The sequence below is a fragment of the Sphingomonas sp. S1-29 genome (assembly GCF_026167545.1).
Taxonomy (GTDB): domain Bacteria; phylum Pseudomonadota; class Alphaproteobacteria; order Sphingomonadales; family Sphingomonadaceae; genus Sphingomonas.
Genome location: NZ_CP110678.1, coordinates 307,501 through 365,171, shown reverse-complemented (window position 1 = coordinate 365,171; position 57,671 = coordinate 307,501). Strand labels below are relative to the sequence as shown.

General features: G+C 65.0%; 40 protein-coding genes, 1 tRNA gene, 2 rRNA genes and 4 pseudogenes (2 of these 47 only partly in view). 23 read left to right on the top strand and 24 right to left on the bottom strand.

Annotated features, from left to right (window positions below; genetic code table 11):
- On the bottom strand, positions 1 to 221 hold the 5' portion of the coding sequence (locus tag OKW76_RS01670; protein WP_265550557.1) for a YbaB/EbfC family nucleoid-associated protein. Its footprint begins 103 nt before the window's first position; only the first 221 of its 324 coding nucleotides appear in the window; the start codon lies at positions 219 to 221; the stop codon falls past the left edge of the window.
- Positions 218 to 1,879: a DNA polymerase III subunit gamma/tau gene (locus OKW76_RS01665; RefSeq protein WP_265550555.1), complete on the bottom strand. Its 1,662-nt coding sequence runs from the start codon at positions 1,877 to 1,879 to the stop codon at positions 218 to 220. The genes OKW76_RS01670 and OKW76_RS01665 overlap by 4 nt, the downstream gene beginning before the upstream one ends.
- 164 nt (positions 1,880 to 2,043) lie before the next feature.
- On the opposite strand from OKW76_RS01665, the gene OKW76_RS01660 reads away from it, so the two are divergent.
- The 3 genes from OKW76_RS01660 (at position 2,044) to OKW76_RS01650 (ending at position 4,310) form a co-directional block, all read left to right on the top strand.
- Complete coding sequence (locus tag OKW76_RS01660; RefSeq protein ID WP_265550552.1) at positions 2,044 to 3,105, top strand: SDR family oxidoreductase; 1,062 nt, start codon at positions 2,044 to 2,046, stop codon at positions 3,103 to 3,105.
- Positions 3,106 to 3,121: 16 nt separating this feature from the next.
- Positions 3,122 to 3,415: a cupin domain-containing protein gene (locus tag OKW76_RS01655; protein WP_265550550.1), complete on the top strand. Its 294-nt coding sequence runs from the start codon at positions 3,122 to 3,124 to the stop codon at positions 3,413 to 3,415.
- A gap of 172 nt (positions 3,416 to 3,587) precedes the next feature.
- Positions 3,588 to 4,310, top strand: a complete 723-nt coding sequence (locus tag OKW76_RS01650) for a Crp/Fnr family transcriptional regulator (protein WP_265550548.1) — start codon at positions 3,588 to 3,590, stop codon at positions 4,308 to 4,310.
- 22 nt (positions 4,311 to 4,332) lie between these two features.
- Here the strand turns inward: OKW76_RS01650 and OKW76_RS01645 are convergent, their stop codons facing one another.
- The 4 genes from OKW76_RS01645 to OKW76_RS01630 all read right to left on the bottom strand — a co-directional run bounded on the left by OKW76_RS01645 (position 4,333) and on the right by OKW76_RS01630 (position 13,751).
- Positions 4,333 to 5,646, bottom strand: coding sequence for an NAD(P)/FAD-dependent oxidoreductase (locus OKW76_RS01645; RefSeq protein WP_265550546.1), 1,314 nt, complete (start codon positions 5,644 to 5,646; stop codon positions 4,333 to 4,335).
- A gap of 90 nt (positions 5,647 to 5,736) precedes the next feature.
- Complete coding sequence (gene rsgA, locus OKW76_RS01640; RefSeq protein ID WP_265550544.1) at positions 5,737 to 6,720, bottom strand: ribosome small subunit-dependent GTPase A; 984 nt, start codon at positions 6,718 to 6,720, stop codon at positions 5,737 to 5,739.
- Positions 6,717 to 9,986, bottom strand: coding sequence for a PAS domain S-box protein (locus OKW76_RS01635; protein ID WP_265552703.1), 3,270 nt, complete (start codon positions 9,984 to 9,986; stop codon positions 6,717 to 6,719). The genes rsgA and OKW76_RS01635 overlap by 4 nt, the downstream gene beginning before the upstream one ends.
- 429 nt (positions 9,987 to 10,415) lie before the next feature.
- Entirely contained in the window at positions 10,416 to 13,751 is a 3,336-nt protein-coding gene (locus tag OKW76_RS01630) for a TonB-dependent receptor (RefSeq protein WP_265550543.1), read from the bottom strand.
- A 364-nt stretch (positions 13,752 to 14,115) separates the two neighbouring features.
- Between OKW76_RS01630 and OKW76_RS01625 the strand changes: the two genes are divergently transcribed.
- Genes OKW76_RS01625 through OKW76_RS01615 form a run of 3 tightly spaced genes read left to right on the top strand, consistent with a single transcriptional unit; the run spans position 14,116 to position 18,640 of the window.
- Complete coding sequence (locus OKW76_RS01625; RefSeq protein WP_265550541.1) at positions 14,116 to 15,636, top strand: tryptophan halogenase family protein; 1,521 nt, start codon at positions 14,116 to 14,118, stop codon at positions 15,634 to 15,636.
- A gap of 8 nt (positions 15,637 to 15,644) precedes the next feature.
- Positions 15,645 to 17,132 (top strand): tryptophan 7-halogenase, encoded by a 1,488-nt coding sequence (locus tag OKW76_RS01620; RefSeq protein WP_265550539.1) that lies wholly within the window; start codon positions 15,645 to 15,647, stop codon positions 17,130 to 17,132.
- A complete protein-coding gene (locus tag OKW76_RS01615; RefSeq protein ID WP_265550537.1) occupies positions 17,129 to 18,640 on the top strand; it encodes a tryptophan halogenase family protein in 1,512 nt (503 codons plus the stop codon). Before OKW76_RS01620 ends, OKW76_RS01615 begins: the two co-directional genes overlap by 4 nt.
- 50 nt (positions 18,641 to 18,690) lie before the next feature.
- Here the strand turns inward: OKW76_RS01615 and OKW76_RS01610 are convergent, their stop codons facing one another.
- The 5 genes from OKW76_RS01610 to OKW76_RS01595 all read right to left on the bottom strand — a co-directional run bounded on the left by OKW76_RS01610 (position 18,691) and on the right by OKW76_RS01595 (position 21,945).
- Positions 18,691 to 20,367, bottom strand: coding sequence for a GMC oxidoreductase (locus OKW76_RS01610; protein WP_265552701.1), 1,677 nt, complete (start codon positions 20,365 to 20,367; stop codon positions 18,691 to 18,693).
- A gap of 70 nt (positions 20,368 to 20,437) precedes the next feature.
- Entirely contained in the window at positions 20,438 to 20,998 is a 561-nt protein-coding gene (locus tag OKW76_RS01605; protein WP_265550535.1) for a gluconate 2-dehydrogenase subunit 3 family protein, read from the bottom strand.
- Between the two features lie 291 nt (positions 20,999 to 21,289).
- The gene (locus tag OKW76_RS16170) at positions 21,290 to 21,610 is read right to left on the bottom strand and encodes an IclR family transcriptional regulator domain-containing protein (protein ID WP_322740121.1); all 321 of its coding nucleotides are present in this window, start codon (positions 21,608 to 21,610) and stop codon (positions 21,290 to 21,292) included.
- 12 nt (positions 21,611 to 21,622) lie between these two features.
- The gene (locus OKW76_RS16165) at positions 21,623 to 21,787 is read right to left on the bottom strand and encodes a hypothetical protein (protein ID WP_322740107.1); all 165 of its coding nucleotides are present in this window, start codon (positions 21,785 to 21,787) and stop codon (positions 21,623 to 21,625) included.
- Between the two features lie 32 nt (positions 21,788 to 21,819).
- The gene (locus OKW76_RS01595) at positions 21,820 to 21,945 is read right to left on the bottom strand and encodes a hypothetical protein (RefSeq protein WP_265550533.1); all 126 of its coding nucleotides are present in this window, start codon (positions 21,943 to 21,945) and stop codon (positions 21,820 to 21,822) included.
- 2 nt (positions 21,946 to 21,947) lie between these two features.
- Here OKW76_RS01595 and OKW76_RS01590 point away from each other — a divergent pair, with 2 nt between their 5' ends.
- Complete coding sequence (locus tag OKW76_RS01590; RefSeq protein WP_265550531.1) at positions 21,948 to 22,346, top strand: hypothetical protein; 399 nt, start codon at positions 21,948 to 21,950, stop codon at positions 22,344 to 22,346.
- 338 nt (positions 22,347 to 22,684) lie between these two features.
- Here OKW76_RS01590 and OKW76_RS01585 read toward each other — a convergent pair whose 3' ends face one another.
- Positions 22,685 to 24,238, bottom strand: coding sequence for an alpha-N-arabinofuranosidase (locus tag OKW76_RS01585; protein ID WP_416221853.1), 1,554 nt, complete (start codon positions 24,236 to 24,238; stop codon positions 22,685 to 22,687).
- 465 nt (positions 24,239 to 24,703) lie between these two features.
- On the opposite strand from OKW76_RS01585, the gene OKW76_RS01580 reads away from it, so the two are divergent.
- The 4 genes and pseudogenes from OKW76_RS01580 to OKW76_RS01565 all read left to right on the top strand — a co-directional run bounded on the left by OKW76_RS01580 (position 24,704) and on the right by OKW76_RS01565 (position 30,742).
- Positions 24,704 to 27,529, top strand: a complete 2,826-nt coding sequence (locus OKW76_RS01580) for a TonB-dependent receptor (protein ID WP_265550527.1) — start codon at positions 24,704 to 24,706, stop codon at positions 27,527 to 27,529.
- Positions 27,530 to 27,599: 70 nt separating this feature from the next.
- Positions 27,600 to 28,703, top strand: coding sequence for an arabinan endo-1,5-alpha-L-arabinosidase (locus OKW76_RS01575; protein WP_265550525.1), 1,104 nt, complete (start codon positions 27,600 to 27,602; stop codon positions 28,701 to 28,703).
- A gap of 47 nt (positions 28,704 to 28,750) precedes the next feature.
- Positions 28,751 to 29,809: pseudogene (locus tag OKW76_RS01570) on the top strand (family 43 glycosylhydrolase); the annotation flags it as partial.
- A 198-nt stretch (positions 29,810 to 30,007) separates the two neighbouring features.
- Positions 30,008 to 30,742 carry a FadR/GntR family transcriptional regulator gene (locus tag OKW76_RS01565; protein ID WP_265550519.1) on the top strand — a complete coding sequence of 245 codons (735 nt, stop codon included), beginning with the start codon at positions 30,008 to 30,010 and terminating at the stop codon, positions 30,740 to 30,742.
- Between the two features lie 620 nt (positions 30,743 to 31,362).
- Here the strand turns inward: OKW76_RS01565 and OKW76_RS01560 are convergent.
- From OKW76_RS01560 to OKW76_RS01530, 7 genes and pseudogenes are all read right to left on the bottom strand, one after another.
- Entirely contained in the window at positions 31,363 to 32,004 is a 642-nt protein-coding gene (locus OKW76_RS01560; RefSeq protein ID WP_265550518.1) for a hypothetical protein, read from the bottom strand.
- 131 nt (positions 32,005 to 32,135) lie between these two features.
- On the bottom strand, positions 32,136 to 32,825 hold the full coding sequence (locus OKW76_RS01555; RefSeq protein ID WP_265550516.1) for a recombinase family protein: 690 nt from the start codon (positions 32,823 to 32,825) through the stop codon (positions 32,136 to 32,138).
- A 355-nt stretch (positions 32,826 to 33,180) separates the two neighbouring features.
- The gene (locus OKW76_RS01550) at positions 33,181 to 33,540 is read right to left on the bottom strand and encodes a hypothetical protein (RefSeq protein WP_265550514.1); all 360 of its coding nucleotides are present in this window, start codon (positions 33,538 to 33,540) and stop codon (positions 33,181 to 33,183) included.
- Positions 33,541 to 33,838: 298 nt separating this feature from the next.
- Complete coding sequence (locus OKW76_RS01545; protein ID WP_265550512.1) at positions 33,839 to 34,159, bottom strand: DUF736 domain-containing protein; 321 nt, start codon at positions 34,157 to 34,159, stop codon at positions 33,839 to 33,841.
- A gap of 290 nt (positions 34,160 to 34,449) precedes the next feature.
- On the bottom strand, positions 34,450 to 35,064 hold the full coding sequence (locus OKW76_RS01540; protein WP_265550510.1) for a HEPN domain-containing protein: 615 nt from the start codon (positions 35,062 to 35,064) through the stop codon (positions 34,450 to 34,452).
- Between the two features lie 365 nt (positions 35,065 to 35,429).
- Complete coding sequence (locus OKW76_RS01535; RefSeq protein WP_265550509.1) at positions 35,430 to 37,010, bottom strand: ParB/RepB/Spo0J family partition protein; 1,581 nt, start codon at positions 37,008 to 37,010, stop codon at positions 35,430 to 35,432.
- A pseudogene (locus OKW76_RS01530) lies at positions 36,967 to 37,566 on the bottom strand (ArdC-like ssDNA-binding domain-containing protein); the annotation flags it as partial. The pseudogene OKW76_RS01530 and the gene OKW76_RS01535, both read right to left, overlap by 44 nt.
- A gap of 166 nt (positions 37,567 to 37,732) precedes the next feature.
- Here OKW76_RS01530 and OKW76_RS01525 point away from each other — a divergent pair.
- From OKW76_RS01525 to OKW76_RS01495, 7 genes are all read left to right on the top strand, one after another.
- Complete coding sequence (locus OKW76_RS01525; RefSeq protein WP_265550507.1) at positions 37,733 to 41,947, top strand: PAS domain S-box protein; 4,215 nt, start codon at positions 37,733 to 37,735, stop codon at positions 41,945 to 41,947.
- Positions 41,940 to 45,062 (top strand): PAS domain S-box protein, encoded by a 3,123-nt coding sequence (locus tag OKW76_RS01520; RefSeq protein ID WP_265550505.1) that lies wholly within the window; start codon positions 41,940 to 41,942, stop codon positions 45,060 to 45,062. The genes OKW76_RS01525 and OKW76_RS01520 overlap by 8 nt, the downstream gene beginning before the upstream one ends.
- 69 nt (positions 45,063 to 45,131) lie before the next feature.
- Positions 45,132 to 45,530: a response regulator transcription factor gene (locus OKW76_RS01515; protein WP_265550503.1), complete on the top strand. Its 399-nt coding sequence runs from the start codon at positions 45,132 to 45,134 to the stop codon at positions 45,528 to 45,530.
- Positions 45,530 to 46,672, top strand: a complete 1,143-nt coding sequence (locus OKW76_RS01510) for a YaiO family outer membrane beta-barrel protein (RefSeq protein ID WP_265550501.1) — start codon at positions 45,530 to 45,532, stop codon at positions 46,670 to 46,672. Before OKW76_RS01515 ends, OKW76_RS01510 begins: the two co-directional genes overlap by 1 nt.
- 7 nt (positions 46,673 to 46,679) lie before the next feature.
- Positions 46,680 to 47,663 (top strand): HEAT repeat domain-containing protein, encoded by a 984-nt coding sequence (locus OKW76_RS01505; RefSeq protein ID WP_265550499.1) that lies wholly within the window; start codon positions 46,680 to 46,682, stop codon positions 47,661 to 47,663.
- Positions 47,660 to 49,105 carry a glycosyltransferase family 2 protein gene (locus tag OKW76_RS01500; protein ID WP_265550497.1) on the top strand — a complete coding sequence of 482 codons (1,446 nt, stop codon included), beginning with the start codon at positions 47,660 to 47,662 and terminating at the stop codon, positions 49,103 to 49,105. The genes OKW76_RS01505 and OKW76_RS01500 overlap by 4 nt, the downstream gene beginning before the upstream one ends.
- A 60-nt stretch (positions 49,106 to 49,165) precedes the next feature.
- Positions 49,166 to 50,962, top strand: coding sequence for a polysaccharide deacetylase family protein (locus OKW76_RS01495; protein WP_265550496.1), 1,797 nt, complete (start codon positions 49,166 to 49,168; stop codon positions 50,960 to 50,962).
- Here the strand turns inward: OKW76_RS01495 and OKW76_RS01490 are convergent.
- Positions 50,895 to 52,454: a hypothetical protein gene (locus OKW76_RS01490; RefSeq protein WP_265553092.1), complete on the bottom strand. Its 1,560-nt coding sequence runs from the start codon at positions 52,452 to 52,454 to the stop codon at positions 50,895 to 50,897. The genes OKW76_RS01495 and OKW76_RS01490 overlap by 68 nt on opposite strands.
- On the opposite strand from OKW76_RS01490, the gene OKW76_RS01485 reads away from it, so the two are divergent.
- The gene (locus OKW76_RS01485) at positions 52,400 to 53,017 is read left to right on the top strand and encodes an NYN domain-containing protein (protein ID WP_265550494.1); all 618 of its coding nucleotides are present in this window, start codon (positions 52,400 to 52,402) and stop codon (positions 53,015 to 53,017) included. The genes OKW76_RS01490 and OKW76_RS01485 overlap by 55 nt on opposite strands.
- Here OKW76_RS01485 and OKW76_RS01480 read toward each other — a convergent pair.
- A pseudogene (locus tag OKW76_RS01480) lies at positions 52,995 to 53,947 on the bottom strand (IS5 family transposase). The gene OKW76_RS01485 and the pseudogene OKW76_RS01480 sit on opposite strands and share 23 nt — an antisense overlap.
- Positions 53,948 to 54,030: 83 nt before the next feature.
- On the opposite strand from OKW76_RS01480, the gene OKW76_RS01475 reads away from it, so the two are divergent.
- The 4 genes and pseudogenes from OKW76_RS01475 to OKW76_RS01460 all read left to right on the top strand — a co-directional run bounded on the left by OKW76_RS01475 (position 54,031) and on the right by OKW76_RS01460 (position 55,814).
- Positions 54,031 to 54,237, top strand: a complete 207-nt coding sequence (locus OKW76_RS01475; RefSeq protein ID WP_265550492.1) for a helix-turn-helix transcriptional regulator — start codon at positions 54,031 to 54,033, stop codon at positions 54,235 to 54,237.
- 331 nt (positions 54,238 to 54,568) lie between these two features.
- Complete coding sequence (locus OKW76_RS01470; RefSeq protein WP_322740120.1) at positions 54,569 to 55,075, top strand: recombinase family protein; 507 nt, start codon at positions 54,569 to 54,571, stop codon at positions 55,073 to 55,075.
- A pseudogene (locus tag OKW76_RS16160) lies at positions 55,038 to 55,289 on the top strand (zinc ribbon domain-containing protein); the annotation flags it as partial. The gene OKW76_RS01470 and the pseudogene OKW76_RS16160, both read left to right, overlap by 38 nt.
- A 72-nt stretch (positions 55,290 to 55,361) precedes the next feature.
- Positions 55,362 to 55,814 carry a hypothetical protein gene (locus OKW76_RS01460; protein WP_265550490.1) on the top strand — a complete coding sequence of 151 codons (453 nt, stop codon included), beginning with the start codon at positions 55,362 to 55,364 and terminating at the stop codon, positions 55,812 to 55,814.
- Between the two features lie 79 nt (positions 55,815 to 55,893).
- Here OKW76_RS01460 and OKW76_RS01455 read toward each other — a convergent pair.
- The 3 genes from OKW76_RS01455 to OKW76_RS01445 all read right to left on the bottom strand — a co-directional run.
- Positions 55,894 to 55,970 (bottom strand) — tRNA-Met (locus tag OKW76_RS01455).
- Between the two features lie 95 nt (positions 55,971 to 56,065).
- Positions 56,066 to 56,180: ribosomal RNA gene (gene rrf, locus OKW76_RS01450) — 5S ribosomal RNA — on the bottom strand.
- Positions 56,181 to 56,285: 105 nt separating this feature from the next.
- Positions 56,286 to 57,671: ribosomal RNA gene (locus tag OKW76_RS01445) — 23S ribosomal RNA — on the bottom strand (it continues 1,409 nt past the right edge of the window).

The following is a 57,671-nucleotide window of genomic DNA, read 5'->3' as shown; positions in this document are numbered from 1 at the left end:
GCGGCGGCGACGAGATCCTCGACGATGCCCTTCTCTGACGGCGCGAGCAGCGATTCATCGATATCGACGCTGATGATCCGGCCCTTGGCGCTCGCGCGGACCTTGACCAGGCCGCCGCCCGAGACGCCTTCGACCTCGATCGTATCGAGGCTCGCCTGCGCCTTTTCCAATTCGGCCTGGACGTTCTGCGCCATGGCCATGATGTCTTCTAGGTTTTTCATCCTACACTCCGATCGGGGGTTACGCCGAGCAGCCTTGCGCCGGGAAAGGCGGCAAGTGCAGCTGCGACGACGGGGGAATTGCGTACTTCTGCTTCCTTCGCGGCCTCGGCCGCTTCTTCGGCTTCGCGCATCGAAGCCTGACCGGCGGCGTCGCTGGTGGTAACGCGCCAACGGGCGCCAGTGATCCGCTTGAGTTCGTCGGCCAGGTCGCGCGCGAATTCCGAAGGGATCGGCCGCTGCGTGCCGAGCTCGATCTCGGGCGGTTCGATCCGGGTCGGGCGCGCATGGTTGCGCACCGCTTCGCCCAGCGCGTGGCGGCCATGCCGGGCGAGCAGGTCGCGGATCGCCTTGACCGTGTCGGGCAGCGCCGGCGCGGTGGAGGCTGGCGACGGTGCCGCCACGGGCTCCGCCGCAGCGGGTTGCGGCTGCTGGGGCGGGGCCTGGATCGCCGGCGTCTTGCCGTCGGAAAGCTGGCGCGCGAGGTCGCCGGGGTCGGGCAGTTGCGACGCATGGATCACGCGCAGCAGCGCCATCTCGCACGCTTCGATCGGCATCGCCGCGCGCGCGACCTCGTCATGCCCCTTGAGCAGCAGCTGCCACAGCCGGTGGAGGATCGGGAACGACAGCCGCGACGCCCAGTCGGCGAGCGCCTCGCGCTCCTCGACCGGCTGCGACGGATCGGGCTCGGTCCCCACCTTAGCGAGCGTCACGCCATGCACCGTCTCGAGCAGCGTCCGCAACACCGACAAGGGGTCGACGCCCAGATCATATTGCTTCCGCAGCGCCGCCAGCGATCCCGCCGAATCGCCGCCAAGCAACAGCGCGAACATCGCGCGCACTGCACCGCGATCCGACAGGCCCAGCATGTCGCGCACGACATCGGCGCGCACGCCCCCGCCCTCGAGCCCGGCATGCGCGATCGCCTGGTCGAGGATCGACAACCCGTCGCGCGCCGATCCTTCGGCGGCGCGCGCGATCAGCGCCAGCGCCTCGGGCTCGGCCTCGAATCCTTCGGCGGCGACGACATGCGCGAAATGCGCCGCCAGCTTGTCCGAACCGATCCGCCGCAGGTCGAAGCGCTGGCAGCGCGACAGCACGGTGATCGGCACCTTGTTCACCTCGGTGGTAGCGAACAGGAACTTCACATGCGCGGGCGGCTCCTCGAGCGTCTTCAACAGCGCGTTGAAGGCGTTTTTCGACAGCATATGGACTTCGTCGACGATATAGATCTTGTAGCGCGCCGACACCGCCGAATAGCGCGACGCCTCGATGATCTCGCGCACATCGTCGACGCCGGTATGGCTCGCGGCGTCCATCTCGATCACGTCGATATGCCGCCCCTCGGCGATCGCGGTGCACGGATCGCACACCCCGCACGGATCGATCGTCGGCCCGCCCTGCCCGTCGGGCCCGATGCAGTTGAGCGCCTTGGCGATCAGCCGCGCGGTCGACGTCTTGCCAACGCCGCGTACCCCGGTGAGCAGGAAGGCATGCGCCAGCCGGTCGCGGCGAATCGCGTTGCCCAGCGTCGTCACCATCGCGTCCTGGCCGATCAGTTCGGCAAAGGTCTGCGGCCGGTATTTGCGCGCCAGCACCCGGTACGCCTCGGGCTTGGGCGGCGGCGCTGGCTCGCCGAGATCGAAGGAAAGATCGGACATGCCGCGGGTTCTAGCCCAGCCGAACGCCAGTGTCGAAGGGATCGACGGCAATCGGCTTGCTACTGCGAGCCAAGGACGCGCCAGGGGTGGGGTGACGCCTGCGACTGGCGGTCGCCTCCTGCGCTCCCTAGCTGTCACTCAACGAACCGTTAGGAAACAAGCATATGGCAAAAACGGCATTGGTAGTGGGCGCGAGCGGGATCGTCGGCAGCGCGACCGCGGCGTTGCTGGTCGAAAAGGGCTGGACCGTCCACGGCCTGGCGCGCCGCCCCACTGAGCAGGCCGGCGTCCAGCCGGTGGCCGCCGATCTGCTCGATGCCGAGGGCACCGCCGCCGCGCTCGCCACGCTTCGTCCCGATGCGGTGTTCATCACCACCTGGCTGCGGCAGGACAGCGAGGCCGAAAATATTCGCGTCAATTCGCTGATGGTGCGCAACCTGCTCGACTCGCTGCGCCCCGCGGGCAGCGCGCGCCATGTCGCGCTGGTGACCGGCCTGAAACATTATCTGGGGCCATTCGAGGCCTATGGCAAAGGCGCGCTGCCGCAGACGCCGTTCCGCGAAGTGCAGGGACGGCTCGACATCGAGAATTTCTATTACGCGCAGGAGGACGAAGTGTTCGCCGCCGCGGCCCGCGACGGCTTCAGCTGGAGCGTCCATCGCCCGCATACGGTGATCGGCAAGGCGGTGGGCAATGCGATGAACATGGGCACCACGCTGGCGGTGTACGCCACCTTGTGCCGCGAGACCGGTCGCCCGTTCCGCTTCCCCGGATCGGCGGCGCAATGGGAAGGGCTCACCGACATGACCGATGCGCGGCAGCTCGCCGAGCATCTGCTGTGGGCGGCGACCACCCCGGCGGCGGAGAACGAGGCGTTCAACATCGTCAACGGCGACGTGTTTCGCTGGCAATGGATGTGGGGCCGGATCGCCGAATGGTTCGAGATCGAGCCGGCACCGTTCGACGGCAGCGTGCAGCCACTCGCCAAGCAGATGGCGGGCGATGAAGGCGTATGGCGTGCGCTCGCCGAGCGCGAGGGACTCGCCGAGCCGGCGCTCGACCGCCTCGCTTCACCCTGGCACACCGACGCCGATCTTGGCCGACCGATCGAAGTGGTGACCGACATGTCGAAGAGCCGCCGGCTGGGCTTCACCGGCTATCGCCCCACCGACGATTCGTTCTTCGCGTTGTTCGAGCAACTGCGCGCCGATCGGCTGATCTCCTGACCAGGCGAGCGCCAGCATGAGCAACGAGACGTTCGAGGCGCTGCTGCAGCGGCGCGGGGTGCTGATCGAACGGATCGTCTCGCACGGTCACGTCACCCCGCCCGACTGCCCCTACCGACAGCCGCACGACGAATGGGTGATGCTGCTGCGCGGTGCCGCCCGGCTGCTGGTGGAGGGCGAGCCCGAGCGATCGCTTTCGCCGGGCGAGCATATGCTGATCCCCGGCGGCGCCCGCCATTGGGTGACCTTCACCGCGCTCGACGAGCCCACGACGTGGTTGGCGGTGCATTTGTTGGATCAGGACGGGTGAATGCGGCCCGCGCTCCTCAAACGCCGAGTGACGCCTGACCGCCAACATCGATGGTGACATTCGCCCGCATTCGGACCGGGCCTTGGCGCAACGGGCAATCTAGGCAATGCTGAGAATAAGATGTTGCGCGACTGTCTCCGGCTTTACCCAATGCACGAAAAGGTTCGTTCCAATGGACAACCCGCTAGTCGCCAAATTGGAAAATGTTGCCGATCTCACCGAAGATCAGCGGAACGTGCTGCGGGGCCTGTGCGACCATGCGCGCGTCATGCCGCCCAATTACGATATTCTGCGTGAGGGCGATAAACCCAACCGGCTGCACCTGATCCTCGAGGGTTGGGCGATCCGTTATAATAACCTGGCCGACGGTTCGCGACAGATCACCGCGTTTCTGATCCCGGGCGACTTTTGCGACCTGCACACCATGGTGCTGCAGCAGATGGATCATAGCATCGCGACGCTCGGCCCGGCGAAGATCGCGTATATCCCGCTCCACAAGCTGCACGAGCTGATCCGTCAGCAACCCGAACTCGCGCAGGCGCTGTGGTGGGCGACATTGGTCGACGAGGGGGTGCTGCGCGCCTGGATCGTCAACCTCGGCCGCCGCGACGCGTTCAAGCGTACCGCGCATCTGATGTGCGAAATGTACGAGCGGATGAACAATGTCGGGCTGGTCGCGGGCGACCAGTTCCTGATGCCGCTGACGCAGGTTGAGATCGCCGACTCGCTCGGGCTGACGCCGGTCCACGTCAACCGGGTCATCCAGAAGCTGCGGCAGGACAAGCTGATCGTCTTCGAGCGCGAGCAACTGACGATCTGCGATATCGAGCGGCTCAAGCGGCTGTCGGACTTCAATCCGGCGTATCTCCATCCCGAGCATGTAAGGCTCGACTGATCGGCCGCGGCCTTTCCGTCCGCTAATGCAGCTTGAGCTTGGGGCGGACGATCTGGTTGACGTGGCCGATCAAGATCAGTCCGGTGCCGCGCCACCAGCCGTGGATCGCGATCAGGTGCATCCGGTAGAGCGAGGTATATACCGTCCGCGCGATCCAGCCCTGGACGAACATCCGCCCGCCGATGAGATTGCCCATCAGGCTCCCGACGGTCGAGAAGCGGCTGAGCGACACCAGCGAGCCATGGTCCTGATACACGAAATCGCGCAGCGGCTTGCCCTCCTGCGCGCGGACCAGATTGGTAAAGACCAGGCTCGCCATCTGGTGCGCCGATTGCGCGCGCGGCGGGATCGGGCGCTCGCGACCCGGCAGCAGGCACGAGGCGCAATCGCCCAGCGCATAGATTCGATCGTCGGCCTTGGATTGCAGCGTCGGGCGAACGACGATCTGGTTGCCGCGGGTGAGTTCGAGATCGCTCATCGTCTTGATCTCCTCGGCGCCCTTCACCCCCGCCGCCCAGACGATCAGGTCGGCGTCGATGCTGGTGCCGTCGCCGATCCGCACCCGCCGGTCCTCGAGCGCGGTAACCTGGGTGCTATCGAGCACGCGCACGCCCAGCCGTTCGAGTTCGAGCTTGGCGGTCGCCGCCAGCGCTTCGTCGAGCGCGGGCAGTATCCGCGGCCCCGCCTCGATCAGCGACACCTCGAGCTTGGTCTCGTCGAACACCTCGAGCCCGTAATGGCGCAGCGCCTTGGCGGCGTTGTAGAGTTCGGCGGCGAGTTCGACCCCGGTGGCGCCGCCGCCGACGATGCTGACCCGCACCCTCGCCTGCGCATCGCCGGTCTGGTGCGCGTGGTTGGTGCGCAGGCAAGCGTTGAGCAGCTTCTGGCGGAAGCGGTCGGCCTGCGGGCGATCCTCGAGGAACATCGCGTGTTCGCGTACCCCGGGCACGCCGAAGTCGTTCGAGATGCCGCCGATCGCCAGCACCAGATAGTCGTAGCGGATGCTGTGGCGGCCGATGATCTCGTCACCGCGTTCGTCGATCAGCGGCGCGGTGGTGATGGTGCGCGCGGCGCGATCGATGCTCTCGATGGTGCCGTTGAAGAAGCGATAGCCCCAGCGCACCGCATGCCCGCCATAGCCGACCTCGTCGAGATTGGCGTCGAGCGAGCCTGCCGCGACTTCGTGGAGCAACGGCTTCCAGATATGGGTGAGGTTACGGTCGATCAGGATGATGTCGTGGCGCTTGCGGCCATAGCGCGCGCCGAGCTTGCGGACGAGCTCGAGCCCCCCGGCGCCGCCGCCGACCACCACGATCTGGGTCTTTCGTTGCGTCACCCCACGCCCCCCCCGGCGCACGATCCCGGCGCGCCGACATCTTGCCAGCAAAAGCCAGCCGAACTCAAGCCAGCGATCACCGCCCGGCAATTAGCGCGGGCGGCGTCTCGTTCGCAGCGATGCGGTGCCGGCCTCTTCGGCGGACAGCTGCGTCCAGCGATCGTATCGCGCCTGGGTCAACGCACCCGAGGCGATCGCGGCGCGGACCGCGCAGCCGGGTTCGCTTCGATGCGAACAGTCCGAAAAGCGGCAATCCTGCGCCGCCAACGCGAAATCGTCGAAAATCTCGGCGATCCCCGTCGCCGCCTCAGCCAGTTGTAGTTCACGCATGCCCGGCAGGTCGAGCAGCCACCCGCCATGATCGAGCCGATGCATCGTCCGCACCGTGGTCGTGTGGCGACCGGTGCCGTCATGCGCGCGCACCGCCTGTGTCGCGATGCTGTCCGACGCGCGCAGCGTGTTGACCAGCGTCGATTTGCCGACCCCCGACGACCCCAGCAACGCGACGGTCTTGCCGCGGCCGCACCACGCCGCCAGCCGCGCGACGCTGGCGTGATCGCGGGCATCGACGGTCTCGACGCGCAGCCCCGGCTCGATCGCGCGCGCCGCCTCGGCGAATGCCTCGGGCGTGTCGGTCAGGTCGATCTTGGTGAGCACCACCACCGCGTTCACCCCGACCTCGCGCGCCAGCACCAGATAGCGTTCGAGGCGGGGGACGCTGAAATCCTGGTTGCACGACGCCACGATGAACACCGTGTCGACATTGGCGGCGATCATCTGTTCCTTGCGCGGGTCGCCCGGCGAGCGGCGCTTGAACAGGTTCAGCCGCGCCAGCACGCGGATCGGCTGGAGCGAGCGATTGTCGATCAACAGCCAGTCGCCCACGGTGGGGTGATCATCGGCCGCGCTGGCGCCGGCGATATAGGGGGTAACGAAGCGCTGCGACGCCACCCCCGCCACCGCGATCTGCCCGCGATGCACCGACATCACCCGGACGGGATGGCACTCCTCGGCCTCGTCGGCCGAAAGCTGATTGCTGAAATGCGCGTTCCAGCCGAGTTCTTCCAGCGTCATCGGTCTTCGATCATATCACGAATCCGCGTCACCAGCGCCTCGATCGCGAAGGGCTTGGTGATCATCTCCATGCCGGGGTCGAGGAAGCCGTTGGCGATCGTCGCATTCTCGGCATAGCCGGTCATGAACAGGATCTTGAGGTCGGGCCGATGCTCGCGCGCGGCGTCGGCAAGCTGGCGGCCGTTGAGCCCGGGCAGGCCGATGTCGGTGACCAGCAGGTCGAGCCGGATATCGGACTGCAGCAGCTTGAGCCCCGCCGGGCCATCGACCGCCTCGATCGCGCGATAGCCGAGCTCCTCGAGCACATCGACCACCAGATCGCGCACCGCGGTCTCGTCCTCGACCACCAGCACCACTTCGCCGTCTTCGGCGCGATGCGAGTCGGTGAGCTCGCGGTGGCTATCCTGCGGCTCCTCGGCCTCGCCCAGATAGCGCGGCAGATACAGCTTGATCGTCGTTCCCTGGCCGACCTCCGAATAGATCCGCGCATAGCCTTCGGACTGGCGGGTGAAGCCGTAGATCATCGACAGCCCCAGCCCGGTGCCCTGCCCGATCGGCTTGGTCGTGAAAAAGGGTTCGAACGCCTTGTCGATGATCTCCTTGGTCATTCCGGTGCCCGAATCGGTAACGCTGATGCAGACATATTGGCCGGGCGCGACCTCGCGATGCTGCGCAGCATAGGCGTTGTCGAGATGCGCGTTGCAGGTCTCGATCGTCAGCTCGCCGCCATCGGGCATCGCATCGCGCGCGTTGATCGCGAGATTGAGGATCGCGCTTTCGAGCTGGTTGGGATCGCACAACGTCTGCCACAGCCCGCCCGCGGTCACGATCTCGAGCCGGACGTTTTCGCCGATCGTCCGCCGGAGCAGCTCCTCCATGCCGCTCACCAGCCGATTGGCGTTGACCGGCTTGGGATCGAGCGGCTGGCGGCGCGAGAAGGCGAGCAGCCGGTGGGTGAGCGCCGCGGCGCGATTGGCCGCGGTCATCGCGGTGGTCGCATAGCGCTCGATCTTGTCGGTCTCGCCCTTGGCCATCCGGCGCTGCATCATGTCGAGCGAGCCGATCACCCCGGTGAGCAGGTTGTTGAAGTCGTGCGCGATCCCGCCGGTGAGCTGCCCAACGGCCTCCATCTTCTGCGCCTGGCGCAGCGCCTCTTGTGCCTCCTCAAGCTCGCGGGTGCGTTCGGCGACGCGGCGTTCGAGTTCGTCGTTCATCTCGACGAGCAGCGTTTCGGCGCGCTTCTGGTCGGTGATGTCGACCTGGATGCCGTCCCAGACGACCGAACCGTCGATCTGGTCGCGCGGCGCCGAGATGATCCGCGACCAGCGGACCATCCCGTCGGCGCGGCGGAACCGCACCTGGACGTCGAACGGCTTGCGTGCCGCCGTCGCCGCGGCCTCCGCCGCCAGCAAGGCCGGGCGGTCCTCGGGAAGGATCAAGCTATACGGTATAGTCGGATCGGCGAGCACCGCGTCGGCGGCGATGCCGGTCAGTTTTTCGTGGCTTTGCGAGACGTACAGAAACCGTCGCTCCGTGCCATCATTGGCCGTCGCCAGCTGATAGACCATTCCCGAGGGCAGGTTATCGGTCAAGGCACGCAGCCGCGCCTCGTTCTCGCGCAGCTGCCGTTCGGCCTCGGCGCGCTCGGTGTCGTCGCGCAGGGTCAGCACCGCGCCGAGCGTCTCGCCATTCTCGTCGCGCACCGGGCAGGCGCTGCCGACGGCGAGGACTTCGGAACCGTCGGGCCGCTGGATACGCCAGCGTGCCTCGGCCACGGTCTCGCCCTGCACCGCGCGAACCAATGGCAACTGCGCGGTGGGATAAGGTTCGCGATCGAGCGTGAGCAAATGATAGGCGCTGCTATAGGCGTCGGGGGCGACATCGAGCCGCCCGACACCGTGAATCCGGCTGGCGGCATCGTTGACGAAGGTGATATTGCCGTCGCGATCGGTGACGATCACCCCCTCGGCGAGCTGCCCCAGGATCGCGACCTGTTCGGCGGCGAGTTTCTGCGCGCGCGCGGTCGACGCCTGGAGCGCCGCCTCGGCCTCGCGCCGCTCGTCGATATCGATCACCGAGCCGACATAGCCGTGATATTCGCCATCGGCGCCGAAGCGCGCGGCGGCGGCGTCGATCGCCCAGCGATAGACGCCATCGGCGCGCCGGATGCGGAACTCGACGCGGTAATCCTCTTGCTTGGCATTGGCGGTTACGAACGCCTGTTCGGCGAGCGGCCGATCGTCGTCATGGATCGCGTCGAGCCAACCATAGCCCTCACCGGTGCCCGTCTTCTGGCCGGTGAACTCGTACCAGCGCCGATTGAGGTAGGTGCAAGCGCCGCTCGGATCGGTGACCCACATCATCACCGGTGCCTGATCGGCCATGTTGCGGAAGCGCGTTTCGCTTTCGGCCAGCGCGGCTTCGTCGTGCTTGCGATCCGAAATGTCGCGATAGAAGACCGCCAGCCCCTCGCCCACCGGGTAGGCGCGCATGTCGATCCAGGATTCGCGCCCGTCGGGCCAGACGTAGCGATGTTCGAGCTCGACCGGCTGGCCCGAAGTCACCGCCCGCCGGTATAGTTCGCCGAGTTCGGGCGCGGCGTCGGGGTGCGCCTCCCAATGCGTCTTGCCGAGCACCTGCTCGCGCGGCCGCGCTTCGAGGCGCCAGGCGGCCGCGTTCATCTCGACGATGCGGAAATCCTTGTCGAGCAGCGCAAAGGCATCGCCCATATTGTCGAGCACGTCGCGGGTGCGATCGCGCTCGTCGCGCAGCGCGCGTTCGGCGGCGACGCGTTCGGTGGTTTCGATCACGATCGCCAGTACGCCGGCCGGGCGGTCGAGCGCGTCGAGTACCGGCGAATAATCGAGGTTCATCCAGACCTGTTCGGCGACCCCGTCGCGGTACAGAGTCAGCTCCTGGTCCTTATAGGCGAGCGTCCCGCCGGCGAGCACGACCTTGATCACATTGTCGTTGAAGTCGGCGACCTCGGGCCACGCCTCGCGCACCGGGTTGCCGAGCTGCGCCGGATGCCGCCCGCCGGCGAACACCGAAAAGGCGTCGTTGTAGAGCATCACACCTTCGATGCCCCACATCATCACCATCGGCACCGGCGACCGCAGCACGAAGCCGAGCGTCGTCCGCAAGCTTTGCGGCCATTGCCCGATCGGGCCGAGCGACGTGCCCGACCAATCATGCGCGGCGATCAGCCCGCCGGTCTCGCCGCCGCCGAGGAGGAATTCGGGCGCCTGGAAGGATTGCCCATTCATATCGTTCACGCGCTATCGACCTCCAGCCTCGGGATTGCGCGATCAACGCTCGACAATCAACGATGGCGTCGAGGAAAGCGACGTCAACGCCCCGTCGATGCGCTGAGTCGGACGACGCCGGCGGCTCGGAAGGCTACAAAAGCTACACTACGTCCCCCGTAAAATGCCCCCTTCCCCGCGATCGCAACACGATGCCGGTGAGCGTGGGAGAGGCGTGGCCATCTGCCGGGAATAGCCAAGCCGATGCGTGTAGGACAGCGATGCGGCGGCGGGGAGCGCCGGCGCGGGAGCCGGGGCGCAAATGGGAACAACCCCCGTCGCGGAGGCGACGGGGGTTGTTCTGGAGTGTCAGCCTTTGGCGGGTGGCGATAGGTCAGCTATCGCCACCCGCCGAACGGCCCGTTTAAGGTTGGCGTCTGCCGATCTCGATTACATCCGCCACAGCGCGCCGAGCACGATCCGGCGGTCGTTGAGGAAGCTGAAGCGGTCATACAGCTGCCCGCTCTCGTCGATGTAGGAGCGCGCCTTGCTCTTCGTATCGAGGATGTTCGCGATCGACCCGCGGATCTGGAACTGGCCGATGTTGAACTTCAGCGACGCGTCGAGGAAGCCGGCAGCCGAGTTATAGATCGGGTTGCCGGTGACGTAATCGCGATAGGTGGTCAGATATTCCGAGCGCCAGTTATACGCCAGTCGCGCCTCGACCACCTTGTTCTGGTAGATCGCGACGGCGTTGGCGATGTGCTTCGACTGGCCGAGCAGATCGTCGACGCCAAAGCGGAACACCGTCGTCAAGTCATCGGGATTGCCATCGCCATCGGCATCGACGCCGTTGGCTGGAGGCGTGGTCGATGCGTCGATGTAGGTGTAGTTCGCCTGGACGCCGAAATTCTTCAATACGCCCGGCAGGAAGTCGAAGAACTGCTGATAGCCGATTTCGACGCCCTTGATCGTCGCCGTGGCCTGGTTAACCGGGCCGTTGTAGATGATATTCACCTGCTGCCCGTCGAGCGTCGTGCTGCCGAGCGGCAGATCGCCATTGGTGATGATGTTCGAGAGATCTTTGTAGAACCCCGAGACCGACAGATACCCGCCCGGAAAATACCATTCATAGGACGCGTCAAAGCTATCGGCAGTCGTCGGTTTCAGGAACGGGTTGCCGCGGCTGACGCGGATTTCGCCGACGCTGATGTTCTGCGCACCACGATCGATCCCGAAGAGCGGATCGGTTTCGGGGAGCGGGTCGAAACTCAGCCGGTTGGTGGTGACGACATATTCCTGCGACGAGCGCAGATCCTGGACGTTCGGACGGCTGAGGCCCTTGCTGTAGGCAAAGCGCAGCAGCATTTCGCGGTTCAGGTTCCACTTCAGGTTGAACGACGGCAGCCAGCGCTCATCACTTTGATTGATGCTGGTGGGGACTGCGGCCTGTGCGGCATAGGCTACTGCTTCAGGCGCAAAATCGGCGATGTCGTCGCGACTTTCCGCATCATCCGTCCGCGTACGCACGCCATTGGTGACCGGTAGCGTTTGGATATCGGCGACAAACGGGCGGAACGCCTGGAAACCGTTCGAAGTCAGCGTGGTCTTGACGTATCGGACGCCAAAATTGCCGTCGAGCGACATGCCGTTGTCGAATTCCTGCTTGAAATCGATGCGGGCATAGGCGTTCCAGGTCTTTTCATCGATGTCCGATGTATCTTCGGGCCGGAACGTCGCGCGACCGAACCGCGAGCCATCGGTTTCGCCGCGCGGAACCCAGCCATAGTTGTTTCCAAGTTGCGGCTCGCCAGCGATGTAGTTGCGGAAATTTTCATAGCTCGACAACAGGTTCTCGTTCACGAACACGAACTCGTTGTTCGAGCCGTTGACGACGCCGCCGCGGAAGAAATCGCCGAACGGAACCGCCTCGAAGCCTGCGGCAGGATCCTGCATCGTGCCCGCCACGGCGAACCCGCCACGGCCGTCCCATGCCGGTGCCATCGAGCCCCAGTTGAGCGCCATTTCGGAGTTTACCTGGCTGCGCTCCGAATAGCGCGCACCGAACTTCACGCTGTCGAACCAGCTGGCCAGTCCGTCGCCGCCCGAAACGTCGTAATCAAAGTCGGCCCGGAGTGCGTACAATTCGCCGGTGCCTTCCTGGAACTGATCGGCAACGAACTGCCAGGTCGAGCCATTGAGGTCGCCCGTGCTGGTCGCCTGCGGAATGCGAACGCCCTCGACAACACCAGGCGTCGACGGATCATCATTGTCGCCGGTAAAGCGGGTCTGATTGCCGTTGAAGCCGGTTGCCGGATTGACGAAGAACTGGATCTGCGGGTTGTCGAGATCGTGCTGGATCTGCCAATCCAGATAGGTGTTCATCCCGCCCCAGATTTGCCGCTGACGCGCACTCGCCTTGGTATATTGACCATCGAGGGTCACCTTAAGGCGATCGGAGGCATCCCATTTCAGGTTGAGGCTGTAATCTTCGGTGGTCGCTTCCTCGATCTTGCCGATTCCGAGCGAACCCACCGGCGAACCGATCGCGCCGGTATAGTCATCGATCCGGCTGGTGACGAAACCCGACTTCATCAGGCCACCGCCAATGGGAATGAGCGTTTCGCAGTCACCGGGATTGTTCGGGAAGCCGCCGGGGCCGCTGCACATCGCGGTGCCGGCCGAACCCCAGCCGGTGTCGAGAACGAGATCGCGGACGCCGGCGCGCGTGCCGGTGTCGTGCTCGGGGAACCATTCGAAGGTGCGCTCGATGCTGTCGATGGTATTTTCGGCGCGGATATATTTCGCGGTCAACTGCAGCCGGTCGTTCTTCCACTGACCCGCGAAATAATAGCTTTCGCGGTCACGATCGACGTCGTTGGTCCGCAGCTGGAAGCCGGGCGTGATGCCGACGATGTTCGAAGCATCGACGCCGTCGAATTCGCTGAGCTTGTTCGCGCCAGTGAGCAACGACTCGGGTACATTCCCGTTGGCATCGAGCACGCGTGGCATCGGCGCGTTTTGCTGCCAGCCGTTGATCCGTGAATCGAGCTTCGAGCGCGAATAGGAAGCGACGAAGCCGACATCGCCGATCGGGGTCGACCAGCGATTGCCGCCGGTGACGCTGATCTGCGGCGACCATTCCTTGCGGAGGTCCGAGTAGGTGACGTCGCCCGCCACCACCAGCAGCCCGCCGGGACGGTCGAAGGGTTCGAGCGTGCGCAGGTTGATCGTGCCGCCGATGCCGCCTTCGATCAGGTCGGCGCTCTGGTTCTTGTAGACGTCGACGCCGCCGATCAGTTCGGGCGGAATGCTCGAAAAGTCGAGCGAGCGGCCGCCATTGGCGCTGAACGCGTCGCGACCGTTGAACTCGGACCGGACGAAGCTCAAGCCGCGAACGAGGTTACCGCGCCCCTCGGGCGAAGGAAAGTCGGGGCTGGCGCCGCCGGTGGGGAAGCGCGAGATGGTGACGCCGGGAATGCGACCGAGCGCTTCGGCAACCGAAAGATCGGGAAGCGTCGCGATGTCCGAAGCCGACAGCGAATCGACGAAGGTTGATGCGTTGCGCTTGATCTCTTTGGCCGATTCGAGCGCGCCGCGAATACCGGTGACGATGATTTCGCGTTCTTCCTCAGCGGGCGCTTCGGTCTGCTGCTCGCCTTCGGGATCGGTGCCTGCCGTCTGTGCCGATGCTACCGAAGGATATAGCGCCAAGGTCAGCGCCGACGTTGCCAAGAGCAAGCGCTTGGCCGACCACGAAAGATTCGGAATCGCATTCTTCTTCACAGTGCACCCCCTCTTAATAAGACCGATCGTCCGGCCCCGATTTCCCCGCCCGTTCCGGATCGTTTTTAACGCCGCGCTTTGCACGCTGGCGCTCGCGATTTCTCGTCGGGCGACGACTCGGATAACTCAGACTTAACATCCAAGCAAGATGGACAACGCGGACCAATCGGTCCGATTGACATCACCCAAGCCGTCCGCTTTTGTCGACTGGATTTGGAGGCCTGCGTCAATGCGGGCGCTGCGGATAATAGGATCGCGTCAGCGCATAGCGGCCGTCGTCTCGAACGGCACAGCGCGGGTCCGGAGGAGATTTTATCGATGGCCGCCCCTGCGCCTGCACCGACCTGTGATCATGCGTGAACCTATGATTCGGCGCGTATGCATCGTCGGCGGTGGGACGGCGGGCTGGATGACCGCGGCGGCGTTGGCGAACAAGCTCAACGGGCTGTCGATCGCGGTCACGCTGATCGAATCGTCCGAAATCGGCACCGTCGGGGTCGGCGAAGCGACGCTTCCGCATATCCGTGCCTTCAACAAGACGCTCGGCATCGACGAGCGCGACCTGATGCGCGCGACCGAAGCCACCTTCAAGCTGGGCATCGAGTTTCGCGATTGGGGCAAGCTCGGCGACCGCTATATCCACCCGTTCGGCGATTACGGCCCCGCGGTGAACGGCGTGCCCTTCTACCATCACTGGTTGCGGCTCAAGAGCCTGGGCGACACCTCGCGGCTCGACGAATATTCGTTTCCGATCGTCGCCGCCGAGCAGAACCGGTTTCGCCATCCGGCCGCCGAGCATGACCGCATCGAATCGACCTTTGGCTATGCCTATCAGTTCGATGCGTCGCTCTATGCCGCGTTCCTGCGCCGCTATGCCGAGGCCAATGGCGTCACGCGCCTCGAAGGCAAGATCGTCGATACCGCGCTCGACGGCGAGAGCGGGCAGGTTCGCAGCGTGACGCTGGCCGACGGCCGCGAGGTCAGCGCCGACCTGTTCGTCGATTGTTCGGGGTTCCGCGGTCTGCTGATCGAAGGGGCGCTGGCGTCGGGCTATGACGATTGGAGCCACTGGCTGCCGTGCAACCGCGCGGTCGCCGTGCCGACCGCCAGCGCCGGGCCGCTTGGCCCCTACACGCGTGCGACCGCGCGCACCGCGGGGTGGCAGTGGCGAATCCCGCTGCAGCATCGCGTGGGGAACGGCCATGTCTATTGCAGCAGCTTCATCAGCGACGACGACGCGACCCGCCAGCTGGTCGAGAATCTCGACGCGCCGATGCAGGCCGACCCACGCCAGCTGCGCTTCACGACCGGGCGGCGGCGCGATTTCTGGAAGGCCAATGTCATCGCGATCGGGCTGGCGGGCGGGTTTCTCGAACCGCTCGAATCGACCTCGATCCATCTGATCCAGGACGGCATCACCGAATTGCTGGCGCTGTTCCCCGACCGCGGCTTCGATGCGTCCGACGTCATCGAATATAATCGCCGCATGAGCCTGCATTACGAGCGCGTGCGCGATTTCCTGCTGCTGCACTATGTCGCGACGCAGCGCGACGATAGCGAGATGTGGCGCCATTTTCGCGCGCTCACGCTGCCCGACAGCCTGCGCGAGAAAATCGATGCGTGGCAGACGCGCGCGTATGTCGTGCCCTATGAATTCGGGCTGTTCCTGCCGCCGAGCTGGGTGGCGGTGATGCTGGGGCAAAATCTGATGCCGACGGGTTATGATCCGCGCGCGCGCTCGATGGGCGACAACGCGTTGGCCGCGCGCGCAAGCGCGATCCGCCAAGAGGTGGCGGCGGCGGTACGCGGCACCCCCGACCACGCCGATTATATCCGTCGCTCGGCTGCGGCGGGTAGCCTGGCGCAGCGTGCGCCCGCGGCGTAGGATCAGCGATGCAACGCCCGTCCGCTTTCGCCGCACCGATCGGCCACATCCTCATCTGCGGCGGTGGCCTCGCCGCGCATATGACTGCCGCAGCGCTCGCCCGGCAACTGCCAGCGGCTACCCGGATCACCCTCGCCGCGACCTGCGACACCGCCAGTAGCGACCTGTTCTACGGGACGGTGTCGGCGCCCCTGGCCTATGCCTTCAACCTCGCCGCGGGGGTCGACGAACCGGCATTGGTGCAGCGCAGCGACACCGGCTTTTCGTGGGGCACACGCTATACGCAATGGGGCGGCGATCGCGCGTGGACCCAATGCTTCGCGCTGCCCTTTCCGATCCTCGATGGCGTGCAGTTCCACCAATATCTGGCGTCGAGCGGGGCGGGTGCGATCGAGCCCTTCCTGGTTTCGGCGCGCGCGGCGCAGCGGGGGGCGTTCGCGCATCCGCCGCGTGGCCCGGGCGAGACCGGACAGCACCCGCTCGCGCGTGCCGACTACGCCTATCAGTTCGATCCTGCGGCCTATTCACGGCTGTTCGCCGAGGGGATTCCCGCCGATCGGGTCGAACGGATCACGGGCGAGCTAGCTGATGAGTTGACCGACGCTGCCGGGATCAGCGGCGTTCGGCTGCGCGACGGGCGCGTGCTGGCCGCCGACCTTTATATCGACTGCACCGGCACCGATGCTTCGCTGCTCTCGCGCCTGGTTCCCGAGATCGACGGCACGCGCCGCATCGGCATCGCGGCGAGCGACGCCGCGCCTGCGCAGCCCGACGCGCCGCTGCGCACCGTCACTGCTGCGCCCTATGGCTGGGTGAGCGACACCCCGCTGCGCGGGCGGGTAAGGCGCACCAGCGTCTATGACCTCGCGCAGGCCGGCGAAGCAATGGGAGCGCATGGCGGCGGGCCTGAAGTCACCGGCGAAGCGACGTTGGGCGCAAGGCGCGAGGCGTGGAGCGGCAATTGCGTCGGCATCGGTCACGCCGCAGCGGTAGTCGAACCGCTTACCCCTGCACCGCTGATGCTGCTCGAGCGCGATATCGAGCGGTTGCTGGCACTGTTGCCCAACGCCGGCAGCATGACGGTCGAACGCGCCGAATATAACCGCCGCTTCGGCGAGGATCACAGCCACGCCGCGCTGTTCACCCGCGCGCTGTTCGAAGCCGATGGTTTGCCCGACACCCCCTATTGGCGGGCGGCGCGGGCCGAACCGGTGCCGCCCAAGCTGCAGCACAAGATCGGCATGTTCGAAAGCCGCGGCGTGCTGGTCGCCTATGACCTCGAACCCTTTCACCCCGAGGACTGGACGATCCTGCATCTGGGCATGGGCCGCCGGCCGGCGCGGCACGACCGACTGGCCGACCGCGCCGACCCCGCGCGCGTTTCGCAGTTCCTCGCCAAGACCAAGCACGACATCGAACAGGTCGTCGCGAAGATGCCCGCCAGCGGCACCTATCGCGCGCAGCTCGAACAGTATCTGGAGCGTACCCAAAGATGACCCAGCAACCGCTTTTGCGGCGGATCGTGATCGTCGGCGGCGGATCGGCGGGGTGGATGACCGCGGCTGCGCTATCGAGCCTGCTCGATCCCAAGGAAGTGACGATCACATTGGTCGAATCCGACGCGATCGGCACCGTCGGCGTGGGCGAGGCGACGATCCCCGACATCCTCGCCTTCAACCGCATGCTCGGGGTCAACGAAGCCGAATTCATGGCGGCGACGCAGGCGACGTTCAAGCTGGGGATCGAGTTCGTCGATTGGGGGCGGCGCGGCGACAGCTATATCCATCCCTTCGGCCAGCATGGCGTCGACATGCAGGGGATCGATTTCCACCAATATTGGCTGCGCAGCCGCGCCGATGGCGATGGGCACCCGATCGAGGCGTATAGCCAGTGCGCGGTGGCGGCGAAGGCGGGCCGCTTCGCGCTGCCCGATCCGAACCCACGATCGGTGCTGTCGCACGTCCGCTACGCCTATCATTTCGACGCGACGCTCTATGCCAGGTTCTTGCGCCGCTATGCCGAGGCGCGCGGCGTCCGGCGGGTCGAGGGGATTGTTCGCGACGTTCGGCTTCGCGCCGAGGACGGGTTCGTCGAAGCGATCGACCTGGGCGACGACCGCGTTATCGAGGGTGACTTCTTCTTCGACTGCACCGGCTTCCGCGCGCTGCTGGCGGGCGAGACGCTGGGGGTCGGCTTCGTCGACTGGAGCCACTGGCTGCCGTGCGATCGCGCGCTGGCGGTGCCGAGCGAGCATGTGGGGCCGCCCGCGCCCTATACGCGATCGACTGCGAAGACGGCGGGGTGGCAGTGGCGGATCCCGACGCAGCGGCGCGTGGGCAACGGTCATATCTATTCGAGCGCATTCCTGTCCGATGACGTCGCGACCGCCACGTTGCTTGCGGGGGTCGAGGGAACGCCGCTCGCCGATCCGCGCCAGATTCGCTTTCGCGCCGGATGCCGCGAAGCGTTCTGGACGCGCAACTGCATCGCGATCGGGCTGGCCGCAGGGTTCCTCGAGCCGCTCGAATCGACCTCAATCTATCTGATCCAGGAGGGCATCAGCCGCTTCATCTCGCTGTTCCCGCGCGCGGCGATCCCCGATATCCTCCGCACCGAATATAACCGCCACATGCGCACCGAATTCGAACAGGTGCGCGACTTCATCATCCTGCATTATTGCGCGACCGAGCGCGACGACAGCGACTTCTGGAACTATTGCCGCACCATGCCCGTCCCCGACACGCTGACGCACAAGATCGAGCTGTTCCGCGAGACCGGGCGGGTCTTTCGCTACAACGAGGAATTGTTCGCGCGGCCGAGCTGGGTCGCGGTGATGCTGGGGCAGCGGATCATGCCCGAATCGTGCGACCCGATCGTCGCCACCCTCCCCGCCGCCGACATCGCGCGCAGCCTGGGCTCGATGCGCAGCGCAATGGCCGCGGCGGCCGAGCAGATGCCGACGCACGAGCGCTTCATCGCCGGCTATTGCCCCGCCGCAGCCTGACGGCGGGGCGCCGCACCACCCCGCCGGCCGGCCGCGCTAGCCGGCGGTGATCAGATCACGCCGGCCTTCATCTGCTTGACCGCATGATCGGCCGCCCGCGCGGTCATCGCCATGAAGGTGAGCGACGGGTTGACGCACGATACCGACGCCATCATCGCGCCGTCGGTCACGAACAAATTGGGCGCGTCGTGCGCCTGGTTCCATTCGTTGAGCACCGACGTGCCGGGATCGCGGCCCATCCGCGCGCCGCCCATTTCGTGGATGGCTTCGCCGGGCACATGCTTGCCGCGGTAGCTGTTGACGTTCTTCAGCCCCGCCTGGCGCAGCATGATCATGCCCTGCTCCTGCGCGTCGTCCATCATCTTGATCTCGTTGTCGCGGAAGGTGACGTCGAAGCGCAGCAACGGGGTGCCGAAGCGATCGGTCTTGCCGAAGTTCAGCATGACGCGATTGTCGTCATAAGGCAGGCATTCGCCGAACGCGCCCATGTTGAAGCGCCATGGGCCATATTCGCGCATGCCGTGCTTCATATCCGCCCCGAAGCCCTCGGGAGGCGAGGCCTGGCGTCCCGCGCCGCCCTGATAGCCATAGCCGCGCTTGAAGGGCAGGTCCTCCTGCTCGAGGTTGCGGAAGCGCGGGACATAGACGCCGCCGGGGCGCCGGCCATATTCGACATAATCGGTCATTCCGGGGATTTCGCCCGAGACGTTCACGCGGAAGATATGGTCCATCACCGCGCTGCCGAGCGCGCCGTTCGAGTGGAAATAGCTCCGCTCGCTGTCGCCGGCACGCGAGTTGAGCAGCACGTGGAGCGAGCTCATCGCCGAGGCGCACAGGAACACCATCCGCGCGTCAACGATCTCGATCTTGCCGGTATTGGCGTCGGCCAGCCGGACGCCGGTCACGCGCTTGCGCGCCGGGTCATATTCGATGTTGGTCGCCCAGGCGTCGGCGCGCACCGTCAGCCGCCCGGTCGCCCGCGCGGCGGGGAGCGTGACCGCCTGGGTCGAGAAATAGGCACCGAAGCTGCAGCCGCGATGGCATTGCGCGCGGTTCTGGCACTTTGCGCGGCCCTGGTCGGGCTTGTCCTCGGTGATGTTGCTCAGCCGGGTGTTGATCAGCTTGCGCCCGGGGAATTCGCCCTCGAGCCGACCTTTGAGCCATTTCTCGGCGATGTTCATCGGTACCGGCGGCATGAATTCGCTGTCGGGCAGATAGGGGAGGTTCTCGCGCCCGCCCGACACGCCGATATATTTCTCGACATAGCTGTACCAGGGCGCGACGTCGTCATAGCGGATCGGCCAATCGGTACCGATGCCCTCAAGCTTGTTGGCCTCGAAATCATTCGGGCCCCAGCGGAAGCTCCAGCGGCCCCAGGTCAGCGACTTGCCGCCGACCACCGACGGACGGACCCAGTTGAACTTGTTGGGCGCGTCGTAATCATAGGGGTTGAGGCGGTCGTTGATGAAGAAGGGCCGCGTGCTCGGCGAGACCCAGCCGTTGAGCGCGAAATATTCGCTCTTGGCGATCGCCGCGGGCATCCGGTCGCGCGCCGGGATCTCGAAGGCCGATTTGCCCTCGTACGGATAATCCTCGCCATGTTCGACCATCCGGCCGCGATCGACGAGCAGGACGCGAAGCCCTTTCTCGGTGAGTTCCTTTGCGGCCCAGCCGCCGCTCACGCCTGAGCCGATGACGATTGCGTCGAAGCGATCTGTTGCTGCCATGTTCATTGTCCGCCGGATCGAAGGGTCGGGAAAGGGTGGTTGCGTGCGCGGGCCGAAGCCGCTGGATCGCCTAGGACGAGAAGATCTTTTTGACCTTCGCATACGGGTAGGCGCCGTCATATTCGCCGGGGACGGGCAGATAATGCCGCTCCTGCTTGATGCCGACCTCCGACGTATAATAGCCGGTAATGACGAGCTGGCGGAACGCTTCGAAGAAGTCCGCCGGGCCCGACAGGCCGCCGTTCATCGCCAGCGTCAGCAACGCATCCTGCTGCGCCGGCGTGGCCTGGGCGGCGGGCTTGCGATAATCGGCCATGCTGCGTGCATCGATCGCGGCGAGGCCGCCGAGGATCAGCGCACGGTCGTCATCGATCGCCCAGTCGCCGAGCATATGCTCGATATAGTCGGGCACCCCCGCGGTGATCGCGCCGGGGGTATCGGTGGTCGGCAACACGCGCTCGCTGAGCGCGGTGACCAGCGCGCGCTGCGCCGGCGTGAAGACCGGCGTTGCGGTGCCGGTGTTGATCACCGGTACGGGCTGGTTGGCCAAGGCGCGCGCGAGGGGCGCGAACAAGGTCGCGCCGAACATGCCGACCACGCCGGCAAGCGCCGTTCTGCGATCGATCAGCATGCGGCACCCTGTCGCATTCCAAAGGTGCCCGGAAACGGGTGCGCCGCCGCCAGCGCATGCGCGGGGGAGAGATGGGCAGGTGACCGCGACAATAAATTACGCCGCACGACCGTTGCGTGCCGATGACCTCCGGTCATTCGCCTCTCCGTATTATTTCGTTATCTGGTCCGAGTTATTCACACGCTGGCGCGACAGTCAATGCTGACGCGGCGAGGATTTCGACATGAATCGAACCTCGGCATGCGGCGCTCAGGGGGGGGCGGAGCCTTCGCGAGCTTTTCCTTGGGAGGATCAGCCGCGGCTCAGCATCCCGAAAGTAGCGAGTGGATCAACGCCGGCCAGCGCTGCGGCGCCGTCCCTATTTCGCTGGCGGCGCTCCGCAGCAGCGGGAGCCGCGTTTGGACCAGATCCTGTTGCAAGATCCGCGTTGTCGAGGTCGAACAGTTGATCGACAACGATACGGCGCCGGGCATCGAAGACCGGAACCGCGACCGAGACGAGGCCATAATCGAGCTCGTCGAGCGCGGTGCCATAGCAGTCGCTGCGCGTCCGATCCAACCGTGCCTCGAGCGCCTTGCGCGTCGTGACGGTATGTTCGGTGAAGCGCGGCAGCGTCGCGTGCCGCTAATAGGCTGCGAGAACGGGCTCGGGCTGGAAGGCGAGCAGCACCTTGCCCAGCGACGTCGCGTGCCGCGGGTAGCGGGTCCCCGTGTTCGCCCGCAGCCGGATGGGCCGCGTGGTCGAGACGTGCGCGACATAGAGGATATCGGTCTTCGACAGGACTGCCATCGAAGGCTGTCGCCGGTCTCGTCGCGCACGCGCTACAGCGAGGGCAGCACGATCCGCTCGAGGTTCATCCACGAGAGATAGCTGTTGGCGAAGGTCAGCACTTCGGCGCGCTCAACCACGCTACCGCCAACATCCCGGTTGGGCAGGTGCGCATGCATAGGTGCTGGGGGAATTACCGCGGCCGCACCATTGCGACGTACCCTTCGACGACATCATCGATCTGGTCTGGCGCGCGCGACTGCAGGCAATTCAGTTCGAGGCCGCCAATCCGCGCCACGCGCACGAATTCGCGATGTTCGAGCGCGGCAGCCTGCCCGAGGGCAAGGTGCTGATCCCCGGCGTGGTCGAATGCCAGTCCAATCATATCGAGCACCCCGCACTGATCGCGCAGGCCATCGGCCGCTATGCCGATCTGGTCGGACGCGACAATGTCATGCCAGCGGTCGATTGTGGCTTCTCGGTCCATGTCAGCTCGAGCGGGGTCGACCGCCACATTGTCCGGGCTAAGCTCGCGGTGCTTGCCGAAGGCGCGCGGCTGGCGAGCGCTAGATATTGCTAGCGGCCTGTCCAGGGACGGCGGTCGAGCATTTTTCGATTGCGCCGAAAAAAGCGCCAAAAAAGTCCGCTGCAGGATGTGCTGGGCGGATGGAGGGGGGTGTTTGGTTGCGGTAAGCCGCATACTACAAGCCCGACATTCGCTGTCGGTTAGGGTGTAGCTAAGGCCGTCCCGAACCGTATCGGCGGATACAATAGTGCGAATTCTTCGAAAGAGCCCGTACCAGGCGTCTTAAACCCCTAGCCGCGCTGGTTATCATCAGATGCATTCGGTTTGACGCAGCCCCGCTGGTGCTTTGCTTTGAGAGGGCCCCGCGAAACCTCCACGGGGCCCTTACCTCGTCATTGCGCCAGTGCGACTACGGCGATCGCCTTTGCCGGCAAGTCGAACGCCAACCGTCCGCCCACCACCTTTGCTTGATAAGCAATCGGAGCGATGGTGTCTGGAGCATCAAAGCTGTTGTGCGTATCGATCGCGGGGCCCGTCAGCATCCGCCCAGTCGCTGTTCCGGTCAGGTTGGTCATGATGCGTGCGGGCCGATTGGGGTCTACGTTGACCAGCGCCATGTAGAGCCGCCCATCGGCGCCGCGCGCCACTGAAGCATCGATCGCCGGCATCCGATGGGTGCCGTTAACGTAATCGGGGGTCCCGACGCTTGCGGCGAGCGGCGTTGCGCCCTGGAACGGCTGATACATATCGAACACGTGATAGGTGGGGGTCAGCACCATCCGCTTGCCATCAGTCAAAATCATCGCCTGCAGAACGTTCACCATCTGCGCGATCGCGGCAAGCTTCACGCGCTCGGTATGGCGGTGAAAAATGTTGAGGGTGACCGCCGCAACGTGAGCGTCGCGCAAGGTATTCTGCTGGTACAGGAAGCCCGGAGTCGAGCCCGCTTCCTGGTCGTACCAAGTACCCCATTCGTCGACATACAGCGCCACCTTCTTGGCCGGGTCATATTTGTCCATGATCTGGCTGTGGCGCGTGATCAATTCGTCCATATAGCGGGCATTGGTCAGCACCGATGCCCAAGCGGGTTCGGCGAAGCCCGTTGCGGGTCCTTTCTTCTCCCAGCTTTCGGTGAAGCTGTAGTGGTGCAAGCTGATCGCGTTCATCGTATCGCGCGCTTCGCGCATCAGCACTTCGGTGAAATTATAGTCGGCGACGTTCGCGCCGGTCGCCACCTTGACGATCGGCGGGGTGCCTGCGGGTACCTTTACGAAGGTCTGGTATCGGCGGTGCAGATGAGCTGAATATTCGGGTTTCATGTTCCCGCCGCAGCCCCAGCTTTCGTTGCCGACCCCGAAATAATTCACCCGCCAAGGCTTGTCGCGGCCATTCTTGCGCCGCTCCTGCGCCAGCGTCGAATCGCCGTCGGCGGTCATATATTCGATCCAGCGCGCCATCTCGATCGGCGGCATCGACCCCATATTGCCCGCGATATAGGTGTCGGCGCCGAGCAGCTCGGAATAGTTCATGAACTCATGAGTACCAAAGGCATTGTCCTCGAGCACGCCACCCCAATGCGTGTTGACGCGGCTTGGACGCTTCGATCGTGCTCCGATTCCGTCGCGCCAATCATATTCGTCGGCAAAGCAACCGCCCGGCCAGCGCACTACCGGAACCTTGATACGCTTGAGCGCGTCTAGCACATCGGTGCGGTAGCCGTCGCGATTGGGAATAGGGGAGTTCGGCCCGACCCAGATGCCCTCGTAGATGCCACGGCCCAGATGCTCGGCGAACTGCCCATACACCGCAGGTTCGATCCGCGGCCCGGAGGCACCGGTGTCCACCGTCACCGTCGCTTCGATCGGCGCCGGCTCGGTTTGTGCAAAGACCGGGCTGACTCCCACCGTCGCGACAAGCGCCACCGTAGCCGATTTCCAAAACTGCATCTGTCGCTCTCCTAAAGCTTCAACGGTATTCCGCCTCTCGTGGCGTGATGGTTTGCCACCACACACGAAGCTGCCGGCTTTGGCGTTCGCACCCTCGCCCCGCCCGTATGGTGTCGGCTGACGCGACCGACCGGACAGCCGTTGCGCATGCAGGCGAAATGGCAGCGCCGCCATATTTTTTATATACTCAGACATAACAGGCAATGGCACCGGGTCAATGCCCGGAATGGGCCTTGTCCCGCCTGATGGTGACCGCTTTCCGATCAAGCGGATATCCCCACGCACGGGTGCAGCGAGATCCTCACCGCTTAATCAGACGCGAAGGATACTTGCCGGCAAAAATGCATGGCGCCCTTAAAAAAGCCTTGCACGTTCAAATCACCCGACCTAAAAATCTTATTGTCTGAGTTTTAAAGGCGGCCCCTTCGGGGACAAACGACCGCCTATCGACCGGGAGGATATCGGATGAAGGGTTTCAAGCTCGCTATTGCGTGCACCACCGCATTAAGCGCGATTTCACTCTATGCGCCGTCGGCGGTCGCGCAGTCGGTTGACCCGGTCGAACCTGCGCAGGCTCCCGATCAGGAAATTGCCGCAGGACCCGAAGAAGACATCGTCGTTACCGGCATCCGCGCAAGCCTGCGCGAAGCACTGGATATTCGTCGCGAATCGATCCAGATCGTCGATTCGATCGTCGCCGAGGACGTCGGCAAGCTGCCCGACAACAACGTCATCGAAGCACTGCAGCGCGTTACCGGGATCCAGGTGACCAATCGCGGCGCGGGTGAGGCGGGCGCGATATCGATCCGCGGCCTGCCTGACGCGCTGACGACGCAAAACGGCCGCAATATCTTCACCGCTTCGGGTCGCGCCTTCGCGCTGCAAGACATCCCGGCGAACCTGGTCAAACGGATCGACGTCTACAAGACGCGCTCGGCCGACCAGATCGAGACCGGGATCGCCGGGCAGATCGACGTCTTCACGCGTCGACCATTCGACTTCGACGGATTCGCACTTTCGGGCGTGGCACGCGGGATCTACAACGAACAAGCCGACACCTATAACCCCAATGTCAGTGCCCTGATCAGCAATCGCTGGGAAACCGGGATCGGTGACATCGGCATCCTGATCAACGGCAGCTACGCCCGGACCGATTTCCGCGACATGAGCGTGACCTCGGGCGCATTCGTCCCCTTCGTCACTGAAAACGCGCCGCCGGGCTTCACCCCGCTGCAACGCGTGTTCCCCGAAACCGGCGCCTGGCAGCCCGGGCTCGAGCGCGGCTTGCCGACCGAGGCGGGATCGACCTTCCCGCTGAACGGGCAGCAGGTCCCCTATTATCTGGCGCGCGACGCGGTATTCAGCCCCGATCTGACCGGCCAGCGCGAGCGCCCCGCGGTCAACATGGCGTTGCAATGGGCACCCGACAATCGATCGACCTATACCTTCGAAGCGTCGTGGACCGGGTTCAAGCAGACGACGTTCAACAGCCTGATGTTCAGCTTCGCCGACTGGTGGGGCAATCTCGGCCCCGATCCGGCATCGACGCTCGAACTATACGACGGCACCAATATCGTTAAGTCGCGCCGGGTGGGCGATGTGTTCGGTTTCAATTCGGGCGACTACACGCGCAGTAACACCGATAGCTACGTCTTCGCGCTCAACGGCGACTGGAAGGTCGGCGACAACGGCAAGATCACTGCCGACCTGTCGTACCAGACCAGCGAGTTCAATACCCAGTTCCTGGCGATGCGGATCGACCGCGTCGCGTCGCAGATCGATGTCGATTTCAATGCCGGCGGCGGCATCCCGTCGTACAATTTCAGCGATAACGCGCTGTTGCTCGATGCCGCGCAATGGAATGTCGGGGAATTCTACGACAACGCTAACCGCTCACAGGGACAGGCATTAACGCTGCATCTCGACGGCGAGCAAAGCTTTACCGACGGGTTCCTGCGCCGGATCAAGGCGGGCATCCGGATCGACGATCGCAAGGCGGTCGATTCGGTTCGCACCCAGGACGCGCCGGGGCTGGGCCAACGGTTCAGCGCGCTCGATCCGGGATTGCAGTTCACCAACAGCGATTTCTTCCAAGGCCGCGCCAGCGTGCCGACATCCTGGCTGGTGCCCAACGGCCAATATATCTTCGAGAATACCGACGCGATCCGGCAATTATATCGCTCGACGGTCGATCCGGGCATCCAGCTGAGCGACCAGCTGTCGCTGACCGACGTGTTCGACATCAACGAAGCCACGATGACCGCCTATGCGCTCGCAGATTTCGAGGTCGACGTCTTCGGTCGTCCGCTGCAGCTGCAGGCGGGCATCCGCTATGTCGATGTCGATACCGATCTGGCATTCACCGATCGCCTGACGGGCAATACCACCGAGGCGTCGCAGGTCACCCAGCGCTTCCTCCCAAGCTTCACCGCGCGCTTTGGTATCACCGACGATTTGCGGCTTCGCTTCAACTATGGCGAGACGCTGCGGCGTCCGGGCTTCGCCGACCTCAATCCCTTCTTCAATCTTACTGGAGATCTGACCGGGATCGGGCGCGGATCGGGCAGTGCGGGCAATCCCAATCTGCAGCCGACCTCCTCGCGCAACTATGATTTGGCGCTCGAATGGTATTTCGCCCGCGACAGCGCGATCTACACCACGCTATTCCGGCGCGAAATCGACGGGCTGGTCGTCCCGCTGACGTCGTTGATCGATATACCGAATTCAGGCCAGAACACCGATCGCTTCGCCATCACGCGCCCCGAGAACGCATCGAACGGCGTGTTGAAGGGGCTCGAACTTGGTCTTGTCCTGTTTCCCGACCTGCCGGGAATCCTTGATGGCTTCGGCATGCAGGGCAGCCTCACGCTGCTCGATTCAACGCAAAACATCCCGCTTTCGGACGAAGCCGGCAACATCGTCGGCCAGACCGAGAGCGCGTTCTTCGGCGTGTCGGATATCTCGTACAACGTGACGCTCGCCTATGATCGCGGACCGGTCGGTGGCCGACTTTCCTATGTCTGGCGCGACAACTTCCTAGCCAGCAACGAAGCGCGGCTGTTCGCCAACCCGATCGGCGTGTGGCGCGTCCCCGAAAAGAGCCTCGATTTCCAGCTCACGCTGGCGCTCAACGACCGGCTAGGCGTGACATTCGACGCGGTTAACCTGACCAATGCGGTGCAGCAGAATTATTACCGCTTTGAAGATGTCGGGAACCCCGACCAGTTCAATCTGGGCACTACGTTGCTCAGCCGAACCTTTGCGCTTGGCGTCCGCTATTCGCTCGATTGACCTCCACCGGGCGCGGTGCGGCTGCCCCGCCGCGCCCCTTTTTCATACGTTCGATGAGTTGGAGTGAGTCATGAGAAGCACGCTTTACACAACATCACTGCTTGCGGTGATGCTGGCCGGTTGTGGCGAAACCGCTAGCGATACGCCGCCACCCAGTGGCAATCCGACGAGCAGCGCGCCGGCGCCGGCGCCGGTGCCCACCCCAACGCCTACGCCTACCCCCACGCCAACACCACCCGCGACCGGCTCGATCGCGCTATCGGGCGCAACGGCACCGGTGCACGACCCAGCGATCCTGCGCGACGGCGACCGTTATCTGCTGTTTTCGACCGGCTCGCTCACCGACCCCGAAGGCATGTTGGCGATGCGGACCTCGCCCGACATGCTGGCATGGACGTTGCGCGGCCCCGCCTACACCGCGCTGCCGGCATGGGCCGAAGCAGCGGTGCCCGGCACCCGCGGGATGTGGGCGCCCGACATCGTGAAGCGCGGCGGCGAATATCGGCTCTATTATTCGATCTCGACATTCGGTCGCAACGATTCAGCGATCGGCATGGCCACCGCGACGTCGGTCGACGTCGCCGACCCCGATGCTGGCTGGAGCGATCAGGGCCCGGTGGTCGAATCGAATATCGGTGACAATTTCAACGCGATCGACCCGGCGGTATTCACCGACGCCGATGGGCGCGAATGGATGGCGTTCGGCAGCTTCTGGTCGGGGCTGAAGATGATCGAGCTCGATCCCGCGACGGGCAGGCGCAAGGCAGGCGACACCGAGATACGCAGCATCGCCAGCCGCCCCAGCCCCACTGCGATCGAAGCGCCGTATGTCATTCGCCGCGATGGCTTCTATTATCTGTTCGCGTCGTTCGACAGCTGCTGCCAAGGTGCCGACAGCACCTATAGCACCGTCGTGGGTCGATCGACGTCGCCTACCGGCCCCTATGTCGATCGCGAGGGCCGGCAGATGATGCAAGGCGGCGGCACGGTGATCCTCAAATCGGGTCAGGGCGAAGCGGGCCAGTTCGTTGGACGCGGCCATGTGGCGATCCTGCAGGAGCCCGGCCGCGACTATATCGTCTACCACGCCTATGACGTGCGACGGAACGGCTTGCCTACGTTGCAGATGCAGCCGCTGGTCTGGTCGGCCGATGGCTGGCCGACTGCCGGGTGATCCAGCTAACACGCGATGGCCGATGGGCTTTCAAAAGGAACGAACCGATGACCCTCGTATCGCGCCGCCTGTTCATGGCAGGGGCAACCATCGCCGGCACCGCGCCGCTATTGGGCTGCGCGCCGCTCGCCGGGCGTGCCGGCGCAAATGCCGCCGCCGCGGGCGGCATCGTCAACCCGGTGGTGCGCAACCGCGCCGATGCGCAGGTGTTTCTACACACCGACGGCTGGTACTACATGACCGGATCGGTGCCCGAATATGATCGGTTGGTGCTGCGGCGGTCGCGCACGCTCGCGGGGCTGACGACGGCGCGCGAGGAGGTTTTGTGGCGTCATGAAAAGTCAGGCCCCTTGTCGGGCTTCCTCTGGGCGCCCGAGCTGCATCAGATCGACGGTCGCTGGCTGATGTACTTTGCGGCGGGTCCCAGCGGCGGCGGCGAAGATGTGTTCCGCATTCGCACCTATGTCGTCGCGTGCAACGGCGCCGATCCGATGACGGGCAAATGGGCGTTGCTGGGGCAACTCGAAACCCCATGGGACAGCTTCAACCTCGATGCGACCAGCTTCGTCCATCGCGGCACCCGCTATCTTGCTTGGGCGCAGCGCGAGCCGGGGATCGAGACCAATTCGAACCTGTATCTCGCGCCCCTCGCCACGCCGCTTACGCTGGCCGCCAAGCCGGCGAGACTGACGATCCCCGAGCTTCCGTGGGAAATCCGCGGGTTCAAGGTCGCCGAAGCCCCTGCGCTGCTCGCCAGGAACGGCCGGCTGTTCATGACCTATTCGGCAAGCGCTACCGACGCACGCTATTGCCTGGGGATGCTAACCGCGCGCGACGACGCCGATATCATGGACCCACGGGCGTGGACCAAGTCGCCGGTGCCGGTAATGCAGACCTCGCCAACCAACAACATCTACGGACCGGGGCACAACAGCTTCACGATAGACGAGCAAGGCCGCGACATGCTGGTGTTCCACGCACGCGATTACGAGAAAATCACCGGCGATCCGCTGTTCGACCCCAATCGCCATACGCGCATCCAGCCGGTGCGCTATGACAGCGCCGGGGTGCCGCTATTCGATCCCCCGGTCGGCAATGGGCCACTGACATGACCCTGCCTGGCGAGAGCGGTGCGGCACGCAAGGGCGATATCGGCAAAAATCTGGCCTGCCACTCTAATAGGGCACGTCTACACGGAATAAGCGCGGAACGCTTCTGCATCCATCGCGCCCAGGGAAACCGAGATCGCGCGCCTATGCGGGTCACTCGAGACTTAGGGCTAGAAAGCAAGGAACAGCAAGCGCATGACCGGCGAGGCGGAGAAAACTGTTGCACCCAGGTCGTCGGAACGTCGCGTGCGCGGGGCGGTCGCGCACGAACTTGGGCGTGCGATCTTGGCTGGCGATTATCGTCCGGGAGAGTTGCTGCTAGGCGAGGTGGTTTTTGCGGAAAAACTAGGAGTGTCGAGGGGCGTATACCGCGAGGCGGTGCAGGTCCTGATCGGTAAGGGCTTGGTAGAGAGCCGGAGGAAGCTGGGGACACGCGTCCTTCCTCGTAACCGTTGGAACATGCTTGATCCCGACGTCCTTGCTTGGGGCTTGGCCAACAACCCCGATCTGCGGTTGCTCCGGAGCCTGTTTGAGATTCGAGCCGTAATCGAACCAGCGGCAGCAGCCTTGGCGACCGAACGACATAATGCGGCGGACATCGAACGGCTTCGCAAATCGCTCGACAAGATGGGGCGGCATAGTGTCTTTAACGAAGACGGCCGGGCCGCGGATCGAGATTTTCACGCTGCCATACTTACGGCGTCACGGAATGACGCACTAGTAACACTTAGCGCAGGCATTACCGCGGCGGTCGGCTGGACATCCGATCTAGTCAGCCGTGGCAAGGCTACGCCACGCGATCCTATGCCTGACCACATGGCCGTCTATAGCGCGATTGGTAATCGCGACCCGAGCGCTGCGTTTCAAGCCATGAAAGATCTCGTCGACTTCGCGCTTGCTGACACCCGCGAGACGCTGGACGGATTGTAGCGGCGGTCATACGGCAAGTGCCGGCAACGGCATCGAAGGGCTAAGGCGCGGGATATTGCCACCCGGGAACCACTTGCAATAACGGGTTGGATTAGCCGTGCGACCATTTTGCGATCAACCGCATACCCTTGCCCCCCAGCTCAGTCGACTTGGGGCCGCCCGTTAATGGGTTTAGTAACGGCGCGCGCCTCGTAGCCAAAGCCGTTGAACCTTGAGCCCATTAGCCGCCTCGCTGTCACCTCGGCCGGCGAGGGAGCGAGTTTTCCAAACGCCAGAATTTTGAACCTCTTCCCGGTGGCGAGGCCCCACCTGCGCCTCGAGCATGGCTATCCGGAATGCCGCGACAATCCCATCCTTTCCGTTCGGGGCCATGCCTCCTGCTTTCCAACGAACCCGAGCTGCCTTCGCTGTAACGCCCAGTCGAGCGGAAGATCGCATTCCATGAGACTTCGCCGATCGAGGGCGGCGGGTTGCGTACCATCGATGATGGCTGCGACGATGTCGGGTGCGAGGTAATTGAACCTGATAAGCCGGAAAAATGATGCGGGCTTACGCTTCAGTGAGTACGCTAGGTCAGCGATACTACGGTGACGATTGTTAAAGGTCAGCGTTTGAGCCGCTCATGCGTCTTCGAGAAGCGCCAACAGCTTCGCGCACGGGGTCGGTACGCCGGCGTGCGGCATCAACGGCAGCCAGTCCTTTCTGCGCTCTCGCGCCATGGCAACCGCCACCTCTTCGACATGTACTTGCCCGGGCCGGCTGAGCTCGACATCCGAGGCGCTAAACAATCCGACGCCATCCGAAGCAATGAGTTCGGCGAGAGCACCCACGCGCAGCGTGATGAACACCCGATCGCTAGCCACTTCAACCCGCTGCAGCACGCCCTTCAGGGCGCCTGACAGCTGAACGATCGTTAGACGATCGAACCGCAGTGCGGCGGCGGCGGCCTCGTCACTAAGTTCGTCGATTTGGAGCCCGTGGTAACCGGCCCGGATCAGCAGCGGCCGCAGGATGGTGCGATCGGACATCTGACGCTTCAACACTTGCAGGACAAGTTGCTCGATCGCCTCGGCGCGGATGCGCATCGGCCGGATCCGCTGCCGGGTTGCCCAGGCGGTAAAGGCGGACGAATAATATCGCCCGTTCGCCGGCCCGCCATAGACGTCGCGGGCCACCATCCGGCGCCCAAAGCCATCGACCAGAATCCCGGTTAGCAGATTGCGCGGCTGGCGGGGTTTGAACTGCTCGCGCTCCTTTAACACCGCTTGTGCCTCCCAGAGCGCCGGCTCGACAATGGGTTCGTGGACGCCAGGTTGCCCTCTCCGCGATAGGTCAGATCGCCTATGTAAACCGGGTTCCGAAGCACATGGTGGAGCGAGGTCAGGCTGATGGGTCACCCTTCCTTAGCCCCGATTTTGAACGCCAGGCTTTGCGCTTGCGGGTGTCGGCGATGAGACGTTTGTACGTCGCGGAAACGCGCTTGGTTTCGACATAGGTCTCGAAGATGCATCGCACTGCCAAGGCCTCCATATTGTTGACCACCAGCCGGCCCTTCTTGAGGTGGTAGCCGATCGGCATCGCCGCCGGTCCACAGACCCCGCTGCTTCATGACCATCTTTTTGTCGCGCATGCGGTCGCTGGCGATCTCGCGCGCGAACTGCGCGAACGTGAGCAGGATGTTGCGGATCAGCCGGCCCATGCTGTCGCTGGTGTCGAAAGTCTGGGTGATCGACACGAAGGCGACCCCGTAGCGGTCGAAGAAGTCGATGAGCCGTACGAAATCGAGCAGGGTTCGCGTGATCCGATCGAGTTTGTACACGACAACGATATCGGCCAGGCGCTGCTCGATATCGGCCAGCAACTCCTGCAGGGCGGGCCGAACGAGGTTGGCCCCGGACCGCCCGGAATCGTCGTAGGGCTTGCCCAATTCTGCCCAGTGCTTATGCTGTTGGCTGGCGATATAGCAAAAGCAGATCGCGCGCTGGCTTTCGAGCGAGGTTACTTCCTGACCAAAAGGAGGGTCGAAGCTTTTGCGCGTGTAGATCGCGCAGCGTCTTCCGGTAACAAGAGTCGGTGTTTGCATCGTGCATCTCCGATGAAAGCTGCACGACGACAATGATATGATCGCGGGAGGACGATAGCGGCGTTCCAATGGCAAGATTGCCGTCGCAAACGGCAGATTCCGTGGATCCCGAGCCAGGTGGCACCCCTTGGCTTTGCGCAGTGCCAAGATGGCCGCCCGAAAACGATGTGCAGACAAAGACTTACGGGACCACCGGGCCATAGCTTTATCTTGCCTTACGCCCCCTCCCCTTCCCGACCGCCATCCTCGCCAGCTCACGCCCCCTTCCGCCGCCCTGTTAGCAACCCGACCCAAGGCAAAAAGAGATCGGGAGCCGATGCTGTCCGCACCGCCTCCCGATTTCGAATATGCGCGATCAACGCGCCGATGCCATCGCCGCATGCGCGGCCTTTCGACTGCGAACGTGCCGACATCCGAGCATGCCGTGCGCACTGCCCTCGCCATCGACGATCATCGTCGCTGTGAACCAGCGACCGTCCCGGCATCCACAAATCGCCACGCGATCGAACCAGACCTCATCGCCATCGCCGCTTTCATAGGCACCCAGCCAGCGCTCCTCGCTGCGGGCGTCCCAGCGAAATTCTGCCTCTTCGGCCTCGAGAAACCGCCGCGCCAAAGCCCCGCCCGCACCCCGTCCGAACTCGATATCTAGCCCTGCGACCAACGTCGTCATCACGCGATCCGACGCTCCACCGATCTGCTGATTCATGGTCATGGGAACCTCCTTCGTGCCTGTCTTCCTCATCGAAGACAGGCCCTCGACGGCGGCTGGCGGCGCGCCTGTCAGGGCTGCCGCCGCGCCAACGGCGGCACCGCGAAGCGGCGGCGGAGGAACCGATTTGCGCAGCAAATTGGAGGGGCCGCCGGCCTTGCACAGGCGCGCCGCCAGCCGCCATGCTCGGACGACCCGAGACGAGCCCCTCCCCGCTCTCGATCACGCGGAACGCCCGCCCAGCACATGCGAAAAGACCGGCCCCAACGCCCGGTCGGGCGCCGGAGCCGGCCCGTCCGCCTCAGTCGGCGGGGTTCCAGATGACCGCGAACCGGTCCTCGGCCTCACCCGCGGCGCGCCCGAGATTGGCGTAGAGACGCCGCGGCCCGAACTCGGGCGCCGCCAGGCTCAGCGAGACATAGTCGCGGCCCGAGCTTTCCGACCGGCGCGTCCATCCCGCCCCGATCTCGACCCCATCCGAGATCACGCGATAGTGCGGCTGGGTATCGCCCGAGCGGTTCGCGTTGACGACGATCGCGATGTCGGCGCGGATGCTGAGCGTCTTCAGCTGGCCCTTGAAAGATCCGTCGTCGTGGCGAGTCACATATCCGATGGCAGCCATGATCTTCACTCCTTGCATGCGACCCGGGACCATCCCGGTCGACGGCGCCGACCAGATGACCGGGCAAGGATCGACGCGAACCGTCAGGCCGAAGCGACAGCGCAGGACCGGAGCGACCGCGCTGTTTTGCCGCGCGAGGAATGGCCGTCAGGCCAGGGGAAAACAGTGCGGGCGCGATGGCTTCGCGGGGGCCGCACGGTCATAGGTCATGGCGGATCGAGACCGCGATGGTCCAGGTCGGCAGCGCCGGAATAAACGCTGGCTGCCGCGCGGGGGATGCAGGTCGGCGATCAGTCGGGGGACAGACGCCGCTCGCACACCGCCCGGACCAATGTCTCGAGCGCCGCGACATGCGCGGCGATCCGGCCGATCTCGTCGTCGGTCAGGCGGTATTCGGGCGAGTAGCGGGCGTTGACATAAGCGAGCCGGAGCAGCTCGAAACAGCGCCGCGAGAATTTGTCCTCGCGCGGCCAAGCCGCGATCAGATCGGGCGCGATCTCCTCGCAATGCGAGCGCAGGAAGTTGAGCCGGTGCGACTTCGGGCTGTACAACGTCAGGGCCAGCAGGACGCAGTGGTAGAAGCGCTCGGTCGCCTGATGAACGTTGAACGCCGCCAACTTCACGCTGCCTTGCGAGCGGTGAAATTCGGCGCCGGCGGCGAACTCACACGCGGTCGGAAACCACTCGCCGAAATAGCGCTGGGCCTCCGCTTGCGCCTCGGCGGGCGGCAGGTTGCGCGGCTGCGCGAACGCATGCCCCTCGGCTTCGTACCACGCGATCCCCTGCCGCACGATGTCGCCGAAGAAGGGACGGCCATGCTCGAGCTGCTGGTTCACGTCCTTGAGCGTGTGGACGATGAAATTGACCGGCGCCGAGAGCGCGTTCGTGATCGTCACGTCGCGCATCAGCCGGTCTTCGGCGCCGTTCCAATAGTCGACGACATCGGTCAGCTTCTCGTCGCGCGACCTTGCCGAACCCGTTCGACTTGTTCGTCCCGGTCTCGAACTCCTCGAACAATACGTGCACGACATGCGCCAGCTCGCGCTGCTTGGATGCCGGAAGATGGTCGAGATCGGTTCTCACCATGCCAGAATCGCTGCAAACCGCCCTAATGCCAAGCGCATAATCGTCCTGCCTTCGCGCGCCCGCGCCCGGCGCCCTCAGTCGCCGGGCGCGGGCGCGCGCCGATTTTTGCAGGTATCGGCGCGCGCGGCTCCCCGCGCGCCGGGCTGGTCAGGCGGCGCGCCGTTCGGTGTCAGCGACCTCGCTATCACCCAACATCTGCCTCGCCGGGATCGGGTGGCGCGCTCGCCCGATCGCCATCGATCGGGGCCGGGTCGGCGGCACCTGCACCGTCCAGATCGGCCCGCGCCGCCACGACCCTTGCATAGGCACGGACGGTGCCGACGCCGCAACGCAAGGTGTACGCACCCGGCGGGAACGCCATCCAACGCGGGACCCAGTGCTCGACCTTCACCCTGCCGCCCGCGCCCGCCAGATGGTCGGCGATGATGCGCTTGAGCGTCTTGCCCGTTTCCCCGGCATTGGCGTTGGCGATCACCTTGCCCGCGACGTTGGCGACCATGACGCCGAACACCTCCTTGTCGCGGACGAGGTCGAGGAACGCGGCATCCACCGCCCACCACCGCGCCATGTCGACGCCAAGCGTCAGCCCGACCGCCTCGACCGCAGCGCTGCCCGCCTGCAACGTCTCGCCCATGACGATGGCGATGACGTCGAGCAACGCCGCGTCGGGCAGGTCGAGCAGGCGCAGGAACAACGCCACCAATGCGGTGTCGTTGCCATTGCCGCCGGTGACGGTGGCACGCTCGGGGTCCATGTCGAGCAGCCCAAGGACCGCACGGCGACGCTCGTCGAACATCGTCTCGCCAAGCGAGGTCTCGACGCTCTCGCGGGTGGCGTCGTCGCGCGCCGCCTGCGGTTCGCACCGCACCGTCCAGAGCGGCGAACCGATGATCGCGTGCGCGACCATGAGCCGCAAGGCGACGGGCGCGTGCCCGGTCAGCGCGGCCCGGACGGCGGCATGGCGATGCAGATCGACATAGGTCTGGCATGCCGAGGTAATCTCGGCGCGCACCGCTTTAGCGTCTGGCCCGGTTCGGGCTCGGGCGGCACGCTCGGCCTCGCGGCGAGCGATATAACCCTCGTGGACGATCACCTCGCCGCTGTGGCGGACATCGATATAGACTCGCCCGCCCTTGCGCTTGGCGGTCTTCTCATATTCCCAGGACTCGAAGGGCTCGGCGAGCGGAACGATGGCAACGCTTGCCCAGCCCTCGGCGAGATGGGCCTCGCGCCGCGCCGTGATCGCGGCATCCTGCGCCGCCCAGAACGCCTTCGCATCGGCAAAATAGCGATCCTCGCCGAACAGGTCGGTGACGGTCGCAAGCCCGCTCGCCGCCACATCGAACAGCGCATGCGCGACCGGGATCGGTTGGCCGCCGAACAGCCATGCCTTGAGGGCGTGACCGGTCGGCGCACGCCGGTCGGGGTCGTCGACGCGTGCCAGCCAGTCCTGCTGCTGGCGCTTGCTGGCAAGCGTCAGGTGGCGGATCGTGGCGCGGTCGATCTCTTCGCGGCCATACATCGCACGGATACGCGGCAGCAGATTGCCGAGCGCCAGCACGCGGCGCACCGTCGCTTCGGGAAGGCCGAAGGTCGCGCCGATGTCGTCCACCGACCGTCGCTCCTTCACCAGCCGGGTGAACGCCGCCCATTGCGTCACCTCGTCGGCATCGCGCCGCGCGACATTCTCGATCAGTGCGCCCGCGCGTCGTCCACGCGCGTCAGGCGCGGGGAAGCTCGGGGGCGTCGGGAATGCCCGAAGCACTGGGGATGTCGGCGGCGTGGTACCGCGCCAGCAGCCAGTCGGCGGCCTTGCTGGCGGCGCTGGCCGCGCGAAAGATCGCACGACCGTCGTCGCGCAGGACGTCCAGCCACGACGCCAGATAGTCGGCGTGGCGAACGGTCGGCACGATGCCGAGCGACACGCACAGGAAGGCCGATCCCATCTCGGCGACCAGCTCCTCGCGTGCGGCAGGCAGGTCGTCGCACTGAGCGACGTTGAACACCGTGAAGCGCTTGGGGAAGAGCACCGCCTTTGCATCGCCACCGGCTTGCGCGGCGCGCGCCTTCTCGTCCCCGGGCACGAAGCGATCGGCATAGACGACCGTCGTGCCGCGCTCGCCCTTGCGGACGCTGCCGCCCGCCGACAGCGCCTGCTTGAAGGTCAGCCAGCCCTGCGACGGGTAGCCATGCTCGATCACCGCGCCCCACAGGATCAGGACGTTGATCCCCGAATAGGAGCGCGCGCTGAGCGCATTGCGCGGCAAGCCCGGCGCGGCACCCCCTGCCCGGCCCCATGGCTGGACCCAGGGCACCCGCCCCAGGATCAGCGCGATGCAGCCCAGACGCGAATCCTATCCAGACGTCTCCAGTGCCCACAGCACCCCGGTATGGACCTGCGCTAAGCGCGGAGGCCGATTAACCCATTGTTATCCGTTCGGGATTTAACCTCGGCGCAGGAGAAGGAAACTGCGTCTCGGTCGGACATTGTTAGCGTATACCCGGCAAACCGAGCTGATGCTGGCGGCGATCGCCGCGGTGTTGCTGACGGTGCTTTGCGTTTTTGCCGACGCCTTCGCGCGGGTCGTGGCTTTCGGCGCTGCCCATGAAACATGGCAGATCGACGAGGCGATTGTGCTTTTGCTGTTCTCGGGGATGGCGGCTGGGGCCCTGTTGCTCCGGCGCTCGCAGGCGCGTTGCCGCGAAATGGCGGCTTGCATCGTTGCCGGACAGGCGAGCGCGGCGCTGGCGCACGACGCCGCGACCGAAGGGCTGGCCGAACGCGAGCGGCTCGCACAGGCGGTTCACGCCAACGAGCAGCGGCTGGCGAGCATCCTGGCGACCGCGCATCAATCGATCGTCACGATCGACCGGCATGGCATCGTCACCGAATGGAACCGGCACGCCGAACTGACCTTCGGATGGTCGGCGCAGGAAGTGATCGGGCGGGTGCTGTCCGAGGTCATCGTGCCGCACGACGCGCGCGCCGCGCACGATGCAGGGCTCGCTCGCTTCATGGCCAGCAAGGCGGCGCGGATGATCGGCCGTCAAGTCGAAGTGCAGGCGCTTCGCCGCAACGGCACGCTTTTCCCGATCGAGATCGCGCTCAGCGCGACCAATGTCGGCGAGAACTGGCAGTTCACCGCGCTGATTCAGGACATATCCGAGCGGCGTGCGCAGACCGCGTTGTTCGAAAATGCTTTCGATCACGCGCCGATCGGCATGGCGCTGGTCGGGCTCGACGGGCGCTTCCTGAAGCTGAACACCGCCTTTTGCGATTTGATCGGCTATGCGCCCGCCGAAGCCGAGCAGCTCGATTTCCAGGCGATCACCCATCCCGATGATCGCGCGCGCGGCGCCGAGGCGATGGCCGCCTTGCTCGCCGGCGAGATCACCCGCTTCCAGATGGAGAAGCGCTACGTCCGCAAGAGCGGGCGTATCGTCTGGGTGCGGCTGTCGGTGTCGGCGGTGCTGGGCGAAGACGGCGCCCCCAGGCATTTCATCTCGCAGTGCCAGGATCTGTCGGGCGAACGCGAGTCCGAGGACCGGTATCGGCTGCTCGCCGACAGCGCCAACGACATGGTCGGGCTGTATTCGATCGCCGGGCACTGCATCTATATGTCGCCGTCGAGCCAGCGGATATTGGGCTATCAGCCGCACGAGCTGGTGGGGCAGCATGTGCTCGCCTTCGTGCCGCCCGAGGAGCGTTTCGCGCTGCTCGAAGCGGTCGAGCGGCTGAAGGGCGCGCCCGACGACACCAGCGTCACGCATCTCACCCAGTTGCGGCACAGCGACGGCCATCTGGTGCATATCGAATTCGTCGGTCGTCTGGTGGCGAGCGACGACGACGAGTGGCGTATCGTCGCCGCGTGCCGCGACGTCACGACGCGGATCGAGGCGCAGAACGCGCTCGAGGAACGCTCGCACGAGCTCGTTCGCGCCAACGAAGCCGCCGAGCGCCTCGCTGCGATCGCGCGGCAGGCGCAGGCGCTGTTCGAGGGAATCTTCGACAATGCGTCGGATCTGAATTTCGTCCACGACGTCGTCGACGGCGCGTTTCCCGTCAATTTCATGAACGCCGCCGCCGAAGCTGCGGTCGCGACCTCGGTTGCCGATGCCCGGGGCAAGGACCTGGGCGAACTATTTCCCCAGGCACTGGCAGCCGCCACGCGGCTGGAAATGGAGGCAGTGGTCGCCACCGGCCAGGTTCGCCACATGATCGAGCAGGATCGAAGCACCGGGGACGACACGACGTTCGATGTCCGACTGGTGCCGCTGCGCGACGATGCCGGGCGCGTGGTGCGCATCTTCGTCAGCAAGCGCGACATCAGCGAACTCAAGCGCGCCGAGGAGGCCGCGGTGCAGGCCAATGACCTGATGCGCTCGGCCGAGAAGATCGCGCATATGGGTTATGTCGTGACCGACTTCGTGGCGCAGACCATGTCCTGGTCGGCCGAGGTATGGGCGATCCTCGACATCGATCCCGCCGGCACCGCCGCGTCGATCGATATGTTGATGGCGCGCTGCCACCCCGACGATCGCGCACGCGTCATGGCGACGTTGGAGGCTGCAGTCACCGGCGAGCTCGAAGAATATGACAATGACTATCGCCTGCTGCTGCCGAGCGGCGAAATCCGCTATGTGATGACCCGCGGCACGATCCGCCGCGAGGGCGGCGTGCCGGTGAGCGTGTTCAGCGTGCTGGTGGATATCTCCGAACTCAAGCGCGCCGAGGAAAAGGCGCGCGAGAGCGATCAGCGCTATCGCCTGATGGCCGAGAACGCGACCGACGTGATCGTCACCAGCGATCTGGAGGGGCGGACCACCTTCGTTTCGCCCGCGTCGGCGCTGGTGACCGGGCATGTAAGCGAGGACCGGATTGGTTGCCGCGCCGACGATATCGTCCATCCCGACGATATCGACGATCTGCGCGCGACCTTCCATGCGCTGAAGGACGGTGCGGTCGGTAAGCATGTGCGCTGGCGGGCATGGCACAAGACCGGGCATCGCTGGGTCTGGCTCGAATCGAGTCCTGCGCTGATGCGCGATCCGGCGACGCAGGCGGTGACCGGCTATCTCGACGTGATACGCGATGTCACCGCGCAGAAGGCGCAGGAGGACGCGCTGGCGGCGGCGCAGCTCGAAGCCGAATATGCGATGCATTCGAAGGAGCGGTTCCTGGCGAACATGAGCCACGAGCTCCGCACGCCGCTCAACAGTATCATCGGCTTTTCGCGCCTGTTGAACGAGCGAAACCGGCTCGACCCCGAAGACCAGCGCCGGGTCAGGCTGGTCCACAATGCCGGCCTCGCGCTTCACGCGGTGGTCGACAATGTGCTCGATTTCTCCAAGCTGCAGGCCGACAAGCTGGCGCTGCATTGCGGCCCGTTCGACGTGCGGGGTTTCTTCACCAGCACCGTCGCCTTGCTCGAGCCGCAAGCCGCCACACGCGACGTCCGGCTGCTGGTCGATATCGCCCCCGATGTGCCCAAGCGGCTGGTGGGCGATGTCGGGCGGCTGCGCCAGGTCATGCTGAACCTGCTCTCCAACGCGGTGAAGTTCACGCAGGAAGGTTCGGTCGAAACGAAGGTCGTGCTGATCTGCGAGGAGAATTGCGAAGCGCGGCTGCGGATCGAAGTCGTCGATACCGGCGGCGGCATTCCCGCCGATCGCATCTCCACGCTCTTCAACCGCTTTGCCCAGGCGAGCGCTTCGACCGCGGTGCAATATGGCGGAACCGGGCTGGGCCTTGCGATCTCGCGGCAATTACTGACGCTGATGGGGGGCGAGATCGGCGTGGTCAGCGAGCTGGGGGCCGGATCGACCTTCTGGGTCGAACTCGCGCTGCCGGTCACCAACGATATCGAATGCGCCGAATATGAAACGCTGACCCCCGGCGTCCTGTCGCTTCCGGGCAAGCGCATCCTGGTGGTCGACGACGTCGACCTCAACCGCGAGCTGATGCTGGCGATGCTGTCGAAATATGGCTGTGCGGTGGAATTGGCCGAGGACGGTGCGCAGGCGCTCGCCGCGCTCGATCGGACCCCCTTCGACCTCATCCTGATGGACTGCCAGATGCCGGTGATGGACGGGTTTGCCGCCACCCGCGCGATCCGCGCGCGCAGCGGATCGGCGGCGACGATGCCGATCGTGGCGCTGACCGCCAGCGCGCAGCCCGAACATCGCGCGCGCTGCCGCGAGGCGGGGATGGACGAGCATCTGACCAAGCCGCTCGATCCCGGCGCGCTCGAATCGGTGCTCAGCCGCTATCTGATCGGCGCCGACATCCCGACCATCTCGGTCGCACTGCCGCTGCCCGCGGCGGGCTTGCCCGAACCCGGATGCGAGCCGCCGATTGCGGTGATCGTCCGCCCGGTCGACCCCACCGAGCCGGAAAAACCACCGCACAAATCGGCGCCGCCGCCCAAGCTTCAGGAACGCTACGCCGCGCGCAAGGTCCAGACGCTGGCCGCGCTTGACGCGATGATCCGCGCGGGGCGCTTTACCGATCAGGAGATCGGCGAGGTTGCCGCAATGGCGCACAACTTGGCGGGGACCGCGGGGATGTTCGGCGAGGCCGATTTGGGCGATGCGGCCGCCGCGCTCGACGCCGGGCTCGAGCAATGGCGCCCCGACGAGCGGATCGCGCAGATCCGCGAATCGGCGGCGACGATACGACGGATAGCGCTTCGTCATGCGTAGCGCGCTGCCGTGGTTGCGGGTCGCAGGGGTGGCCGTGCTGTTTCTGGCGCTTGCGCTGGCGGGGGTCGCACTGACGCGCGGGACCGGCCCGGTCGCTGCGCTGTGGTTGCCCAACGCCTTTTTGGTCGTCGCCTTGTTCAGCACCGACCTGCGCCGCGGCGCGACGCTGGCCGCCTGCTTCGTCGCCAGCCTGGCTGCCAATCTGCTGTCGGGCTATGCCTGGCCGCTGGCGACCGCGCTGGCGGGATGCAACATCGTCGAGGTCGTGGCGATCGTCTGGGGTATGCGGCGCCTGGCGCCGGGCGCCGATCTCACCGAGCTCAAACCCCTGCTCATCTTCACCGTCCTGGCGGGGGCGGTCGTCCCCGCCGGGGTCGCATCGCTGGCGTCGGCGGCGTTCCAGTTCGGCGGTGAAGCGGCAGGCGGCGCGGTTTGGCTGACATACGCCAAGGCGCACGCGCTGGGGCAGATGGTGATCGTGCCGATCCTGTTGATTTTGACACGGGCGCGGATCGCGCCGGTGCGCCGGACGCCCCGGAGCGTCGGTGAGGCACTTGCCATCCTGGGGGCGGTGATCCTGGTATGCTTTGGCGTGTTCACCCAGGACCAGCTCCCGTTGCTGTTCCTGGTGACCCCGTTCGTGTTGTTGGCAACCTTCCGGCTTGGCGCCAAGGGCGCGGCCGGTGCGGTGATTGTCGTCGCGATCGCCAGCGGGCTCGCGACGTTTCTCGACACCGGACCGATCGCGCTGGTCGACGGGGTGGGCGCGAGGCTTACGGTCCTTCAGCTGTTTGTCGCCGCGAGTTTCATGTCGGCGTTGCCGGTGGCGGCGGCTTTGGGCGAGCGCGAGAGGCTGGCCGCGGCGCTGGGGGATAGCGAGGCGCAGCTGGCGTCGATCACCGACAATATGCGCGAAGTGGTGTTCCGCGCCGATCGTCAGGGCCGCTGGTCGTTCCTGAATCCCGCCTGGGAGGAGCTCACCGGCTACACTGTCGCCGAAAGCATCGGCCGCCCGGTGATCGAGCTGGTGCCCGAACCCGACGCGCAGAAGATCCGCGAACGCTGGATCGACCTGCTCAGCGGGGTGCGGAGCGAACTCGAGATCCGGACCCAGTTGCGGCGCGCCAATGGCGAGCTGCGCTGGGTCGAGGCGACGATCCGCCGCCAGGGCGATCAAAAGGATGGCCGCCGCGACAGCATCGGCAGCATTCGCGACATCACCGACCGGCACGAGCAGGCGATGGCGCTGGCGGCGCGTGAACGCGAGCTGCGGCTGGTGACCACCCATTCGGCCGACATGATCGTGCGCACCGGCGTCGACCGCGTTCGCCGCTATGTTTCGCCGCGCAGCCTGTCGTTGCTGGGATATCATCCCGAAGAGATCACCAACCAGGCGCCGTTCCATGGCATTCACCCCGACGACGTCGCCGATGTCGAGGCGCGCTGCCTGGAAGCGATCGAAGCGAGCGGCCCGGCGCATTCGGTCTATCGCCAGCGCCACCGCGACGGCCATTATGTGTGGGTCGAGGCGAATTACAGCGTCGTGCGCGACGAGGCGACCGGCGAGGCGCTTGAGTTCATCGCCAGCGTCCGCGATTTCGGCGCGCGCGCGCAGCTCGAAGAAGAACTGCACGGCGCGCGCATTCGCGCCGAGGATGCCGCGCGGCTGAAGGCAGCGTTCCTGGCGAATATGAGCCATGAGATCCGCACGCCGATGAACGGGGTGATCGGCTTCACCGAATTGCTGCTCGCCAGCGATCTCGATGCCGAACAGCGGCGCTATGCCAGCCTGATCCGCGATTCGGGCCGCACGATGATGGCGCTGCTCAACGACATCCTCGACCTGTCCAAGATCGATGCCGACCAGATCGAGATCGCCGACGAGCCGTTCGATCTGCTGCATACCATCAGCAGCAGCGTGCGCATGCTCACCACCGATGCCGAGGCGAAGCACCTGTCGATCGAGCTGGCGCTCGATGGCGATCTGCCCAAATATGTGATGGGCGACAGCCACCGCATCCGCCAGATCCTGCTGAACCTGCTGTCCAACGCGATCAAGTTCACCGATTCCGGCCTTATCCGCGTCGGCGGCGGCCGCGACGGAGACATGCTCGAGATACTGGTCGACGATAGCGGCAGCGGCATTCCGATCGATCGCCAGGCGTTGATCTTCGATCAGTTCGTCCAGGGCGATGCGTCGATCGCGCGGCGCTATGGCGGCACCGGGCTCGGCCTGGCGATCAGCCAGCGGCTGGCGCGATTAATGGGTGGCGATCTTTGCCTCGTGCGATCCGATGCCGCGGGAACCCGGATGCAGCTGAGCCTGCCGATGCGCATTGCCGATCCGGCCGCGGTGCCGCCGCCCAAGATATCGATGATGCGACCCGCCAAGCCGAGTTCGGGCGCGCGGATATTGGTGGCCGAGGATGCCGAGATCAACCAGTTGCTGATCGAGGCGTTGCTGACGCGCCATGGCCATGCGGTTCGCATCGTCGCCGATGGCGCGCAGGCGATCGCGGCCTTCGGGACCGACCCCCAGGCCTACGACCTGATCCTGATGGACATGCAGATGCCCGTGGTCGACGGGGTCGAGGCGACGCGGCGCATCCGCGCGATGGGCGATACGGGCGCGACGGTGCCGATCGTCGCGTTCACCGCCAACGCCTTTGCCTCGGATGCCGAGCTGTGCCGGGCGGCGGGCATGAACGCGCATCTGTCCAAGCCGATCGACGTCGATGCGGTCATCGCGACGATCGCGCGGCTGCTCGGCGATCGCGCCCCCGCAGCTGCCCCGCCGCCGCCATCGCCCATGGTCGAGGACCCCGCGGTGACCGCGCTGCGTGGGCGCTACGAAGCCGCCAAGCGCGGCTATTCGGCCGAATTGCTGACTCTCGAGGGCACGCTGCGCAGCGCTGATGACCACCACCAGCGCGAAGCGCGCGCCACTATCGCCGGCATCTGTCACAAGCTGTCGGGATCGGCGGGGATGTTCGGCGAAGCCGATCTGGGCGCGGTCGCGCGAACGCTCGAGGAAGCGGCAATGGCCGACGGCGACGCTGCCCCGCTTGCCGATCATACCCGCCGCCTGGCCGAGGCGCTGGTCCATGCCGCGTGACATCGGCGCATTCACCCAGCCGCCGCCACGCGCGGTATCTAATTCGGCCCCAAATATGAGCGATTCCCCATGTCCTTAATCCTGATTGCCGATGACGACGAACTTCTGGCCGCGCTGGTGCAATACAAGCTGGAAGCCGCAGGCCACCGCGTCATTGTCGCCGAAAACGGCGCGGTCGCGCTCACCGCGGTCGAGCAGGATCGGCCCGACCTGGTGGTGCTCGATGCGATGATGCCGGTGTTGACCGGTTTCGAGGTGCTTGCCCGGCTCAAGGGCGATCCCACCACCACCGCCTTGCCCGTCATCATGCTCACCGCGCGGCGAAGCCAGGACGATGTCGTTGCCGCGCTCCGCGGCGGCGCGGCCGATTATCTCACCAAGCCGTTCATTCCCGAAGAGCTGCTCGTGCGGGTTGAAACCGCGCTCGCGCAATCGCGCATGGGCAATTTGTCCAGCAAGCGCGGCTGATGCTGGTCGCACTCGCGCTGGCATTGGGATCGGCCGCGCCGCAAGCGACCGTCCAGCTGGGCAGCGCAGGCCAGGCAGGCCGAATCGATTGTTCGGTCGATCGCTATGGCTGCGCGTCGATCGCCTATCGGGCCGGCGACCTGGAGGCTGCGAAGGCTGCGATCGACGCGCTGCTGGTCGATCGCCCCGACGATGCCGACGCGCTGCTGTTGTCGGGTAGCATCGCGCTTCGCCAGGATGATCTGGTCCGCGCCCGGGTGGCGCTCGATCGCGCGGCTAGCGTCGCCCCCGATTATGCCGATGTCTTCGCCGCGCGGGCGCGGCTGGCGCTGCGCGAAGGGAAGCTCGATGCGGCACGGCAGGAGATCGCGCGGCTGCGCGCGTTGGCGCCCGATCATCCCGACGCGGCAGCGCTGACGGGCGGTCTCGCAGGTGCGAGCGCCGAGCAGGACGTGGGCAGTTCGGCGATCTGGACCGCCGCGCTCGATCATTCGATCAGCCGGCTTTCGCCGCGCGCCGCCGATAGCTGGTCGGCGACACAAGGCACGCTCGTGCGCCGCAAGGGCCCGGCAAGCGTCGCCCTCGAGGTCGAGCATGCTCGCCGGTTCGGCACCAGCGATCTGCGCTTTCAGCTGCGCAGCGATCATCGGGTTGGTCGTGGATCGGTCTATGGCGCGGTGGTCGCGACCGCCAAGCCCGATTTTCGCGAGACCTGGGGGCTGCGCGCGGGTGGGTTCTACCCCGTTTCGGCGCGCATCGACGTCTATGTCGACGGGCGGTTCTCGAACTATGGCCGGGTGAACAGCGGATCGGTGACGATGGCGGTTCGGGGCTGGAGCGCCAGGCGCGACACCGCGCTGCGGCTGGGGCTGATCAACTTCGTCGATGAAGCCGGCACCTATCGCGCGGGATGGGCGGCGGACCTTTCGCACCTCGTTTCGTCGCGGATCAGCGTGCAAACGGGCTATGCGCGATATCCCGAGACCGAAGCCGGCGTGACGCGGCGGATCGATTCGGCGTTTGCCGGGGGTACGTACCGCGTCAGCGACACGCTGAGCTTGCGTGTCGGGATCGACCGCGAGACCCGGCAACGCTCGTTCCGCCGCGATAGCGCGACGATCGGTTTGTCGGTCGGGTTTTAGCCGCTTCATGTCGCTTGCCTTCATTCTCTCCGGGATCGCGGCGGCAGGATCGCTGTTGCTGCTCGCGGCGCTGATCGGCGTGGTCATCCGCCGTACCGCGCAGGAAAAGCGCGCGCGGCTCGACGCGGTGCGCGGGAGCGCGTTTCGCAAGGCGGTACTGCCGCTGCTGCACCGCGTCGACGATGGGGCTGTCGCGTCGCTGGAAGCATGGCGCGGCGACCCTGTCGCGCTCGAGGTGGCGGGGCATCTATTGCAGATCCTGCGCGGCGCCGAGCGCGAACGATTGCTCGACCTGGTTGATGCGCTCGATCTGCTGCAGCTCGACCGCCAGCTGCGGCGGCTCAAATCATCGGGGCCCGCGCGCCGGATCGCGATCGTCCGCATGCTCGGCAGCTTCCCGGTGCCGCGCGTCGAACAGGCGCTGGCGGCTTGCCTCCACGCCGACCCCGCGCCGCCGGTCCGGCTCGAAGCCGGGCTCGCGCTGGTCAGGCTCGGCACCCTGCGTTCGGTGGACGACGCGATCGTCGCGCTCGATGACGGTGCCTATCGTGCGCCGGCCCACCGGATCATCTTTCGCGCGCTGGCAGCGCAGCATCCGGGCGAGATGATCGCCGCGTGGGGCAAACATGGCAGCGGCCCGGCGCGCTTCGCGATTGCCGATGCGTTGGGGGAGGTGTTCGAGCCCGATGGCTTTGCCGCGCTGCGATCGGCGATCCAGGATGCCGATCCGCAGATGCGGTGCGAGGGGCTGCGTTCGGCACGCAGGCTCGGCCACCCCTCGATGGCGCCCGAGGTTCTGGCGGCGCTGGGCGATCCCGAATGGATCGTCCGAGTGCAGGCGGCGTCGACCGCGGGAACAATGCGACTGGAACAAGCGCGGCCGCTGCTCGAGGCGCTGCTGACCGACGAGCAATGGTGGGTGCGGTATCGCGCGAGCCAGGCACTCACCGCGCTGGGCGGCACGCGCGCGGCAGCGACGGCTGCGGCATGAACGCCGCGACGATCGACTGGATCGAGCGGGCCGGCGGGCTGGGAGTCGGCGCGCTATTGCTGCTGACCGTCGTCATTACCGTCGTTGTGGGCTTGCAGAACGCGATCTATCTGCTCCAGCTGGCAACCAGTTCGTTCAGCTTGTGGCGCAAACCCGCGCCGACGCGGACGACGCTCGACCTGTGGACGCGGCAGGTCGATTATTCCTATCCGGTCACGATCCTGGCACCCGCCTATAATGAAGAGCTGACGATTGCCGACAGCGTGCGCTCGCTGCTCGCGCTCAACTATCCTGATTTCCGCCTGTTCGTGGTCAATGACGGCTCGAAGGACGCCACGATGGCAGTGCTCCACCGCGAGTTCGCGCTCGAGCCGACGACGATCGACACCGATGTCGTGCTGCACATGACCCGGACGATCGCGATGTTCCAGTCGCGCTCGAACCCGCGGCTTTTCGTGATCGACAAGGAGAATGGCCGCAAGGCAGACGCGATCAATTGCGGGCTGAGCTATGCGCAGACGCCGCTGGTGTGCGTGATCGACGCCGATTCGATGATCGAACCCGATGGCCTGCTGCGCGCGGCCGAGCCCTTCATGACCGACGACGGCGCGCTGATCGCGGTCGGGGGTGCGATCCGCATCGCCAATGGGTGCCAGGTCGAGAGCGGGCAGGTGCTGACCGTCGGGGTGCCGCGCCGATGGATTCCCCGCTTCCAGACGATCGAATATCTTCGCGCCTTTCTGATCTCGCGCATCGCGGCGTCGAACTGGGCGACGCTGACGCTGATTTCGGGGGCGTTCGGGGTGTTCCGTCGCTCGACCCTGGTCGAGATCGGCGGCTATCGCCATGACACGGTCGGCGAGGATCTGGAGGTCATTACCCGCCTGCACCGCCACTGCCGCGAGCAGAAGCGGCGCTATCGCATCACCTTCGTGCCCGAGATCGTGTGCTGGACCGAGGCGCCGGCGACGATCGCGGGGCTGCGCAATCAGCGTGCGCGCTGGCAACAGGGCGCGCTTGAGACGATTACCCGGCACCGCCACATGATCGGGCGGCCAAGCTATGGCCGGATCGGCATGGTCGCGCTGCCGATGATGATCCTGGAGGACGTCATCTGCCCGCCGCTCGAAGTGCTAGGATATGTGCTGATCCCTACGTTGTTCGCGCTCGGCTTGCTCGCGCCCGAAGTCGCGCTCAGTTTCCTGGCGCTCAGCGTGTTGTTCGGTATTATTCTCAGCCTGGGCGCGCTGATCCATGAGGAATTGCAGGTGCGGCGGACCCCGAGCGCCAAGGGGCTGGCGATATTGGCGCTGACAGCGATCGTCGAGAATCTGGGCTATCGCCAGATGAACAGCGCCTTCCGGCTGGTCGGCATGTGGCGCCATCTGCGCCGTCGCACCGGCTGGGCCGCGGTGCCGCGTGCCGGCTTCCAGGGAAGGTGATCGGTTGTTGAAGCTTGGTTGGGCGGCTCTGGCCCGCGACCCAGTCTACCCGGGGCGGCGATGAAGAAGATAGGGGCGCTGTTGCTCCTCGCCGCGCTTGGCGTCGGCGCCTGGCTGTGGTCGCTGGAGCCCTGGCCGACCGACAGCTACCGGTTCGATGGCGTCGAAGGGCCCGATCGCCCCTCCGTGGTTGCGCCCCCGGTTCCGCTTCGGCTCGACGCGGTGGGTGGCGGTACCAACCGTCTGGCGGTGTTGGTCACCGATCCCGACGCCGACTGGATGGGGTTGGTGCGCGGGTTCAAGGCGCATGGCGTGCCCGCGATCTTCACCGCCAGCCCCAGCAAGGCGCTACGCCACCAGGTCGTGATCGCCTATCCCAGTATCTCGGGCAAGGTCTTACCCAAGGCGGCGATCCAGGCGCTCGCGCAGCATATCCGCGGCGGCGGGACGTTATTGACCACCGATCTTGCTGGCGGTGGGTTAGAGGAGTTGTTCGGTATCGAAGGCCAGACCCCAGGCAGGCAGCACAGTCTGATCCGCTGGGCCGGGTCGGCTGCCGGCGAGGACGCGATCACCCGGTTCAGCAGCGACCGTGCCGAGGTTCGCATCGGTAGCCTGACGATCGCGCCGACGACCGCCGAGGTGGTCGGCCGGTTCGAAGACGGCGCGCCGGCCGCGGTCTGCCGGCGGGTGGGTGGACGCGCGTGCATCCTGGGGGTCGATCCCGGGTCGATCGCGCAGCGCGCGATGAACGGCCGCGCCGAGCTGTTCTCGCCCGGCTTCGTCAACACCTATCAGCCGAGCATGGACGTGCTGTTTCGCTGGCTGCGCGACCTGTATGTCGCCGGGGAGGACGACCCCTATCTGATCGGCACCGCGCCCGCCGGCTATGAGGGCAGCCTGATCCTGACGCATGACGTCGATTCGGCGCGGTCGGTCGCGAACGCGGCGGTCTATGCCGAGGCTATCCGGCGCGCAGGCGCATCGGCGACCTTCTTCATCCAGACCAAATATGTGCGCGACTGGAACGACGAAATCTTCTTCGACGACGCCAATCTGCCGGCGCTGAAGCGCGTCGCGCAGGGGATGGAAATCGGCAGCCACAGCGTATCGCATGCGCGTGCGTTCAAGGCATTCCCGCTCGGTTCGGGCGACGAGCGCTACCCGCGCTACCAGCCGTTCGTGCAAAGCCGTAACACGGTGCGCGGCGGCAGCGTCTTTGGCGAATTGCGCGTGTCGAAATTTCTGCTCGATCGGCTGCTGGGTGGCGAGGTGCGTTCGTTCCGGCCGGGATATCTCGCCTATCCCGAGACGCTGCCCGAAGCATTGGCGGCAACGGGCTATCGCTATTCATCGACGCTTACCGCGAACAATGCCCAGACCCACCTGCCCTTCCAGCTGAGCCTGGGCCGATCGGGCCGCGGGTTGCTGCCGGTATGGGAGTTTCCGGTCACGATCGAGGACGAAAAGCAGCCGCGGCTGGGCGATCGGCTCGAGGCGGCGGTATCGGTGATCGATCGGATCGCGCGCCATGGCGGGGTCGCGGTGGTGCTGATCCACCCCGACATCACCGGGCACAAGCTGGCGTTCGAACGGCAGCTGATCGCGCGGATGCGCAGGCGGCTATGGATCGTCCCGATGGGGACCTTCGGCGATTGGTGGCGTGCGCGCGACCTCGCTGAAATAGACTATGACGGGCAGTCGCTCCAGGTGGCCGCTCCCGCGACGCTGAACGGCCTGCAGATTCTCTTCCCCAAGCGCTCGCCGGCGAGCGTGACGCTCGATCAGATCAAGGGGCGGCAGACGGTGCCGCTGGCGCTCGCGACCAGTCGAGCCCGTGCAGCGCAAAGCCGCTAAAGGCGGGCCACGCCGAGAAGGTCGGCGCGGTCGCCGTTGCCATCGCCAGCATCGGCGCTTCGCTACCAAGAAAGCTCTGCGCACTGCCGCGGATCGTCGTTCGCTGGTGGAACCGGTACATCCGCGCGCCGGGAACGACCCCCGCGCTCGCCAATTGCAGCACGCGCGGCGTCGGGCCGGGCATCACCGCAAGCGTCCCGGCGGCGGCGGGAATGAAGACTTCCTCGACCTCGTCGGGCAGCGGACCCGCCTCCAGCGACAGCCTGATCGACTTGCCGTGCCGCGACCCCCAGGCAAGCAACGGTTCGGCGATCTGCGACAGCACCGCCGCGTCGGTCCGGTAGGACATGACGGTCATCACGCGCACGGCAGGGGCGACGCGGTTCAGGAACGCCGCGCCATCGGCCGAGCCCGCGACCCAGAACGGCAGTACCAGGTCGACCGGCTCGCCCGCGGCGGCGGCGAGCTGCACGATGGCGCTCGCCCATCCGTCATAGCTTTCCTGCCCCTTGCCCCAGCCGGGGAGGATATAGGGTTCGACGTCATATTGGATCCCGGCCAGTCGTTCGGCCGGGCGCGCGCGGCGTTGATAGGCCGCGAAGGCTTCGGCGCGCGCGCGAGCCTGCTGCAGCCCTTCGGGCTGGACCATGCGTGGATCCCCCTCGACCGCTTCGACCTCGACCCCCGCGGCACGCGCGAGGGTGACAAAGCGGCCAAGCGCCCGAGCGTCGCGAACCACGCCCCTTGCGATATCGAGACTGACGAACAGCCGCCCGATTCCGCGCGATCGCGCCGCGGCAACCAATGCCGCCGGGTCGTTGCGCCAGAGATCGGCCTCCCACGCCCAAGCCGACAGGGCGTTTCGCACAGCGGGGGTGGCGCTCGGCACGATCTCGAGCCTGTTCAGTTCAAGCGTGCCGCCCTCCGTCGGTCCGAACACCGCCAGCTGTATCGGTTGGTCGGCCACGGGTTGGGGCAGGCGTAGCCGGTCGTTGCCGGTCGCAAGGAGCGCCGGGGAGGTCGCATCGGCCCCGCGCGCAGTAATCTCGGCGCGAAAGCGGCGATCACCGCTGGTCGAGAATTGCGCGCCGATCGCGCCGCCGACCGGCACCCGCCCCCCCAGCATCCAGGTCGCCCCGCTAATCGAGGTGCCCGGCCGACAGTCGAGACGATGATTGCCCTTAGCGGTGGCGCCAACCTCGCACCGTCCATCGCTGCCGAAGCTGACCGGCTGCGCGGTAGCTAACAGGTCGGAAAAGAGCGGTAGTGGTCCCCAGGAAACCGGACCTTCCTTGTGCGGTCGGCGCAACGCGACCGAAGGCGGCCCCCCAGCCGGCTGCAAGAGGACAAGCATCTCGTCCTCGCCCGGCCGCCGGGGCAGCGTGCCGGTCCAAACGACAGGGGCCGGATCGGCGGGAGTGGTTTGCTCTGCCGGCGATGTGGCTGCCTGCGAAAAGGCGGCGGCGAGCATCATGGGCAGAAGCTGCGACATACTGCACGCTATTGCACATCGCGTACGCTGCGCAACCGCGATGCACGTCGGTGCTTCCGCTCCGCAGGGCGGGACATCGCTTGCCATATCGGCTTGCGCAGCATCCAGCGCGCCGGGAAATCCTCGCCGACCACGCGATGATCCCTCAGCAAAACTTTGCGCTGACGGTGGGCAAGAATGGGTCTGACATCGCTCTGGTTATCGACGCGGTGGACCTGCTGCACAGCGGACGTTTCGCTGGCTGCCGCCTCGTGTCGTCGGACAGCGACTTTACCCGCCTCGCGGCGCGCGTTCGTGAGCAGGGTTTCGACGTGTTTGTCTTCGGTGCGGCTAAGACCCCCAAGAGCTTCCGAAAGGCCTGCAAGCGCTTCGTCTTGACTGGGAACCTGCTTCCCCAGCCTCAGTCACCAGCGATAAGGCGGCAGGCGGCTCCGCTGCGACGCCTACTCCTGCACCACGGAAGCCTATGCAAGCGACGGCTATGGTCCGACGCGCGATCGCGCAACTGGAGGAGGACGAAGGCTGGGTCACCTCGGACGGCTAGGCGGCGTGGACAAATTTGAGCCAGTATCTGGCGGCGGCGATGTGGACCATGCTGAGGAAGCTTTCGGCGAGTTGGTCATATCGGGTTGCGATGGCGCGGTTGGTTTTCAGGCGACCGAAGAAGCGCTCGATGTGGTTTCGCTCCCTGTAGAGCCCCCGATCAAGTTCGATCTTGATACGGCGGTTCGAACGGCCCGGGATGACCGCCTGGATGTTGCGGCCTGCAAGGTCAGCGCGGATGGCGTCGGCGTCATACCCTTTGTCGGCTAGCAGCGCCTTGGGCACCTGCTCGGGCAGGGCGGTCAGCGTATCATAGGCCTTGCAGTCGGCCGCTTCGCCAACCGTCAGGTGGAAGGCGAGCGGTCGCCCTCGGGCATCTGCCAGACAGTGAAGCTTACTGGTAAACCCGCCCCGCGAGCGGCCAAGAGCGCGTCGATGAGCCCCCCTTTTCCGCCCGCTGCCGAGACGTGAGCGCGAACAGTGGTGCTGTCGATGCTATAGTGGCCGCTGTCGGCCATCATCTCCGCCAGCGTGACCGATACGGCCTCCCACACCCCGGCCTCGCTCCAGCGCCGAAACCGCCGGTAAATCGTGTTCCAGTTGCCATATTTGGGCGGCACATCGCGCCAAGGCGTGCCGCACCGTAGCCGCCAGAGGATGCCGTTAATGATCGAACGGTTCTCTTCGGGCGGCCGCCCAGGCCCCCGGTTTGCCGCATCGATCGGCAGCAAACCCTTCAAAACACGCCACTCAGCTTCGCTCAGATCACCCCGGCTCAACCCCGCCTCCAAAAGGAAGCCTTGAATCAACCACCAAGACTCGCGTCGAACAATTTGTCCACGCCGCCTAGACGCGGAGCTTCGCCGGCTTAGGTTCGATAAAGCCGATAGCCGGTGGGTAGGGCCGATAGCGGCTTTAATGGGCGTTCTTGCGCTCTCTTTGGTGATCATTGGCTATTGCCGTCCCACGGCCTTGAGCTGCCAAGGTTTTCACTCGATCTTCTTTCGCGCTACCGCAAACAGGAAGCGAGCGCGTGACTGGAATACCAGACCGCATCTTGCGACTTCCCAAGGTGCTGACCCGTACACGGCTCAGCCGTTCCACGCTCTATCGCAAGCTCGACAACGGCACCTTTCCGAAGCGTGTACACATCTCAATGCGCTGCATCGGCTGGCACGACTCGACGATCGTAACCTGGCTGCGGAACCGGGCGATCTATCATGTCGACGATCAACGGTGACAAGGCATCGATCGCCCGCTGACAAGAAGCAACAAATTGGGACCCCTCCCCCGTCATCCGATGTACCTATAGCCCGCGTCGCTCGATTACTCGGTCGACAAATCGGGCTTGATCTTCACCAGGCCTCTAGAGACAATCAAAAGGAAGGGTAAACAGACTGCCGCGTCGTCGAATGCAGCAACCGTGTTTGGAGACGAGCCATGACCCGAGCTGCGCTATACGCCCGCTATTCCTCCGATCTGCAGAGCGCGTCGTCGATCGACGACCAATTCAGGATTTGCGGCGAACAGGCAGCGCGCGAAGGCTGAACGCCGCGATCTAGGGCGCGAGCATCACGCTGCGCCCAGGCATCCAACAGCTGATCCAGGACGCGCAGGCTGGCCGTTTCACCATCATCCTTGCTGAAGCGCTAGACCGGGTCAGCCGCGACCAGGCCGACGTCGCCACGCTCTACAAGCGCCTTCAGTTCGCCGGCGTCACACTGGTGACGCTTGCAGAAGGCGAAATCAGCGAACTCCATGTCGGCCTGAAGGGGACGATGAACGCGCTGTTTCTAAAGGATCTCGCGAAGAAGACGCATCGTGGCATGCGCGGCCGGGTCGAAAAGGGCAAAGCCGGCGGCGGTCTCTGCTACGGATATGACGTCGTGAAGCGGTTCGACAGCGACGGCGAGCCTATTCGCGGCGAGCGGAGTATCAACCTGGTGCAAGCCGAAATCATCCGCCGGGTCTTCCGCGAATTCGCAAACGGCGTGAGCCCCCAAACCATCGCCCGACGCCTCAACGCCGAAGGCATTCTGGATCATCACCGCAGTTCCCGAGCTGCGCATTGTCGATGACGCTCTCTGGGAAGCAGCAAAGGCCAGACAGGCGCGCCTGTCTATCGAGTACGCCGGTCCCATCGAAGCAACGCGAAAAGCGATAGGACTACGTGGCACGGTACGACCTGAATCGCTACTGTCCGGCCTTGTTCATTGCGGCACCTGTGGCGGCCCTTACTCGCTGCGTGGCCAAGGGCGTTTCGCCTGCTCGACGCACAATGACACAGGAGCCCGCGACAACAGCCGCACGATCACCCGCATCAGCCTCGAGCAGCGCGTTCTTGCGGGGCTACAGGACCGCTTGATGGCTCCCGACATGGTCACCGAAGCGATCCGCGGCTTCGTCGAGGAGACGAACCGCCTCAACCATACGCAGCGCGCAACCCGGTCAGCAGCCAATGCCAAGCTAACCAGGATTAAAAAGGGCAAGAGCGACATCGTCGATGCGATCGAGAACGGGCGATACAGTGAAACGCTGATGGACCGCCTGCTCGGTCTCGAGGCCGAGGAGAAGATTCTGAAAGCAGCTATGCAGCTGTTCCCGGCCGACACCCCTGACATTCACCCGAATATTGCCGGCATCTACGCAAAGAAGGTTGAGCGGTTGGCCGAAGCGCTCAACCGTCCGGCAGATCGCGACGAGGCCGCTGATGCTATCCGAGGTCTCTTCGATCGCGTGACGCTGACGCCCGGCTCCAAACGTGGCGAAGTCGAGGTCGCATTGCGCGGCGAGTTCGCGCCATCCTGGAGTGGCTAGGCGTTCGGGACAAGACGGAGCCCCACAAACGACGACAGCCCCGGAGCTTGCGCTACGGGGCTGGGAGTGTCGTCGACGTTGGTTGCGGGGACAGGATTTGAACCTGTGACCTTCAGGTTATGAGCCTGACGAGCTACCGGGCTGCTCCACCCCGCGCCAAAGACGTTTAGCCGCCCGGCGGCCCTTTGCGGGGACCGGCGGGCGGCATGACATATGAATGGGTTTTTCTCAAAGACAACACCGGCTGCAATGCCTGGCGACGACCTACTCTTCCATCGCTTAGACGATAGTACCATCGGCGCAGTCTGGTTTCACGTTCGAGTTCGAGATGGGATCGAGTGGGTCACAGACGCTATAGCCACCAAGCAATGAAGCCGGTGTAGTCTTTGGGTTTTCAAATCAATGCCCGTGCAAGGTCTTAGATATCATCCACGATCCAAGACAGCAGCGCTGTCATTGATGGTGGGACTCTTCAAGCGCGAATAGGACAATTAGGACTGGTTAGCTCCATGGATTACTCCACTTCCACATCCAGCCTATCAAGGTCGTGGTCTTCGACCGTCCTGTGAAATCTTATCTCGAGGGAGGCTTCCCGCTTAGATGCTTTCAGCGGTTATCCCGTCCATACATAGCTACCCTGCTGCGCTCCTGGCGGAACGACAGGTACACCAGAGGTATGTTCAACCCGGTCCTCTCGTACTAGGGTCAACTCCTCTCAAATTTCGACGCCCACGGCAGATAGGGACCAAACTGTCTCGCGACGTTCTGAACCCAGCTCACGTACCACTTTAATTGGCGAACAGCCAAACCCTTGGGACCTGCTCCAGCCCCAGGATGTGATGAGCCGACATCGAGGTGCCAAACGATTCCGTCGATATGAGCTCTTGGGAATCATCAGCCTGTTATCCCCGGCGTACCTTTTATCCGTTGAGCGATGGCCCTTCCACGAGGGACCACCGGATCACTATGACCGACTTTCGTCTCTGCTCGACTTGTCAGTCTCGCAGTCAGGCTGGCTTATGCCATTGCACTCTAACAGACGGTTTCCAACCGTCTTGAGCCAACCTTCGCACGCCTCCGTTACTCTTTAGGAGGCGACCGCCCCAGTCAAACTACCCACCACAGAGGGTCCCTGAACCGGATAACGGTTCTAGGTTAGACATCAGAAAACAACAGGGTGGTATTTCACCTATGGCTCCACGTCAGCTGGCGCCGACGCTTCAAAGCCTCCCACCTATGCTACACAGTTCTTTCCTAATGCCACTCTGAAGTTGCAGTAAAGGTGCACGGGGTCTTTCCGTCTAACCGCGGGTACTCCGCATCTTCACGGAGAATTCAATTTCGCTGAGCATGTCCTGGAGACAGTGGGGAAGTCGTTACGCCATTCGTGCAGGTCGGAACTTACCCGACAAGGAATTTCGCTACCTTAGGACCGTTATAGTTACGGCCGCCGTTTACCTGGGCTTCATTTCAGAGCTTGCACTCCTCCACTTAACCTTCAGGCACCGGGCAGGCGTCAGGCCCTATACGTCGTCTTGAAGCCGACTTAGCAGAGCCCTGTGTTTTTGCTAAACAGTCGCTACCCCCTGGCCTGTGCCCCCCATAAGAGCTTGCGCTTATATAGGGCCTCCTTCTTCCGAAGGTACGGAGGCAATTTGCCGAGTTCCTTCAGGACACTTCTCTCAAGCGCCTTGGTATACTCTACCTGACCACCTGTGTCGGTTTCGGGTACGGTCTATACGGTGGGGCTATTTCCTGGGACCTCTTCGAAGCACGTCCAATCCAATAAGGACGTACAACACACGAGATCCGTCACACACCACCAGGTCACGGAATATTAACCGTGTTCCCATCGAC

Bases quoted from the DNA above. Each gene is read 5' to 3' on its own strand.
- OKW76_RS01665 (WP_265550555.1), bottom strand. From the start codon at position 1,879: ATGTCCGATCTTTCCTTCGATCTCGGCGAGCCAGCGCCGCCGCCCAAG.
- OKW76_RS01660 (WP_265550552.1), top strand. From the start codon at position 2,044: ATGGCAAAAACGGCATTGGTAGTGGGCGCGAGCGGGATCGTCGGCAGC.
- OKW76_RS01655 (WP_265550550.1), top strand. From the start codon at position 3,122: ATGAGCAACGAGACGTTCGAGGCGCTGCTGCAGCGGCGCGGGGTGCTG.
- OKW76_RS01650 (WP_265550548.1), top strand. From the start codon at position 3,588: ATGGACAACCCGCTAGTCGCCAAATTGGAAAATGTTGCCGATCTCACC.
- rsgA (WP_265550544.1), bottom strand. From the start codon at position 6,720: ATGACGCTGGAAGAACTCGGCTGGAACGCGCATTTCAGCAATCAGCTT.
- OKW76_RS01635 (WP_265552703.1), bottom strand. From the start codon at position 9,986: ATGAATGGGCAATCCTTCCAGGCGCCCGAATTCCTCCTCGGCGGCGGC.
- OKW76_RS01625 (WP_265550541.1), top strand. From the start codon at position 14,116: ATGATTCGGCGCGTATGCATCGTCGGCGGTGGGACGGCGGGCTGGATG.
- OKW76_RS01620 (WP_265550539.1), top strand. From the start codon at position 15,645: ATGCAACGCCCGTCCGCTTTCGCCGCACCGATCGGCCACATCCTCATC.
- OKW76_RS01615 (WP_265550537.1), top strand. From the start codon at position 17,129: ATGACCCAGCAACCGCTTTTGCGGCGGATCGTGATCGTCGGCGGCGGA.
- OKW76_RS01610 (WP_265552701.1), bottom strand. From the start codon at position 20,367: ATGGCAGCAACAGATCGCTTCGACGCAATCGTCATCGGCTCAGGCGTG.
- OKW76_RS01605 (WP_265550535.1), bottom strand. From the start codon at position 20,998: ATGCTGATCGATCGCAGAACGGCGCTTGCCGGCGTGGTCGGCATGTTC.
- OKW76_RS16165 (WP_322740107.1), bottom strand. From the start codon at position 21,787: ATGGCAGTCCTGTCGAAGACCGATATCCTCTATGTCGCGCACGTCTCG.
- OKW76_RS01595 (WP_265550533.1), bottom strand. From the start codon at position 21,945: ATGCATGCGCACCTGCCCAACCGGGATGTTGGCGGTAGCGTGGTTGAG.
- OKW76_RS01585 (WP_416221853.1), bottom strand. From the start codon at position 24,238: ATGCAGTTTTGGAAATCGGCTACGGTGGCGCTTGTCGCGACGGTGGGA.
- OKW76_RS01580 (WP_265550527.1), top strand. From the start codon at position 24,704: ATGAAGGGTTTCAAGCTCGCTATTGCGTGCACCACCGCATTAAGCGCG.
- OKW76_RS01575 (WP_265550525.1), top strand. From the start codon at position 27,600: ATGAGAAGCACGCTTTACACAACATCACTGCTTGCGGTGATGCTGGCC.
- OKW76_RS01565 (WP_265550519.1), top strand. From the start codon at position 30,008: ATGACCGGCGAGGCGGAGAAAACTGTTGCACCCAGGTCGTCGGAACGT.
- OKW76_RS01555 (WP_265550516.1), bottom strand. From the start codon at position 32,825: ATGCAAACACCGACTCTTGTTACCGGAAGACGCTGCGCGATCTACACG.
- OKW76_RS01550 (WP_265550514.1), bottom strand. From the start codon at position 33,540: ATGACCATGAATCAGCAGATCGGTGGAGCGTCGGATCGCGTGATGACG.
- OKW76_RS01545 (WP_265550512.1), bottom strand. From the start codon at position 34,159: ATGGCTGCCATCGGATATGTGACTCGCCACGACGACGGATCTTTCAAG.
- OKW76_RS01540 (WP_265550510.1), bottom strand. From the start codon at position 35,064: ATGCGCGACGTGACGATCACGAACGCGCTCTCGGCGCCGGTCAATTTC.
- OKW76_RS01520 (WP_265550505.1), top strand. From the start codon at position 41,940: ATGCGTAGCGCGCTGCCGTGGTTGCGGGTCGCAGGGGTGGCCGTGCTG.
- OKW76_RS01515 (WP_265550503.1), top strand. From the start codon at position 45,132: ATGTCCTTAATCCTGATTGCCGATGACGACGAACTTCTGGCCGCGCTG.
- OKW76_RS01510 (WP_265550501.1), top strand. From the start codon at position 45,530: ATGCTGGTCGCACTCGCGCTGGCATTGGGATCGGCCGCGCCGCAAGCG.
- OKW76_RS01505 (WP_265550499.1), top strand. From the start codon at position 46,680: ATGTCGCTTGCCTTCATTCTCTCCGGGATCGCGGCGGCAGGATCGCTG.
- OKW76_RS01500 (WP_265550497.1), top strand. From the start codon at position 47,660: ATGAACGCCGCGACGATCGACTGGATCGAGCGGGCCGGCGGGCTGGGA.
- OKW76_RS01495 (WP_265550496.1), top strand. From the start codon at position 49,166: ATGAAGAAGATAGGGGCGCTGTTGCTCCTCGCCGCGCTTGGCGTCGGC.
- OKW76_RS01485 (WP_265550494.1), top strand. From the start codon at position 52,400: ATGTGGCTGCCTGCGAAAAGGCGGCGGCGAGCATCATGGGCAGAAGCT.
- OKW76_RS01490 (WP_265553092.1), bottom strand. From the start codon at position 52,454: ATGTCGCAGCTTCTGCCCATGATGCTCGCCGCCGCCTTTTCGCAGGCA.
- OKW76_RS01460 (WP_265550490.1), top strand. From the start codon at position 55,362: ATGGCTCCCGACATGGTCACCGAAGCGATCCGCGGCTTCGTCGAGGAG.